This is a genomic window from Paenibacillus oryzisoli (assembly GCF_001653565.1).
GTDB classification, from domain to species: Bacteria; Bacillota; Bacilli; order Paenibacillales; family NBRC-103111; genus Paenibacillus_E; species Paenibacillus_E oryzisoli.
The window spans coordinates 1-55,113 of sequence record NZ_LYPB01000096.1; the positions used below are offsets into that span (position 1 = coordinate 1).

42 protein-coding genes and 1 riboswitch are annotated in these 55,113 nt (G+C 48.0%); of the genes, 8 read left to right on the top strand and 34 right to left on the bottom strand.

Features of this window, described 5'->3' with window-relative positions; translation table 11 throughout:
* Positions 1-270: 270 nt before the first annotated feature.
* From A8708_RS34280 to A8708_RS34340, 13 genes are all read right to left on the bottom strand, one after another.
* Complete coding sequence (locus A8708_RS34280) at positions 271-1,674, bottom strand: NCS2 family permease (protein WP_068671605.1); 1,404 nt, start codon at positions 1,672-1,674, stop codon at positions 271-273.
* A gap of 141 nt (positions 1,675-1,815) precedes the next feature.
* Positions 1,816-1,916, bottom strand: a riboswitch (purine riboswitch).
* A 130-nt stretch (positions 1,917-2,046) separates the two neighbouring features.
* The gene (locus tag A8708_RS34285) at positions 2,047-2,409 is read right to left on the bottom strand and encodes a DUF1304 domain-containing protein (protein WP_068671525.1); all 363 of its coding nucleotides are present in this window, start codon (positions 2,407-2,409) and stop codon (positions 2,047-2,049) included.
* 157 nt (positions 2,410-2,566) lie between these two features.
* Positions 2,567-4,105, bottom strand: a complete 1,539-nt coding sequence (gene guaA / locus A8708_RS34290; RefSeq protein ID WP_068671528.1) for a glutamine-hydrolyzing GMP synthase — start codon at positions 4,103-4,105, stop codon at positions 2,567-2,569.
* Between the two features lie 493 nt (positions 4,106-4,598).
* Complete coding sequence (locus A8708_RS34295; protein ID WP_068671530.1) at positions 4,599-7,112, bottom strand: transglutaminase TgpA family protein; 2,514 nt, start codon at positions 7,110-7,112, stop codon at positions 4,599-4,601.
* Positions 7,099-8,310: a DUF58 domain-containing protein gene (locus tag A8708_RS34300; protein WP_068671532.1), complete on the bottom strand. Its 1,212-nt coding sequence runs from the start codon at positions 8,308-8,310 to the stop codon at positions 7,099-7,101. Before A8708_RS34300 ends, A8708_RS34295 begins: the two co-directional genes overlap by 14 nt.
* Before the next feature lie 11 nt (positions 8,311-8,321).
* Complete coding sequence (locus A8708_RS34305) at positions 8,322-9,299, bottom strand: AAA family ATPase (protein WP_068671534.1); 978 nt, start codon at positions 9,297-9,299, stop codon at positions 8,322-8,324.
* 64 nt (positions 9,300-9,363) lie between these two features.
* Entirely contained in the window at positions 9,364-10,827 is a 1,464-nt protein-coding gene (locus A8708_RS34310) for a polysaccharide deacetylase family protein (protein ID WP_068671536.1), read from the bottom strand.
* 136 nt (positions 10,828-10,963) lie between these two features.
* Positions 10,964-11,446 (bottom strand): thioredoxin-dependent thiol peroxidase, encoded by a 483-nt coding sequence (gene bcp, locus A8708_RS34315; RefSeq protein WP_204787701.1) that lies wholly within the window; start codon positions 11,444-11,446, stop codon positions 10,964-10,966.
* A gap of 146 nt (positions 11,447-11,592) precedes the next feature.
* A complete protein-coding gene (locus tag A8708_RS34320; protein ID WP_068671540.1) occupies positions 11,593-12,525 on the bottom strand; it encodes an RNA polymerase sigma-70 factor in 933 nt (310 codons plus the stop codon).
* A gap of 36 nt (positions 12,526-12,561) precedes the next feature.
* Positions 12,562-13,839 carry a phytoene desaturase family protein gene (locus tag A8708_RS34325; RefSeq protein ID WP_157265179.1) on the bottom strand — a complete coding sequence of 426 codons (1,278 nt, stop codon included), beginning with the start codon at positions 13,837-13,839 and terminating at the stop codon, positions 12,562-12,564.
* 1,149 nt (positions 13,840-14,988) lie between these two features.
* Positions 14,989-15,969: a 2,3-diaminopropionate biosynthesis protein SbnB gene (locus A8708_RS34330; RefSeq protein ID WP_068671544.1), complete on the bottom strand. Its 981-nt coding sequence runs from the start codon at positions 15,967-15,969 to the stop codon at positions 14,989-14,991.
* Positions 15,970-15,985: 16 nt separating this feature from the next.
* Positions 15,986-16,951, bottom strand: a complete 966-nt coding sequence (sbnA, locus tag A8708_RS34335; protein ID WP_068671546.1) for a 2,3-diaminopropionate biosynthesis protein SbnA — start codon at positions 16,949-16,951, stop codon at positions 15,986-15,988.
* Positions 16,952-16,966: 15 nt separating this feature from the next.
* Positions 16,967-18,157 carry an AMP-binding protein gene (locus A8708_RS34340; protein WP_068671548.1) on the bottom strand — a complete coding sequence of 397 codons (1,191 nt, stop codon included), beginning with the start codon at positions 18,155-18,157 and terminating at the stop codon, positions 16,967-16,969.
* 203 nt (positions 18,158-18,360) lie between these two features.
* Here A8708_RS34340 and A8708_RS34345 point away from each other — a divergent pair, with 203 nt between their 5' ends.
* Complete coding sequence (locus A8708_RS34345) at positions 18,361-19,251, top strand: YheC/YheD family protein (protein WP_068671550.1); 891 nt, start codon at positions 18,361-18,363, stop codon at positions 19,249-19,251.
* 182 nt (positions 19,252-19,433) lie between these two features.
* On the opposite strand, the gene A8708_RS34350 is transcribed toward A8708_RS34345, so the two are convergent.
* The 4 genes from A8708_RS34350 to A8708_RS34365 all read right to left on the bottom strand — a co-directional run bounded on the left by A8708_RS34350 (position 19,434) and on the right by A8708_RS34365 (position 22,854).
* Positions 19,434-19,739 (bottom strand): hypothetical protein, encoded by a 306-nt coding sequence (locus A8708_RS34350; RefSeq protein WP_068671553.1) that lies wholly within the window; start codon positions 19,737-19,739, stop codon positions 19,434-19,436.
* Positions 19,740-20,225: 486 nt separating this feature from the next.
* A complete protein-coding gene (locus A8708_RS34355) occupies positions 20,226-21,011 on the bottom strand; it encodes an ABC transporter permease (protein WP_068671555.1) in 786 nt (261 codons plus the stop codon).
* A 3-nt stretch (positions 21,012-21,014) separates the two neighbouring features.
* Complete coding sequence (locus tag A8708_RS34360; RefSeq protein ID WP_068671557.1) at positions 21,015-21,809, bottom strand: ABC transporter permease; 795 nt, start codon at positions 21,807-21,809, stop codon at positions 21,015-21,017.
* A complete protein-coding gene (locus A8708_RS34365; protein ID WP_068671559.1) occupies positions 21,802-22,854 on the bottom strand; it encodes an ABC transporter ATP-binding protein in 1,053 nt (350 codons plus the stop codon). The genes A8708_RS34360 and A8708_RS34365 overlap by 8 nt, the downstream gene beginning before the upstream one ends.
* Before the next feature lie 230 nt (positions 22,855-23,084).
* On the opposite strand from A8708_RS34365, the gene A8708_RS34370 reads away from it, so the two are divergent.
* The 4 genes from A8708_RS34370 (at position 23,085) to A8708_RS36710 (ending at position 31,314) form a co-directional block, all read left to right on the top strand.
* Positions 23,085-24,128 (top strand): LCP family protein, encoded by a 1,044-nt coding sequence (locus tag A8708_RS34370; protein WP_068671561.1) that lies wholly within the window; start codon positions 23,085-23,087, stop codon positions 24,126-24,128.
* A 414-nt stretch (positions 24,129-24,542) separates the two neighbouring features.
* Positions 24,543-25,889 (top strand): glutamate-1-semialdehyde 2,1-aminomutase, encoded by a 1,347-nt coding sequence (locus tag A8708_RS34375; RefSeq protein ID WP_068671563.1) that lies wholly within the window; start codon positions 24,543-24,545, stop codon positions 25,887-25,889.
* 531 nt (positions 25,890-26,420) lie between these two features.
* Positions 26,421-30,950 carry a glutamate synthase-related protein gene (locus A8708_RS34380; RefSeq protein WP_082928003.1) on the top strand — a complete coding sequence of 1,510 codons (4,530 nt, stop codon included), beginning with the start codon at positions 26,421-26,423 and terminating at the stop codon, positions 30,948-30,950.
* A 238-nt stretch (positions 30,951-31,188) separates the two neighbouring features.
* Positions 31,189-31,314 (top strand): DUF6254 family protein, encoded by a 126-nt coding sequence (locus A8708_RS36710; RefSeq protein WP_239696934.1) that lies wholly within the window; start codon positions 31,189-31,191, stop codon positions 31,312-31,314.
* Between the two features lie 770 nt (positions 31,315-32,084).
* On the opposite strand, the gene A8708_RS34385 is transcribed toward A8708_RS36710, so the two are convergent.
* The 11 genes from A8708_RS34385 to A8708_RS34440 form a co-directional block, all read right to left on the bottom strand.
* Positions 32,085-33,563, bottom strand: coding sequence for an amidase family protein (locus A8708_RS34385; RefSeq protein WP_068671566.1), 1,479 nt, complete (start codon positions 33,561-33,563; stop codon positions 32,085-32,087).
* Between the two features lie 128 nt (positions 33,564-33,691).
* Positions 33,692-34,564, bottom strand: a complete 873-nt coding sequence (locus A8708_RS34390) for a DinB family protein (RefSeq protein ID WP_068671567.1) — start codon at positions 34,562-34,564, stop codon at positions 33,692-33,694.
* A 67-nt stretch (positions 34,565-34,631) separates the two neighbouring features.
* Complete coding sequence (locus A8708_RS34395; protein ID WP_068671569.1) at positions 34,632-35,294, bottom strand: bifunctional 2-keto-4-hydroxyglutarate aldolase/2-keto-3-deoxy-6-phosphogluconate aldolase; 663 nt, start codon at positions 35,292-35,294, stop codon at positions 34,632-34,634.
* A gap of 64 nt (positions 35,295-35,358) precedes the next feature.
* On the bottom strand, positions 35,359-36,324 hold the full coding sequence (locus A8708_RS34400; protein WP_068671571.1) for a sugar kinase: 966 nt from the start codon (positions 36,322-36,324) through the stop codon (positions 35,359-35,361).
* Between the two features lie 200 nt (positions 36,325-36,524).
* On the bottom strand, positions 36,525-37,385 hold the full coding sequence (locus A8708_RS34405) for an inositol monophosphatase family protein (protein ID WP_068671573.1): 861 nt from the start codon (positions 37,383-37,385) through the stop codon (positions 36,525-36,527).
* A gap of 194 nt (positions 37,386-37,579) precedes the next feature.
* Complete coding sequence (gene fabI, locus A8708_RS34410) at positions 37,580-38,350, bottom strand: enoyl-ACP reductase FabI (RefSeq protein ID WP_028555353.1); 771 nt, start codon at positions 38,348-38,350, stop codon at positions 37,580-37,582.
* Between the two features lie 96 nt (positions 38,351-38,446).
* The gene (uvsE, locus tag A8708_RS34415) at positions 38,447-39,436 is read right to left on the bottom strand and encodes a UV DNA damage repair endonuclease UvsE (protein ID WP_068671575.1); all 990 of its coding nucleotides are present in this window, start codon (positions 39,434-39,436) and stop codon (positions 38,447-38,449) included.
* Positions 39,437-39,569: 133 nt separating this feature from the next.
* Positions 39,570-40,013 carry a hypothetical protein gene (locus tag A8708_RS34420; protein WP_068671577.1) on the bottom strand — a complete coding sequence of 148 codons (444 nt, stop codon included), beginning with the start codon at positions 40,011-40,013 and terminating at the stop codon, positions 39,570-39,572.
* 1,216 nt (positions 40,014-41,229) lie between these two features.
* On the bottom strand, positions 41,230-41,547 hold the full coding sequence (locus tag A8708_RS34430) for a hypothetical protein (protein WP_068671581.1): 318 nt from the start codon (positions 41,545-41,547) through the stop codon (positions 41,230-41,232).
* 7 nt (positions 41,548-41,554) lie between these two features.
* A complete protein-coding gene (locus A8708_RS34435; protein ID WP_068671583.1) occupies positions 41,555-42,697 on the bottom strand; it encodes a D-alanine--D-alanine ligase in 1,143 nt (380 codons plus the stop codon).
* Positions 42,698-42,736: 39 nt separating this feature from the next.
* Entirely contained in the window at positions 42,737-43,759 is a 1,023-nt protein-coding gene (locus tag A8708_RS34440; protein WP_068671585.1) for an amidase domain-containing protein, read from the bottom strand.
* A gap of 232 nt (positions 43,760-43,991) precedes the next feature.
* On the opposite strand from A8708_RS34440, the gene acnA reads away from it, so the two are divergent.
* Together acnA and sleB are read left to right on the top strand one after the other, a co-directional pair.
* A complete protein-coding gene (gene acnA / locus A8708_RS34445) occupies positions 43,992-46,706 on the top strand; it encodes an aconitate hydratase AcnA (protein WP_068671587.1) in 2,715 nt (904 codons plus the stop codon).
* A 257-nt stretch (positions 46,707-46,963) separates the two neighbouring features.
* Positions 46,964-47,632 carry a spore cortex-lytic enzyme gene (gene sleB, locus A8708_RS34450; RefSeq protein WP_068671607.1) on the top strand — a complete coding sequence of 223 codons (669 nt, stop codon included), beginning with the start codon at positions 46,964-46,966 and terminating at the stop codon, positions 47,630-47,632.
* 81 nt (positions 47,633-47,713) lie between these two features.
* Here the strand turns inward: sleB and A8708_RS34455 are convergent, their stop codons facing one another.
* The 3 genes from A8708_RS34455 to A8708_RS34465 all read right to left on the bottom strand — a co-directional run bounded on the left by A8708_RS34455 (position 47,714) and on the right by A8708_RS34465 (position 50,723).
* Positions 47,714-48,631, bottom strand: coding sequence for an SRPBCC family protein (locus tag A8708_RS34455; RefSeq protein WP_068671589.1), 918 nt, complete (start codon positions 48,629-48,631; stop codon positions 47,714-47,716).
* An 84-nt stretch (positions 48,632-48,715) separates the two neighbouring features.
* Positions 48,716-49,612: a cation diffusion facilitator family transporter gene (locus A8708_RS34460; protein ID WP_068671591.1), complete on the bottom strand. Its 897-nt coding sequence runs from the start codon at positions 49,610-49,612 to the stop codon at positions 48,716-48,718.
* A gap of 367 nt (positions 49,613-49,979) precedes the next feature.
* A complete protein-coding gene (locus A8708_RS34465) occupies positions 49,980-50,723 on the bottom strand; it encodes an IclR family transcriptional regulator (RefSeq protein WP_068671593.1) in 744 nt (247 codons plus the stop codon).
* Positions 50,724-51,334: 611 nt separating this feature from the next.
* Here A8708_RS34465 and A8708_RS37160 point away from each other — a divergent pair.
* Positions 51,335-51,565, top strand: a complete 231-nt coding sequence (locus A8708_RS37160) for a helix-turn-helix transcriptional regulator (RefSeq protein ID WP_068671597.1) — start codon at positions 51,335-51,337, stop codon at positions 51,563-51,565.
* A gap of 309 nt (positions 51,566-51,874) precedes the next feature.
* Here A8708_RS37160 and A8708_RS34480 read toward each other — a convergent pair whose 3' ends face one another.
* From A8708_RS34480 to A8708_RS34490, 3 genes are all read right to left on the bottom strand, one after another.
* Complete coding sequence (locus tag A8708_RS34480; protein WP_068671599.1) at positions 51,875-52,234, bottom strand: hypothetical protein; 360 nt, start codon at positions 52,232-52,234, stop codon at positions 51,875-51,877.
* 38 nt (positions 52,235-52,272) lie between these two features.
* Positions 52,273-53,247 (bottom strand): tyrosine-type recombinase/integrase, encoded by a 975-nt coding sequence (locus A8708_RS34485; protein WP_068671601.1) that lies wholly within the window; start codon positions 53,245-53,247, stop codon positions 52,273-52,275.
* A gap of 1,274 nt (positions 53,248-54,521) precedes the next feature.
* Positions 54,522-55,046: a hypothetical protein gene (locus A8708_RS34490; RefSeq protein ID WP_068671603.1), complete on the bottom strand. Its 525-nt coding sequence runs from the start codon at positions 55,044-55,046 to the stop codon at positions 54,522-54,524.
* Positions 55,047-55,113: the final 67 nt, after the last annotated feature.

Here is a 55,113-nt window from a genome sequence, read left to right on the forward strand (position 1 = left end):
CACTCGTTGTTCAGTTTTCAAAGATCAATTTCTTTCGTCCGCTACCGTGTTACCGAAGCAGCGAGAAGTAATATACCATATGAACTTGTCCGAATGCAAGAACTTTTTTTGAAAAATTTCTTTCATTCATTCATTCATTCATTCTTCTGTTCGACCGCCGAAGCGACAAGGAGTAATATAACAAATCCGCCAAAGGATTGCAAGTTTTTTAAACCTGGTAAAAAACGGAATAAAAAAGGCTCTGGCACAAACGCACCAGAGCCTCCCTATTTAACCTTGGCTTCCAATAAAGATGTACCGTGCAATGATTAGAATCGCTAGAACCCACATTAACCAGTGAATGCTGTATTTCTTCTCACTTTTGCCACTGAGATTAGCTGCTGCAGCAAGAACGACATAAGTAACGATACCGAAGGAAATCCCGTTCGCAATGTTGTATGTGAAAGGCATCATTACGATTGTAAGGAATGCTGGAATCGCGATAACGAAGTCTTGGAAGTCAATCTCTTTGATAGATTGAACCATAAGAACACCAACCACGATTAAGGCAGCTGCTGTTGCTGAACCAGGAATTAACATAACAATTGGCGCTAAGAACAGGGCAAGCAAGAAACATAAACCTGTAGTTACTGCCGTTAAACCTGTACGTCCACCCTCAGCGACACCTGCTGAGCTCTCAACAAATGCGGTTACTGTGCTCGTTCCTACTAGTGCTCCGCCGCTAACGCCAATCGCATCTACGAACATCGCTTTACCAACGCGCTTCGTGCCCTCTTCTTTGTTCTTCATAATACCAGCACGAGTCGCTGTCCCTACCATCGTACCAAATGTATCGAATAACTCAACGAACGTAAAAGTAACGATAACAGAAACGATTCCTGTTGTCATAACTCCCGCGAAATCAAAATCACCAAAACGAAGTTTAGACATATCTGGTACCCACGTTGTTTGGTCGCTAGTTAATGTGGCTAAATCAACCATACCCATGAAATAACCAACGACTGTTGTTCCTAGAATTCCGAACAGGATCGCGCCACGCACACGCATAACCAGCAATATCGAAATCAACAAAATGCCAACGAGTGTTAAAATAACACCTTTATTTTCTAATGACCCCATGTGAAAAATAGTTTCAAAAGAAAGAACATCCGTAAACTGATGGGCTTTAATATCATTTCCTGATTCAACGGCTACCGTAAGAATACCGCTGTTTTTAAAACCGATCATGGCGATAAACAAGCCAATTCCCACAGTGATCGCATGCTTCAAGCTGTCCGGGATAGCGACGAGAAGCATTTGACGCATTTTGGTAATCGTAAGGATGATAAAAATAATCCCCGAAATAAACACGGCTGTGAGTGCCATCGAAAACGTAAATTTACCTTGTGAGGTCAAAATAATCGTCGCGAAGTACGCATTCAAGCCCATGCCCGGTGCTAACGCTACAGGAAAATTAACAAAAAGCCCCATAGCAATCGTCATCACACCTGCTGCAATCGCTGTAGCCAAGAAAATGGATGTCCAGTCTCCGCCAGTTGCTCCTGTTTTAAAAGCACTCAGGATATCTGGATTTACCGCAAGGATGTAAGCCATCGTCATGAACGTCGTAATTCCTGCCATGATTTCTGTTCTTACCGTGGTGCCATTTTGTTTCAACTTAAAAAAACGATCCAAATTCATTCTACTACTCCTCCTAAAACGAATGGTGGACAGCAAAAAACCCGGAATCGTGGTATCTGATTCCGGGTACGAAAAAGGAGCCTACCATATGAGGGCTGCCTTCAAAAATGTGAAGTCAAAGTACAAACTCATACGGATATCGTTCCTTTTTTTCGTAGCCAGATCATTTGCGGTGATCTCGTAGAAACTCTCAGGCCAATTCCCGAGATTATACGAAAAACTGTTATCCAATTTCATATTCTAGTGAAGAATTGAGCAAGTGTCAATAAAAAAGACGAACAATACAAGGGTAATGTTTCCCATATCGTTCGTCTTTTTCTAGTTACCATTCATATTCCCATTCAATGGCAATCATCGCTCACATTACTAGCTTAGAAGGACAAAAACGAGCGCCGCTAGAGCAGGCAATCCCTGAACGAGCAGAATGGATTTCTTGGCAGTAAAGCCTCCGAATACAGCCGCTACTAGCACGCACACGAGAAAAAAAATCTCGATGGAGCGCCCGATCGATGCATCCGGATGAACAAGCCCCCATACAAGACCTGCTGCCAGAAAACCATTGTATAACCCTTGATTGGCTGCCAACCCCTTCGTTATCTGGGCATTCTCCTTGGTCATACCGAACGACTTCATTGCCCGCGGTGTTGTCCATAGGAACATTTCCAACACAAGGATATACAAATGCTCAAACGCAACAAGCCCGACCAAAACCAATGCAATCACTGCCATAACAATTCCTCCATAGTACTCCAGATTATTAGTGTTCCTATAAATGTAACATATTTATCCATTCTTATCGTTCACAAATAAAAGACTCTCCTCCAGCTAATATACTGCTCGAAGAGAGTCTTGCTTTCACACTATTCGTGTTGATTAAACTACCAGCCTATTCCCACTCAATCGTAGCAGGCGGTTTGGACGTAATGTCGTAGACAATACGGTTAACATTCTCCACTTCGTTCACGATACGAACGGAAATCTTCTCAAGCACGTCCCAAGGGATACGAGCCCAGTCAGCTGTCATGCCGTCGATGGACGTAACTGCACGGATACCTACGGTGTAGGAATACGTTCTAGCATCGCCCATAACGCCCACGCTCTTCATGCCAGGAAGCGCCGTGAAGTACTGCCAGATCTCGCGATCCAGGCCAGCTTTGGCGATTTCGTCGCGCAGGATGGCGTCGGATTCACGAACGATTTTCAGCTTATCTTCGGTAACTTCACCTAGAACACGGATGGCTAGACCCGGACCTGGGAATGGCTGTCTCCATACGATTGCTGAAGGAAGACCACACTCTTCGCCGACTTTACGAACTTCGTCTTTGAATAGTGTTTTCAATGGTTCGATGAGCTTGAACTTCATATCTTTCGGCAGGCCGCCAACGTTATGGTGGGATTTGATCGTTTGCGCGGTAGCTGTACCACTCTCAACGATATCCGTGTACAACGTACCTTGCGCCAAGAAAGTAAAGTCATCGAATTTACTTGATTCTTCTTCAAACACGCGAATGAATTCGGTGCCGATGATTTTACGTTTTTGCTCCGGATCCGCTACGCCAGCTAATTTGCCAAGGAAGCGGTCCTTCGCATCGATTTTGACAACTTTCATATCAAACTTGCCGACAAATGTCTCCATAACGCTTTCGCCTTCGCCTTGGCGAAGCAAACCATGGTCAATGAACATACATGTCAATTGCGCACCGATAGCTTTGTGAAGCAAGATCGCAACAACAGAGGAATCTACGCCGCCGCTTAGTGCGCAAAGCACTTTTTTGTCGCCAACTTCTGCACGAAGCTCTTTAACCATATCTTCCACGAAGGATGACATCGTCCAATCACCGACACAACCACACACTTCATAGATGAAGTTGTGAATCATTTCGTTTCCTTGAACTGAATGACGAACCTCAGGGTGGAACTGGACTGCATGGATTTTGCGGTCACGGTTGCTCATTGCAGCAATTGGAAGTGATTCCGTGCTTGCTTCAACCACAAAGCCGTCTGGTAGGACGGAAACATGGTCACCATGACTCATCCATACCGTTTGTTTGGCTTCTAGGCCTTTGACTAGCGGGCTTTGATTCGAGAACTCTAGATCTGCTTTGCCGTATTCACGCGTATGTGCGCGTTCAACTTTTCCGTTCAATTGGTGGGCAATCAACTGCATCCCATAGCAAATACCTAAGATTGGAATACCCAAATCGAAAATGCCAGCGTCAACCGAAGGAGCTCCTTCGCCATAAACACTTGCAGGTCCGCCGGAGAATACGATCCCCTTCGGGTTAATCTCACGAATTTTATCAACCGTTGTATTGTGCGGCAGCAATTCGCTGTACACGCCTAAATCACGGATTCGTCTTGCAATCAGTTGGTTATATTGGCCTCCAAAATCTAAAACGACGATCAATTCACTTGGTTTACTCATATCCGACCTCCTAGGTTCATAGCGATTGAAGATTGGGCAGAACCCTTGTCTACTTACCGCTATTTCTAGGTACTAATTTTAAACATTAGGCACCTAGGATGTAAAGGGGTTTAATGTGTCTTTTGGATGGCTTTCCTAATCGCTGTAATTTCCCGCTTCGGATAGAGCAGCATTTGCGGCATTAGAACGACAGCACTCCTAAGACTTAGATTAAGTTTTTGCAAAGTAAGCCAGTTTATTCTTTAGGAAACAAATAAATGGACACAAGCATATAAAAACATCAATTAAGCATTGGCAGCGGTGATTTAGTGATATGAAAACAGCTTTAGCAGGGATGCTTTCACCAATAACAACTAGGAAATAATCTTCAAACAGCAAAATAACCCTTTCTAGTTCGCACCAGATAAGGGTTATTGGCATAGGCACCGAATCGAACATCGAAAGAATCAAGAGCATCGGCATCGTGCTGACCTGCCTAAGGTGTATAGAGAGGTTAATGTGCCTTTTGAATCGCTTGCCAAATCGCTGCTATTTCCTGCTTCGAATAGGTCAAAGCACGCGCTGGATCGTAGCGGACACTTTCATAGATGTGAGCGAACGTCATCAATGCCTGTTGTTGCCCTTGATGGGTCACCTGAAGATTCATGACATATTCGCGAACCGTTTGATTGGCAGGTTTAGCACCGTATTTGCGGAAAAGCTGTCTCCACAAACGATCCATATACGGCGTCAAAGGATGGTGCTGATTGGCAGGTCCATTATCGTAACTGGGGAACGCCACTCCTCTATGCAACAAGTAACCTTGCCGTCTTAGTACGATATATAGACCAACAAGTAGAGCGATACAGCAGATAAGAATGAAAATAACACGCTTATAAGCCGTTACGAATTGGATAAGATTGTTCTTCCCTGTATGCAACCATTCACCAGATTGGGCGATGACGGATCGCGTCACTGGCGTATTCGTAAGGGAAGCTGTCATTCCTAACTGTTCCATGGTTGCTGTCGTCAGCCTATCTCTTGATTGGTCCGCGGATATCCCGGAGAAACCTGGAGTCGGCTCGAATGGCACCCAACCCATCGACGGGAAGTACACCTCTACCCATGAATGGGCATCTTGATTGCGAACGACAACTTCATGCAGCCCATTATCATCCGTGGCGCCTACAGTTCCTTGCGCAAATCCCTTCACCCACCGAGCGGGTACCCCGACAGAACGAAGCATAACGACCATCGCCGTGGAAAAATGATCACAATACCCTGTTCGATCCACGAACAGGAAATGACTGACGAAATCTTCGCTGCGGCTGGGATTGGTAGGTTTTTCGAGACTATAGGGAAAGGTTTGGCTCAAATATTGCTCGATCGCTACGGCCTTGGCATAAGGCGTCAACCGATTCTCTGTGACTTGTTCGGCCGTGCTCCGTACTGTCCGCGGCAGCGTTGCGGGTAATTGCAAATATTCGTTCGTAATCTCTTCGGGATAATCCCCGATGTCTGTGTTCAACAGCTCCGGATTTTCCTTAACGGGTTGAACGGTGATTTTGTAATACGACAGCGGTTCAGCGATTTCCGGCAAGGTTGTTAAGCCACTCGCTTCGGAAGTCCGAAGACTCCCCGACGACAGCAGCTTCCCTTTCTCACTCAAAAGCATGTCTACACTGCGCAGCCCACCACCAACGAATAATTGTTTATTCGCAGACTTCCCATTTAGTAAAACCTCTTGCTGCACAACAGGAGAAGTTAACGATGGCGCAGAGGCTATAAAAGGCTCTAGCTTTTGAGTTGGCTGGCTCCAGCCTTTGCCATCGTAGAAGCTTTTGGATTCGCCGCGCCAGTAAGTTAATTCGGAGGTTTTGGCCGTAAACACGGGTGACGTGTCCACCTGGAGTGGACCGCCTAAGGAGGTATCGTTCTGACCGTAACCCGAAGTCGCTACAGCGGGGCTTACTCCTGTTTCCTCCTCATAGAGCTCAAACAAACGATCATACCAATGCGCCCAGCTCACTGGTTTCATTAAAGGCTCGGCATTCGTTTGTTTCGCCGATAACCAGCCAACGCCCGACAACATGCCGACAACGATCACACTGATGATCAGCCATTGCAAATAATTACGTGAACGTACGGCCGTTACACGATAGGTCTGTTCGATTCTTGAAAGATTGAGAATGGCCAGCAGAAGCAACCCATAACCTAATGTGCGGATAATTCCTTGCACGGTATCTGCCCCTAATACAAGCTGAATCCCAACGAGATAGATCAAGGTAGCCATCACAAACCAAAGACTATGCTGTCTTTGGAGCATTAGTGCTTGAACAACCGAGAGGAGCAAAGCCCAACCCATTAGAAATAGGAGTGTACGCATTTCGCCGCTGATCATGTCAAAATGAGCCTGTACGATATAGAGAATATCTTGCACGAGCGTTCTCGCGAGCGAGAGAATCCATCCTCCTGCAAGCACGGTATCTCGGTTAAACATATAACCTATAAAAACCAGAATTATGCTGGACTTCGCTAACCAACCCCATCCATACGGGACGCGGAAACAATCCAGTGCAAGACACAGAGCAAACACGACAAGAATCGGTCCAATTTGGATCACCTCATCGCCCATCCAGGCCAAAGGTCGCAGCCACTCCGAGAGAAGAAGGAACAGCAACAATGTGATGAGACCATCTCGGAAGAGATTAATGTGCGCCTGCGGCTGGTTGTCTGCGCGGAAGATGAGCTGTGATGGGATCCGAGAAGACGTGTCTAGGTGGGAGGGATTCACTTGCATATTGCTAGTGTGCGGATTGTCTAAGTTCGCGTTACCTGACTGGGAAGATCTTAAGTCCGATGTGTCCGAACGGGAAGATCCTAACTTCGAAGTGCGAGAGCGCGAGGTTCCTAAGTCCGAAGTGCCCAAAAGGGAAGATCCTAAATCCGAAGTGCCCGAACGTAAAAATCCTAAGTGCGATTTACGAGAGCGCGCATGCCCCCCGCGGCGTGGTTCAAGCGGTTGCATCCTGAGCACCCCCTTGCCTTGGCCACTGGCTCTGCGGATGCGGCACTTCCGTGAAGCTGCAGCCTACGGCCTGCAGCTGCGAAGCCCCCTCTCGCTCTGCGACCGAGAGGGAAGGCCTTGCGTGCACGTAGATCACGTGCACGGCCCTGCGCCTGGTGCGCGCGTCAGCCACCGCGCGCACCAGCGCCATATCCAGCGTCGATGTGATGCACAGCATCGACGCATGGGGCGGCAAGTCCCCCGCCTCTTTCCTGACGAGGTCAGGAAAGGGCATGGTGGGCTTGCCGCCAACGCTCGCGAGTACTTCGTACGCGAGCGTTAGATCGGGGCGAATCGTCGGTGCGATTCGCCTTGCACTTGCGGAGCTGCAGGCGAAGCCGCAGCTCTCTCGCCCGCCCGCTGCGGCTTCGAAGAAGCCGGCCGCCAGGGCGACGCCCTTCTCAAGCAGCGGCTGAGCCGCCTCTGCTTGGCCCGCCGCAGGCGCCACATCGAGCAGCAGCATCCACTTCGTGGAGGCGGCCTGCTCGGGGTCTTTGGTCATCAGACGGCTCAGGCGAGCCGTCGATTTCCAGTGGATGCGGTGATACGGATCACCGCTGGCGTAATCGCGAACGGAGGAGATGAGCGACGTTTCGCCCTTTGAACTAAGCGTTGTAGAACCTTCATCGGATTGAAACGTCATCCCGCTCCGCCCCAAAGCATCCGGTCGTGGATACACAACATAACGCTGTAAATCTTCTCTCTGTACTTTGCGCAATGCGAAGCCAAAGAGATCTCCCGCAGCAGCTTCAAGATGAGCAAAGCGATAGCTTCCTCGCATGAGGTGTGTGATTCGGTAGGGCAGGATAATTGACTTCTGGAACCAAGGGAGGAGCAGCTTGCTGTACGTCAGCTTTCTCCCACTTCCTTCATGAATCCACGTTTCTTTCAAGAGCAGCCACGGCAATGGAACCCATGAACGATGCTGGAGCTCCAGCACAATCGTCACATCTTCACCCGCGAGGAACACATCACCTGATAGACGCCGATTCACATTCAACCCATTCAGCGCAAATACATAAAACAATCCTGCCTGTACCCAGATCAAAGATAAACAGATACCGAGATACCACGCAGCGAATCCGCCTTGGCGATATGCCAAATAGATCACCAATACACAACTGACGAGCAATATCGTCGTCTTCCCCCAGCTTCTCATGTGATGGCCCCCTACTTCGCTGTAACGTAACGAAGAACTGGTGTTTGCATGCCATCTAGCAGGCTTTGAAGAATCAGATCGGCCGAGCGCCCCATCATGCGGGCATCTGAAGTCAGAATAAGACGGTGCGTCCAAACAGGCAAAACCAAGTCTTTAATATCATCCGGGACAACGAAGCTTCTCCCTTTCACATAAGCCGAGGTTTGTGCCCCACGCATCAACGCATAGGACGCACGCGGACTTGCACCTACGTAAAAATCAGCATGATCTCGCGTTGCTAAAGCTAACCGAACGATGAAATCTTTCAACGTGTTATCCACATGAACCATGGCCGCTTCTTTCTGCAATTGCACAAACTCATCCTGCACAATAACAGGTTTCAAGCTTTCCAATGGGTGACGATCCTGTAGTCGATCCAACATCAGGATCTCCTGATCATGCGAGGGGTAACCAAGTGAAAGCTTCATCATAAAACGGTCCATCTGCGCTTCAGGCAGCGCGTACGTGCCTTCATAATCCATCGGATTCTGTGTAGCAATGACAACGAAAGGTTTGGGCAGCTCATAACTTGTGCCGTCAATCGTCACTCGCTTCTCTTCCATCGCTTCCAAGAAAGCAGACTGCGTCTTCGGAGACGTCCGATTGCATTCATCTGCAAGTACGACAGAAGTCATTAAAGGGCCTGGCCGGAACTCAAACTCATTGCTTTTGACATTCCAAACCGAAACACCGGTCACATCCGAAGGAAGCAAATCTGGCGTACATTGAATTCTCTTAAACTCGCAACCGATCGTTTTGGCTAACGCGCGTGCTAGCATGGTTTTGCCAACACCTGGAACGTCTTCTAGCAGCAGATGCCCGCCGCTCAACATCGCAATAAAAGCTTTCTCTATCGTTTCTCTTTTGCCTACGATTACTTTCTCTACATTCATGATCATCCGTTCCACGAGAGGCTGCGGTTGATCGAATATTCGGGTTTTCGATGCCATAGTCAAGAAGCCTCCTTTATAAGGGTATGCTTCTAGTTTTTCCATCTCTCTACTCTTTTAGACATTAGCTTCCCATTGCAAATAGAGAGTTTGTGAGAATCGTATTATTTTCTTTGAAAAAGTGAAGGGGACGCAGCGCCATCGAAACCTCACGGTAGTCAGGATCGATTACCGCATTCGTAATCCGGCCGCCGAGTGATACAATCGTTTTGCGCAAAGGTACAATTATTTGATTGTCCTGCATGTTCATATCTGCTAGCGAATATGAGGCGGTCTGCTTGCCTAAAGTAAATAAATTAATACTTCTATTCACGAGATCGTAGTCCATATCATAAATGCCGTAATGGGCACTGGCTGTCATCGTATCCGCTTGCCACGCCACTTTCCCACCCATCTTCTCGATCAGATAGCGCAGAGGCAACTCGATTTGATTCGCATGTAGTTTATAAATGGAAGGTTCTATCGCAAACGTGTTACCCCCGAGTACATGAACCTGCAAAGGTAGAGCAGCTTGCTTCGCTAACATACGGGCAGCCTCAGCTTCTTCTTCCTTCTTCGCTTTAGCCTTTTCCTCTGCTTCAGCCCCCAACTGCTGAGCCAGCCGTTTTTCCTCTTTCGTGGCAAGCTCTGTTGGACTAGGGTGTGCCGCCGCATACTGCTGTGTCTGGTCTACTAGCGCTTGAAATTGCTTCAAGCTCATGTTCCGCGACCATTTCGGTTTCGTGATTGCGAATTGCTTCGGTTTCACTTGTTCCGTTAACGTAGCGAACGTATATCCTAGCTTTTTGTAATAGCTGATGACTTGAGGTAACACTTGCACGGAAGATTCATGACCCGTTCCATCGTGAAATAAAATATTAATCTCGTGATCGAGAGGCGATGCCTTCACTGTCTGCCAAATTTCATTCACAGGTACATTAGCTCTCTTGGAGTCTCCACTATCGACATTCCAGTCATGTATGATATAACCGGCTTGTTCCATCAGGTAATAGTAGTTCGCATCGAAATTCGTTGCTGTCCCGCCAGGCGCGCGCACGAGTTGGGGACGTATCCCCACAATATTAGAAATAACCTCTTCACTTCGCTGGACTTGATTCCAGAAGGTTTGAAAATCACTATAAAGCTCTTTATACACATGATTATAGGTATGATTGCCAATGGCATGACCGTCGTTTACGATTCTCTTAAGTTCATTCGGATGCGCTTTCGCTTGTTCACCTAGTACAAAGAACGTTGCTTTAACTTCTTCTCTATCTAAAATATCCAACACCTGATTCGTCAATTTGCTAGGACCATCATCAAACGTCAGATACACAGTAGGCTGCTCCGATGTTACGTAAGTCCGCTCACTCTTCAGTCGCTTCCCTGCTTGAAGTTGCTGGAATGCCTCTTGTACGGCTGGGTCTCCTTCATTGTCTGCGGCTTGGGCTGGCATCCTACCAACCAAGAGTGAAACTAGTAAAACAACAACCATCATGATTTGAAATCGTAGTCGTCCGTTGTTTGGAGCCTGTACCTGTGAGCGCATCCGATGATCCCTCCGCATGTTCTATCATTTTGACATCTGATAGATTATATGGGCGGAGGTGCGAGAGTATGACACGAAAAAAACGATCCCTCTCCACAAGGAGAAGCATCGCTTTGAGGTTGATCGTCTTCGCTCTCTACTTCATTTCCAACACAGCATCCAACACAGACTGCACGTGATTCTTGATCTTCACTTTGCTCCATTCTTTCACAATGTATCCTTTTTCATTGATAAGGAACGTCGATCGAATGATGCCCATGTACTCGCGGCCATACAACTTTTTCAACGCCCATACCCCATACTTCTCTGCTATTTTATGATTGGTGTCCGAGAGCAGGAGAAAGGGAAGCTCATATTTCGCAATAAACTTATCATGCGATTTCAACTCATCTGGGCTAATGCCAATCACTTCCACACCTAATTCAGCAAACTTGCCGTTATAATCTCGAAAGTCGCAGGATTGCTGTGTGCAGGTTGGTGTATTATCTTGTGGGTAAAAATAAATAACGACTTTACGCCCTTTATAATCGGCTAAAGAAACTTTCTCTCCGTTCGACGCAGGCAGCGTGAAAGCTGGCGCCTTGCGCTTGGTTACTGCCGGTTCATTGACTTTTTTCAATATGACTCTCTCCTCTTTCTTGTCTTGCTAGGTAACGCCTGACTTCATCCCATTATGCGACATTCACCGAACGACATCAAACGAAAAAAACTGCCTCGAATCGCAATGACTCTGAGCAGCTTTTCTTATACTAAGTGATTAAGACATCAAGCTTCTGTTTGCCCGATTTCCAAATGCTTCAGTTTATCCGGATTCACCACGAGATAGAATGACTTGATCTGACCATCCTCTAGTTGAAACGTCATCACGTTATGAGGTTGGTTGTTCACATAGGCAACAAGACCTGTTTGTTCATTCACTGTCATTAAGTTAGCGTGATACCCTTCCGGTAATTTGGCCAAAATCCCCGACAAGAACATAGCAATTCGCTCCGCCCCTAGAATAGGGTTAGTCGCCGCTTTCACCTTGCCTCCGCCATCGGAGTACAGAATCGCATCGGATTTCACGATCGTTAACAATTGCGCAATATTCCCCGACACTAGTGCCTGGACGAATTGTTCCACGACTGCTGTCATTTGTTTTACATCCTGTGATTTGAGCGGTAACTTCGTTTCACTCGCGCGCTCCTCTTGCGGAAGACTAATCGCATTCTTGGCACGGCGAAAAATTTGGCGGCAATTCGCACTGCTCTTGCCCACAATATCGGCAATTTCATCATATTCGTATTGCAGCACCTCGCGAAGCAGGAAGACTGCCCGCTCTACCCAAGACAACTGCTGCAAGAGCAAGAGATACGCGGTGGATAGCGATTCTTTGTGTGAATATGCCAGATCAGGTGCGATCTGATGATCCGTACTTAGTGTTACGAGTGGCTCTGGCAACCAAGGCCCGATGTAGACCTCTCGGTTTTTGCTGGCGGATCGCAGGTTGTCGATACAGCGGTTGGTCACGATTTTGCATAGATACGCCTTGGGATTGTGAACATGGTCCAGATTGGTCTCATTGGCATACAGAAACGCCTCCTGCACAACATCTTCCGCATCCATCACACTGCCTAACATGCGATACGCTAGTGAAAACATTAACGGTCTATAGCTCAGATAGATCTGCTCGGAAGCTTCTGCTCCTGTAATCTCCATCTGCGACACCTCCCGATCTACTGTTATAGGACAATTCTAAGCGAACTGGGGTGTTTTTAAAATAGCTTGAGCCGCGCGCCTAGCACTTGCCGCTGAGGCATCCGCGAGCATTTCGCCATGACTTGCCCAGTCACCGGCTACGTAGAGTCCTCGAATGCTTTCAACAGCTGGACCTGTAAAAGGATCGCTTTTCCCCCTATGGAGAGTGTCGTGAGCCACGGTTATGTTAGGCAGGTACTGCCTCGCTACCACATCTTGTTCCCAGCCTGGATGCAGGGTATTCATGGTGGCTATTAGCATTTCCTCATCTGCTTTCGGGTTGTTGTCACCAGGACCGTTATATTTCATCAAATGAACAACGAGGCTGCCATCCTCGCTTAACTTCGCATTCACTGTGTGATGGGAGAAGTAAATCGGTTGATCCAGTGCGATTGCAAAATCCCGACCACGAACGGAAAGCTTCTTTAAGCCAAGGTCAAGACACGCTGCTTTGGAGGGGCGCGCCTCCTCTTTCCACTGCTTCAAGATGGTATGCTCTGCGCCAGGCACCAACTTATATGTTTCCGAAGGAGATGCTGTGCTAATGACATGCGCTACCTCGAGCGTTTGATCGTTCGACAGTTTAAGGCCTTGAATTCGGCCATTCGCATGAACGATTTCTTTCACGTCAGCACCGCTGACGATGTGAACTCCCGCTGACACCGCTTGCTCCTGTAGCTGATCAATGATCGTTTGCCAGCCTCCGTGGAGGTAGAGCACGCCCTTCAGCGCTCGTTGTACCTGTGCAAGCACAGGCGCGGCAAGCTGATGATCTGTATCGTGTGCATAAGTAGCTGTTCGGCACAATGAGTAAAAGATATGCCGAACCATCGGGTCGGTGATTTCTTGTTCCGCCCACTCTCTCAGTGAAGCGTCGCCTACTTTGCTTGCATCCATTTTGGTTAACCGTATGACGAGTCGTAACAGTCCAAACTTCCCGGACCAGGTAAGCAGTTTCGACGTGAGCATACTAAGCGCTGTTGCCGGCATAGGTGCAAGTTCATTGTGCCACATCACGTTAGTGTTAGATGGAGGTGCGCCACCTTCAATGCGAATACCAAGCTCCTTCAGGATGCTATAAGCAGCCCCTGCTTGATATAACGCATGGCCCCCAAGGTTAAAAAGCACACCATTCTTTTTATTCGTCATCGCTCTGCCGCCCATTCGTCCCGAACGTTCCAGCAGAACAACGCTTCTGCCCCCTTTCGCTATTTCAAGTGCAGCAATGAATCCAGCTAAGCCCCCGCCAATAACTGCTGTATCGTATTTGGTCATGTTCATCTTCCTCCAGTTTCGCTTTATATCTCTTAAGGCGAAATAGGAGTGCGTTTTGTGACAAAAGCAGAATGAATTATTTCTGCGGGCTGCTTATGTGAAGTGTCGAGGGGAAAATTTGTTTTGGGGCAAGGGGGATTGGAGGGAGATGAGGTTGGTGGATGGATGAGGTAGCGTGATGTGGAATAGTTGCATGAGGGAGTTGAACTGGTGGATGAGATGAGGAGGCGCGATAAGGTAGAAAAAGTAGATGAGGTAGTAAGATGGATGAAGGAGATATGGTAGATAAGGTAGATATGGTAGATATGGTAGATAAGGTAGATTAGGTAGATTAGATAGATGAGATAATTGAGATAATTGAGGCAAGCTAAAGTGAATGAGGGGAAGTGGAATTAGCGAGCCACTTTCAGACATGCATTGAGGTGAGTGAGGCGGTAAGCGAGTGTATAGCTGTATAACCTACAGTTAATTCTAGCAGATTAGAAGCTTTTTCTAGAATAGCTGTAAAAACAACAGTTAAAATATCAAATAATAGAAGAAACGGGATAATCGTAGAAAAATAGATGTAGGAAATCCAGTTAAACGTTCAGAAACGCGAAATTCGGTTCGAATAGCTGTAGAAAATCCCGTTAATTTGACCGCCGACAACTAAAACCGTGCGCGTGTGGTTGATGGTATGGGTTACAACACTAACTCCAGCGAAAATAATCCACAGGCACGTTTCTGTGGATATCTTGGCGTGTGGATATGTTGATACCCACGAAAAAAGTTATGCACATTAGGAACTTAGGGTCCTGTGGACTTGTGGACAACTTTGTGGATAACTGTGCATAACAATACAAAGTAGCATTTCCTATTGCAGAACTATCGTCTGAGACGTCCCTGTTTACTTTTGTAATCACGCTTTCTAAGGTTGCCGTTACACTCCCACTCGCCCAACGTAACGGAACGACATTCCTCTATTCGCGTATTTATTCGCAAATCTCAATACGTACGGAACGAGGGTCCGCTATTTCATCGAATTACGTTCACAAGCATCACTTCCAGCGAAATAGCGCCCTCACGTTCCTTTACGTCTTAGTAATGGCTGTTCTAGGCGAAATAACGGAACCTCATTCCGCATCTCCAAGAAAGCAATCTCGCCTGCGGCTACTTATACTTACTGCCCTCAAGCGTAACTCCCTTATTCAGCCGCAAGGCTTCACGCCAATAGTAGCCTGCAATGGCAATATCGAAGATACCTAAGCCCATCGGGTTAAAAAATATAGGTTCCTGCGCTCCCACACTAGCCAGCTCGTCGCGAAGCACGACATCAGCTAAGGTGCGCACGTCCGATTCCCGTAAGTTGTAACGCAGGTGCAGTTGCTCGATGTCCGTCCCCTCACGGCATACCTCGCGCCAATCATCCACAATGATCGCTTTCACGTCGGCGACGCTTTGCGGTTTATAGTCTCGGAGAGAGACATGGAGCAGAAGCGCACCTTGAGGCGGTACTTCATCAATGTATCTCTCCGCCGACACTGTGCATGTCATAATGACATTAGCCTCGCGATAGCCAACGCGCCAATCATGAATGACCTGCGTCCTGCTCTGAACAGCTGCCGGAATCGTCCCCGGCTCGACACCATTCAGATCATAAATCCGCACCTCTTCAATCCATTCGCCGAATAAAGCGACACACATATCCAGATGCAGCCGCCCAATGGGTCCCCACCCAATTAAATGAATGCGCAATCGTTCGGGCTTCCTCGTTTTCACAAATTGACTCAACATCACACCGCTCACCGCTGCGGTCCGCAGACCATTTAACAGTCCGCTGTGGATAAATGCCAGTGGCTCACCTGTCGAAGGCTTATTCAGAATCAGCGTATTATGAGCCCGGGGAAGTCCCATAAGGCGATTGTCCGGGAAACTCGCAATCCATTTAATCCCCGAAATATCGATGTTACCGCCTACATAGGCAGGCATCGCAATAATCCGGTTTTGGGGATCACGAAAACGTAAGTATGGCTTCAAGGGATGCGCACAATCCCCGCTATCTTGAATGGCAACGACATCTTGAATGATCTCGGTTAGTTTCTTCCAATCGATTCCGATCTCTCGGATATGGTCATCCTGTAAATACAACATTCGCTAGTCTCCCATGCTAGTTACTCGGTACATACCCTATTTCTCGCCCAACCCATTCATCGTTGTACACCGTATTCAAATACCGTTCACCACGGTCCGGCAAAATCGCCGCAACTACGGCTCCAGCAGGAATTATTCCACTCATTCGTTGTATCGCAGAAATAACGCCCCCAGAGGAAGCGCCTGCTAGAACGGCTTCTTCACGAACTAAGGCACGACAGCCATCCACACACTCCCTGTCGGATACGTAGATGACCTTGTCCGCAACATCCTGCCGATGCAAGCCCGGCGTGATACCTGCGCCTAGTCCAGGGAACTTCCTTGAACCTTTTTGCCCGCCAAAAATAACACTGCCTTCTGCATCTACCGCCACGATCTGTGTCGACCATCCGCGACTGCGGATGTACTCCATGCAGCCTCGTATCGTTCCACATGAGGAGACGCCGCAAAATAAATAATCAACCGCGCCTAACTGCTCGCCAATTTCCCGCATCGTTGTCTCGCTATGAGCCAGCGCATTGTCCGGGCTTCCATACTGGTTCGTCCAGTAGGCTTTCGGAATTTGACTTACCAGCTCTACTACCCGCCGGATGCGCGCTGGCAAAAACTCGCCCGTCGCCTCATCCGGTACGGAGACAAGGTCAATTTCCCCGTGGAAGCTGCGGATGATTTGCAAATGCTGCTGCGTCGTACGCGGATCGACAACACAGATGAACCGCAGCCCAAGATAACGACAGAGCTGAGCCAGACTGATCGCGAGATTACCCGAGCTAGACTCCACGATGACACTCTCGCTCGTCACATCGCCACGGCGGATTGCCTCCCGCAGCATGAACAGGGCTGGCCGATCCTTGGCGCTGCCGCCAGGGTTCATCCACTCCATTTTGCCATAAACATCAAAGGATTGATCTTTAAACAAACGCGACAACCGAATCAAGGGCGTATGCCCGATCGCACGGACAATTCCACCTTCAAGTTCCATTCCCATCACCCTCCTTTACGTGTAAAAAATCTTTTTATTCTTCACGGAGGTGCGGTTCTGTGAATCCTCAAAGGTGCCCCCGATAACTTGGATACCATCCAAAAGTTTCGCCTTAATCATCATGCCGATCGCTGGAATGTGGTTCTCGACATCCTCACGAATGCTGTTCAGAACCGCTGGCGTCGCCAGCGCACTGTAGACATGCACAGTTAATGCATTGCCACTCACCTGAACACGAACACTTGCTTCACGCAGATGACGATACACGACATCCTCGATGTCATAGATACTGATTTTCTCCCCATGCTTCAGGTCGGGTCCTACGCGCTTGACGATACTCTTAAAGCTCTGCGTGGGAACGCCATCCACATCAATAACTTTCAAATCGCGCACAACGTCATACGTCACATACCGCAGTGCCGGAAACGATTCCCTCACTGTCGAAGTAAGCACCAATACTTGCTCTAACACATCCGGCAACGGCTCCAAGTCCGCATCCAGCAACTCAGGCTGAATCCCCTCAGCGAGAATGCCCTCCGCAAATAAATACCTACCATGGTCGTGGGAAAAGTAGGCAATGGTTCCTATCTCGATAGATCCATACGTATCGGTGACCTGCGTCTCCGCTATCCCCAATCTTTCGGCCGTCCGCTGTCTCCATCCAGGAGAAGCAATTTCCCCAACTAGAATGACATGCTGGATGCCATACGTTCCAGGATGCTCTGACGCTTGCATAATCCGGTCCAAAATGGACGGCATCGTGTACAGCACTTCGGGTCTAAAGCTTTGAAGCCGTTCAATATGTTCCTCGATCGGAAGCCGAAAGGATACGGATTCTACCTCCATACCGAGCTCGCGAAAAACCTCGACAGCGGTTGCCTCCGCGTGCCCTGTCCCCATGTCTGCCATCGCAGTCCGATAACTAGCGCCTGCCAGAATCGTGCGGAACACATCCCGTTTAATTCTCAGATAATCCTCTTCGTCGGATTCGGAATAAAAGATGGTCTTACGCCGTTTCGAACTCGTACCCGACGTTAGATACCGATTCATTGGCTCATGTAGCAATGGATTGGTATCCGTATAGTAGTGCGATTCCAACTTTCCAGCTGTCACTAGCGGTAGTGCAGCTAGTTCTTCCCGTTCATGTCCTGGCAGCAACCAGGGAAATTGCTCTTTCATTTTCTGAATAAATCCTTCTATGCGCATAGACGTGCGGCTCCTCCTCTCAGCTCTAGTAACTGAACCTGAACACTAACTCCACACCTGACTACATATTCTATGCGCCCTTCGCGCCTATCGTTCTTTTTTCCTAATTGCCCTACTCATTTCCCCGTTCACCCGTCTCCAGTATCGTTCATATCATAGTGAAACAACGTAACGCCGAACTCCGTAGAGAGAGGATCATTTCCATGACAAGTTCACTGAAAGCCGTTTCAAGCAAATGGATAAAAACACGCATCATCCAGCGGAATGTGAAATTAAGTAGATATGTACCTACGACACATCCTTTTGATCGAAATCGACTATCTTCCATGCTGACCCAGCACGGTATGCTCTACGTTAAACCCGACATCGGTTCCCTCGGAATAGGTGTTATGCGCGTTGAGAAACGAAATGGAACTTACCGCTATCAAAGCGGCATACACATCTATCGATTTCCGACATTCGATAAGCTGTACCAATCCCTGAGGCACCGCTGCGGCACCAAACGTTATCTCATTCAAAAAGGTATTCACGTGCTAACGCATGAAGGCAATCCCTATGACTTTCGTGTCATGATTCAGCGAAACCCTTCAGGCAGATGGGAATGCACGGGTACAGCAGCACGGGTCGCTCACCCTCAGAAGGCTGTCACCAATGGCAGTCAAGGCGGCACCATCTACAGCCCTTATGATCTCCTGTCCCCCCGAATCGGCGTCCAAGCAACGACTCTTCTCCTGCTTGAAATGGAAAAGATATCCCGCCTTACCGCGGGTCAACTAAGCCGTTCCTACCCAGGCATGAATGAGCTCGGTATCGATATCGCCGTCGATCAACGTCTGAAACCATGGATCCTCGAGGTCAATACACGACCTGATCCCTGTCCCTTCACCAAGCTGGCGGATCAAACCATCATCCGCAAAATCGTCCGCTTCGGCAGAGCCAATGGCCGGAAGTATGATTTGACGTGCTCGAAGGCGAAGAAGGCGCCTAAGCCTAGGCTTCGCTTTTCGACCGCTTCTCTGGAGCAGGAGCAGCCGCTTCCGAGTGTAGAACCTTCTGCTCAACCTTTTTCAGAGCCGTTTCCTGAGAAAGAATGATTTTATCGAGGTTACAGCTCACTATCCGACGGATTCCTCGGCAGCTTCACGCTGTAAGCGTGTTTTTCACCGTTACAGCAGTTAAAGGCGGGATTCCATACAATCGAGTAGGCCCATGCGCAATTGCATGGGCCTCTCACAGATCCGAACATGCGGGTCATCGCATCCGGCTCCTCTAGTATTTATCCCCGCTGGGGATGAAGTTCTTTGTAAATAACAAGCAAACTACTTAGACCAATTTCTTCAAACCATGTATTTGGCATCGCATACTGAGCGTAGGTTGAGTGGGAACTTCTCCATGCTGTCATTCGGAGACCGGGTAATTCGTTGTTTTCCCATCCTCGTTTTCGCATTTCACGGTGAAGTTCTCTCACCTTCTTTACCAACCTTTGAACATCTTCTTTTCGGCACATGGCTTCCCTCACTAACTCATCTTCTCTGGTTTCGGGCTTCACACAAGTCTCCGCCTTTTGAGTCAAAGCTTGCATCGACGATCTTTTTTTCTTTTTTTTCTACGCCGATTCACTTGTCTTTGCGGCCTTTTTGACAAGCTTTTTCACTACTATCCCTACGTCTGACTTCTCACCATCCGTACCTCTTTACTTAGCCATCACGGTTTTGAAAAGAGATTACCACCTAAGTGGAAAAGGTGAGACCTCCTTGGGTCACATCATCGTACTTTCACTCGAATCCAGTCCTCATAACCTTCAACGCTATGGATGGTATTGGACTTCCCTTCCTTTGGCAAGGTCATCCTGCGTTGCGGGCCAGCTTGGTTTAACCGCCTGTTCCGAGATTTGTCTCCCCATCCTCCGCACCCTTCCTCACGGACAGAGCACTATGGGTTAACTATGTACTTCCGCCATCTCACGGTGTACTCGGGACTTTCACCTGTTAGCACGATGCGCTGCCAAGCGCACCAACAGGCCGTCCCACAAGGTTAATTACCTTGTAGGACGGCCTGTTGATTTGAGCTATGAACCTGCGCCGCGATAACGTTTCACGCCAAAATTCCAAATCGTGATACCAATGACACTGAACACGACCCCCACCACCGGGGTAAGCAAAGCAAACCATTTCCAGTTCTCTGGATCAATGAAATACGCGGCGGGATAGAAACCCACGAATGCAAAAGGCAGTATCCACGTCAGAATACTCCGCAGCAATTTATTATATATCGTTGCCGGATAACGCCCGTAGTTCTGAATATTCCAGATCAACGGCAGGATGCCTGTTGGCGCATCAGAGAAGAAGGCCAATGCGGTCAGAGAAATGTATACACCTGCATAAATGAGGATTGAGCCGACCACCATGACGATGAAAATCAGCGGATCATGCCAGTGGAACGGCAGGTCCAACTGCACCCAGGAGTAGATCATGACGACCAATCCTCCCAATGCACTGAACATCGAAGCAGGATCGAGATTCTCCATCATCAGCTGCCACAGATTATACGCTGGCCGCGTTAGGATACGATCCATTTCCCCTTTTACAATATAGCGCTCGCTAAAGCCCCACAAATTAAAAAAGGAAATAAATATGCCATAGGGGATCATAAAATAACCGTAGATGAACAAAATTTGTTCTTGATTCCAGCCGCCCATCGATTGCGTTTGCATAAAAACGACGAGAATGAAGAATAGATTCAGTCCATTGAATAACAGATCGGACAGCACTTCTATCCAAAAATCGGATCGGTAGGTGAGCCGCGTTTTCATGTAGTTTTTGAAATAGTCGAAAACGAGGGTGATATAGAACATGCGTTACCCTCCCTGTACGAATAAACGTGTTTTGGATTTTACCCACAGTACATAGATCGGAATAATAAGGAGCAGGAACCAGAGTACTTGTACGCCAAAGTTTTGGAGTATAGCGTTGCCCGTTATTTTGCCGGTAAACACGGCGCTGGGTAAATATGTGATCGCCTGAAAGGGCAGCCATTCAAGAATCGACTTGGACCATCCTGGGAAAAATGAGATCGGGATAATAAGTCCTGAAAACAGGTCCACCGCTACGCGCTTCATGCGCATAAGGCCTTCATTATTTTCGAGGAAAAAGGCAAATAAACCCGTAATAATATTCAACTGCGTATTAATTAGAAAGCTGAAGAACAGCATCACTAAGTAGATGACCCACAAGCTCGGATCCGTTGGGAACTGAATCGGCAGCAGCAACCAGATCAGAATCATGCCTGGAGTAGTGAAGAGCAATAGCCGGAAAACCCCTTCGCCTAACCCTTGCATCATTTTCACAAAAATATAGTTGTAAGGCCGGATGAATTGAATCGCGACACTTCCATCACGAATCTCGTTTGCAATCTCGCGATCTAGGTTATTAAAATAGAAAGCGCGTCCCATCCAGGATATCGCCACATAGGTTGTCATTTGCCCTAGGGTAAGACCACCAATGACAGCTTGATCGCCGTAAATCGCTTTGTAGACGAAATAGTAAGAACCAATATTCAGGGCATAAATCAGGATCCCGCTGTAATAATTCACCCGATAAGCGAGCATCATGAGAAACCGCATGCGTATAACTTCTATATAAGCTTTATGCATGGGTCGTAACTCCCTCTGGCTGATCGATCTCCAAACGTTTCGCTTCGGCCGAGCCTGATTTATAAATTTCACGCACGATATCGTCGGTATTCGTTTCATTGATTTTGATATCTTGGATTTGCAGCACGCCCACAACGCGACTTAACACATCCGAGATATTCGCTCTTTCGTAAGGGATGAACACTTTGGCGGATAGCTCATTCTCCAGCTGCCAAGCTACATCCAAGCCCTGCGTCAGCTCTTGAAGTCGCGCTAATGTCGTTGGTTGCTCGAACTGTAGGACAACTTCTTTTCCTTTGCCCCATCTGGCTTTCAGCTCTTCCAGACCGCCATCATAAATAATTCGGCCGTCATCTAGCATAATAACACGGGAGCATAGTGCTTCGATGTCCTGCAAATCATGCGTTGTCAGCAGAATCGTCGTCTCATATCGCTGATTAAGCGACTTCAGAAATTCGCGAATCTCTGTTTTGACAACAATATCGAGGCCGATGGTCGGCTCATCCAGAAACAGAATTTCAGGATTATGCAGCAGCGAAGCCGCTAATTCACAACGCATCCGCTGACCTAAGCTGAGTTTACGGACAGGTCGTGACAGAAGATCGGATAGCTGCAAACGGTCAACGAGTTCGTCGAGACGTTTTTTGTAATCGGCTTCGGAGACCCGATATACCTTTTTCAACAGCTGGAAAGACTCTACAACACCGATGTCCCACCAGAGCTGACTGCGCTGACCGAACACGACACCGATCCCAGCGACGAATTTCTCACGCTCTTTGAACGGCACATAGCCATTCACTTTGATGTGTCCCGATGTCGGGACGAGAATACCGGTCAACATCTTGATTGTTGTCGATTTCCCGGCTCCATTTTCACCGATATATCCACAAATCTCGCCCTTCGGAATCTGAAAGCTTATATCTTTCACGGCTGTAATTTGCTTGTACTCACGTTTGAATAAATCTTGCATGGCCCCCTTGAGGCCACCGCGGCTTTGCTGAACTTGAAATTCTTTGCGCAGCATTTGAACATCTATGGCTAACATGTGTCTTCCCCCTGACTTCGTCGCCCATGGTTACAGATTACGGCAACATTCGTCATAACTTGCTATCGAAGTTTCGTAGCATCTATAATATGGATCATAATGACGTTTCATACAACCGTACAACAAGCTCATGATACCCCAATTCTGTAAGAAAAAAAAGTACAGATTAATAGACATCGTATTTTACCTTAAATCAACGCTAAATTTACCTGGAGAGGAGCTTACATAGTATGAAAATCTTCAAACGGACCATGCTCCTGATCGTCATGCTTCTTCTTGTGGTCGCCGGCTATTATTCTTACGCCTTCTATAGTTTCGCTAACAATATCTCTCATAACTCAGACACGAAGGATGGGAAAGGCAGTGGAACCATATCCTCGCTTCCAAACAACGTGAAGGATGCTGATAAATACATACCACCGAAATGGGAGAGCAAGCAGCGAGTGAATATTCTGCTATTAGGCGGCGATTCTCGCGGCATGGTGAAGAATGAATTACCTAGATCAGACAGTATTATGCTAGCCTCTATCGATCCGGTCACCAAGAAGGCCCACCTGTTCTCGATTCTGCGAGACACTTACGTGAAAATCCCTGGTGAAGGCGAGGATCGGATTAATACCGCGATTACGTCAGGCGGACCTAATTTGGCCATGAAAACCGTTAGCGACCTGCTTGGCATTCCCGTTCAATATTATGTGTATACAGATTTCAAGGGCTTCATCGCGCTTATTGACGCGGTCGGCGGCATCGACATTGATGTGGAAAAGGATATGAAATATTCCGATTCCGAAGATGACCATGTGTACGACATTAATTTGAAAAAAGGGCATCAGCATCTTGATGGCAAAACAGCCTTGCAATATGTACGTTTCCGCCATGACGCGCTGTCTGACTTCACACGAACCGAAAGACAACGAAAATTCCTGACGGCTGTTGCAGCTAAAATGCAATCCACATCATCGCTAATCAAGTTGCCGCGTATTCTGAATGCGATCGATCCTTACATCGATACGAATCTAACCGTAACAGACATGCTTAAGCTCGGAAGTCTCGGCTATGAAGCCAAAGCTGACGGTATTGTCACGTCACAGCTTCCGCCTTCAGATCTGCTCGTGGAGAAATCGATCCGCGGCGCTTCCGTGATCACTGCGGATAAAGTGAAGCTTCAAAAGTATTTGAAAGACCTTTTTGCGGGTACGGCTGAAGCGGATTCAGGGCCAAGCAAGCCATCGCCTTCGCCAACACCGAAGGTTGCTACGAAAGCCGTGAAGTAGGACGCATGCTTGAAAAACAGATAATAAGAGTGGGCATCCACTCTTATTTTTTGTATGAGAATGTATGGGCATAGGCGGGCATTGCGATTAGATGCGTTACGCCACATTTGCTATCCGCGTTTCCTAACGGAACGTCAGGGCGCTATTTCTCTGAAATCCGCTCAAATTACTGAGAAACGGAACGTCAGGACGCTAATCTGCCTTTTTTCGCGTAATTTGGTTGGTTTGCAGTACAATAGAGGAACGACGTTCCGCAACTTCTCTAAATAGCTTAATATAGCGTAAATAGCGTACTATCGTTCCGTTCCGCTGCGTTTCATTGACGGATTAGGAAACAGTTTAAGAACAAACCTAATAAAAGATTCAAAAATGCTATTAGTAATCACCACTACATATATAAAGGAATGATATCGCATGGAACGCAAGCAATCCGAACTCCTCTATCAAGAAGCACTGCAACACATCGTCGGCGGGGTCAACTCCCCTTCCCGCTCATTCAAAGCCGTTGGCGGCGGCGCCCCCATCTTCATGAAGCGTGCGCAAGGCGCACACTTCTGGGACGTTGACGGGAATCGCTTCATTGATTACCTCGCCGCCTATGGCCCGATAATTACCGGTCACGCGCATCCGCACGTGACCGAAGCGATCATTCGCGCCGCACAGAACGGCACGCTGTACGGCACCCCGACCGAACTCGAGATCGAGTTCGCTAAGATGCTGAAGTCGGCGATTCCCTCGCTCGACAAAGTGCGCTTCGTCAACTCCGGCACCGAGGCCGTGATGACGACGATTCGCGTGGCGCGCGCGTATACGAAGCGCACCAAGATCATTAAGTTCGCCGGGTGCTACCACGGCCACTCGGATCTCGTGCTGGTGGCGGCCGGCTCCGGGCCGTCCACACTAGGCACGCCGGACAGCGCAGGCGTGCCGGCGAGTATCGCGCAAGAGGTCATCACCGTGCCGTTCAACGACATTCCTCTACTTTCGGCCGCGCTTGCACGCTGGGGTGAAGACATTGCCGCGGTGATGGTCGAGCCCATCGTCGGCAACTTCGGCATGGTCATGCCCCATGCCGGCTACCTCGAGCAGCTCTGCGCAGCAGCTCGCCAACATGGCGCCCTCGTCATCTACGACGAGGTGATCACGGCGTTCCGATTCCATTACGGAACGGCACAGACCTATGACGGCCTCCCGATTCTTGCGGGAGGCCCCACAGAGGCGGCGACGCGCTTCGCCGCCGTAGAGCCGGACCTCACGGCCCTAGGCAAGGTGATCGGCGGCGGGCTGCCGATCGGGGCCTACGGGGGCCGCAAGGAAGTGATGGAGCAGGTCGCGCCGCTCGGACCTGCTTATCAAGCCGGCACGATGGCGGGGAACCCCGCCTCCATCTCGGCCGGCATCGCCTGCTTGGAGGTGCTTCAGCAGCCAGGTGTTTACACCAAGCTTGAGCAGCTTGGCTCAGCACTTGCAGGTGGCATCGCCGAATCCGCCGCCCGCCATGGTATCGCCTTGACGCTGAACCGAATCGGCGGCGCGTTCTCTACACATTTTTGTGATCATCCCATCACCAATTATGAAGAAGCGCAAGATACCGATGGCGAGAAATTTGCCGATTTCTTCCGACTTATGCTGGAGCAAGGCATTAATCTTGCCCCTTCCAAATACGAAGCTTGGTTCATGACCATCGCCCACACAGAGGAAGATATTGCCCAAACGCTAGAGGCGGCAGACCGCGCCTTCAAAGTCATGAAAAACCGATGATTGTCCCAAAAACGAACTATGACCCTTATCGGTTTATAGTTCGTTCGTCTTTCTACCCTTACATGGGGTGTTAGCAATTTTGGTTTTATTCACCAATATACAAAAAAGGTAACGCTTACATTTTTGATTTACGTCTGCAAGTATTGTCGGATGAACTTTTTCATGCTATTCTAAGATTACTTTTACCCTTTTAGCGAAACGGCTTGAATACACAGTATTTTCCTAGAAAGTTAGGGCATGATTTACAAATACTGCACGAATTTTTGTGTGTGGTGCCTTACTTTACTACGAGTCGATTTATGCCGCATTTCGAGAGACTAATCTCCTGTAATTTGGCATGATATTCAGTTATATTGCATTTTTATACACGATCATGCATATTTCGGATTTAAGCGAATTGTAGCTTTTCTCCCAAACCAGAGCTGAGGGGCTCGATTATCTGTGCCAGAATGCAAGAAGCGTAAGCAAGAGGAGTTTAATTATGTATGGGGGGTGACGGTCAGGCGACTGACCAGAGCAATGAATGAAATTATGCGTAATGAAGGCCGTTTTCAAGATCTACTAGGAACCGAACACGACAGCTGCGGTATTATTTGTATTATTGAGAAGAATGGTCATCCTTCCCGTGATAACATCCAAAAGACGATTGATGCCCTTGTTAAAATGGAACATCGTTCAGGATTTATCAATGGTGAGGGCGATGGTTGCGGTATTCTAACAGATATTCCACGTGCTCTTTGGGAAAAGAAGCTAACAGATGCGGGTCTGGACAGCAAACTTGCTTATGACAATCGTTTTTCTGTTGGACATATCTTCGTTCCACGCAAGTTGGATTTGACTGTTACTGAGATTCAAAACGGCATTCGTGAGCTATTTGCCTCCCATGATGTATCCATTATCCTAGAGCAAGAAAACCTAGTTGATAGCGGCTCATTAGGCGCTAATGGTTTGCTCGATGAGCCTACGTTCTGGCAAATTGCAGCCATCAGCAATAAGACCGAAGGTCAAGTTGCCGATCACCTTTATGAACTGCATATTGCGATTGAAGATCGTTACGACGTACATGTTGCGACACTTAGCAATGTGACATCTGCCTACAAAGTACTAGGTGCAGCAAGCATCCTACCTAAATATTTTAATGACTTGCGTGATCCTTTGTTCGCTTCCCAAGTAACAATCGGTCATAACCGATATTCCACTAACACATTGTCCAGCTTCTTCCGTGTTCAACCGTTCTCCCTTCTTGGACATAACGGTGAAATCAACACGGTGAAGAAACTTCGTCTTGAAGCTGACATGGTTGGCGTTCCACTGGTTAGCGGCGGGTCTGACTCCCAAGACATGAACAGAACGATCGAAACGTTCATTCACCGTTTTGGCTTGTCCCTGTTCGAAGCCATGGAAATGGTATTCCCTCCTATTATTAATGAAATGAAACAGTTCCGTCCGGAACTTCAAGATCTTTACGTGTACTACCGTCAAGTTTGGGGCCACTTTGCACAAGGTCCAGCGGGGATCGTTTCCCGTTACGGTAATGAGTGTATTTTCAGCGTAGATGCATTAGGTCTTCGTCCTGTATGGATGGTTGAAAGTGACACGTCCCTGTACTTCTCATCTGAGCAAGGTGTTATTACGGTTGGCGAAATGGTTGCTGATCCGAAGCCGATTGCTCCAGGTGAAAAAGTCGGTGTTGTTCTAACACCAGGCGAACACATTCAAGTTATTCCATATCACGAAGTTCAATCCTTGGTCTACGATCGTGTAAGCAAGCGTGTAAATCTGGGCGGTCTTCGCTCCTATTTGAACCCTGCCCAAACGAATACAGAAGCTGATCTTAATGAGAATATTGTTACTACGGATCAAGTGTACAGTGCATTTGGTTGGGATCGTGACGGTATTTCACACATTGAATCCATGTCCGAGACAGGCGCTGAGCCTATTCGTTCCTTGGGTCATGATTCACCGCATGCGGCTCTTGCATGGGAACGCACCAACGTGCCTGACTTCATTAAAGAAAGTGTTGCTGTTGTAACGAATCCGGCGATTGACCGTGACCGTGAAATGGAGCATTTCTCTACACGCGTTATTGCTGGTGCACGTCTTCCCGTATTCGCACAGGTGGATAACAACCTTCGCCTTGAGCTTCTGACTCCTCTTGTTCTTGAAGGAACGAACGGTGTCGGCAGTGAAGAGAACTTATCCCAGCCTTCTTTAGAGCAATTGCTTGCACAATTCCGTGCACAAGGTGACAACAAAGTAGCTGTACTCTCCACAACTTTCGCTAGAGGAACTTCTCTGAAAGATGGTTTGAATGCACTTGCTGCTGATGCCATCTCAGCTGTTCGTAATGGCGCTGTGCTTCTCGTCTTGGACGATTCCGCAGCTCACCAGAACGACCGTTTGTGGCTAGATCCGCATCTGGCTGTTTCCAAAATCGATATCGCACTTCGTGCAGAGAAACTCGGTTTCGGCGACAACCTGCGCCGTCAAGTAACATTGATTCTTCGTTCAGCTGCTATTCGCAGTCTACATGATATCGCGGTAGCTTGTGGTCTTGGTGCAGATGTGATCTCACCTTACTTGCTGTTCTCCACAGCTTCTGACAAAGAAGGCCAAGCAGCAGCAGCACGTAAAGTATACGCGGCTCTTACAAAAGGACTTGAAAAAGTCATCTCGACAATCGGTACGCATGAGCTTCGCGGATACACACGTTTCTTCTCCTCCATTGGCTTCCACCCGGAAGTTTCCGAGGTGCTGGATATCGTGAACTACCTGGGAAGTGAAAAAGCAGGAACAGGCTTTGCACAGCTTGAAGCTGAAGCTGAAGCACGTTATGCAGATTATACGAACCCGAAAGCGAAAGCGGCGAAAAACTTCCGTTTCTTCCAACGCATGTGGAAAGCGCTAGGCGATGCTGCATCAGGTGCTGCTCCTTACACCGACTACCGCGACAAGCTGCGTGAAGAAGAGAAGAAGAACCCGATTTCCATTCGTCACATTGCGGGTTTCAAAGCAATCAGCGATGGCCGTCAACCACTGGATCCGTCGCAAGTTGATATTTCCATTGGCGGTCATTCCTTGCCGATGTTGATCTCTTCCATGTCCTTCGGTTCACAAAATGAAACAGCTTTCCGTGCCTACGCTGAAGCAGGCGAACGTCTGAACATGGTTACCATGAACGGTGAGGGCGGAGAGATTAAAGATATGCTTGGCCGTTACAAAAAAACGCGCGGAGCGCAAGTTGCTTCCGGACGTTTCGGTGTTAACATTGAGCTTGCTAACGCGGTAGCTTTCCTTGAGATCAAGATTGGTCAAGGGGCAAAGCCAGGTGAAGGCGGTCACTTACCAGGTTCCAAAGTTACAGCGAAAATCGCAGAAGCACGTAACGCTACCATTGGTTCAGACTTGATCTCGCCATCCAATAACCACGATATCTACTCCATCGAGGATTTGGCGCAAATCATTTCCGAGCTTAAAGAAGGTAGCGGTCGTAAAGCTAAAATCATCGTAAAAATCCCAGTTGTTCCTGGTATCGGTACAATTGCAGTTGGTGTAGCGAAAGCTGGCGCTGACGTGATTACCCTTTCCGGTTTTGACGGTGGTACAGGTGCGGCTCGTATTCACTCCTTGACGCACGTTGGTCTTCCTACGGAGATTGGTACGAAGCTTGCTCACGTTGCTTTGATTGAAGCTGGTCTTCGTCATCGCGTTGAGCTGTGGTCCGATGGCGGTCTGAAATCAGGCGCTGACGTTGTTAAAATGGTTATGCTCGGTGCAAACCGTGCAGGTTTCGGTAGTATCGCCATGCAATCCATCGGTTGTACAACATGTCGTGGTTGTCACCTAGACACTTGTCACGTTGGTATCGCAACTCAAATCGATTCCATGGAAGAAGCTGAAGAAAAAGGTCTTCGCCGTTTCGTACCTCGTGTCTTTGACACGGCTGTAGACAGCCTGGTTCGCTTGTTCGGCGGTATCGGCGAAGAAGTACGTGAAGTTGTGGCTTCCCTTGGTTTCTCAAGCTTGCAAGAGTTGGTTGGCCGTTCCGACCTACTGGAGCAAATTTCGCACAACGATCGTATCGACTTGTCCGACATTCTACGTTTAGTTCCAATGCACCAAATATCCGATGCAGAAAGAGCGCTTGAAGAAGCAGCCGTTTCTTCCGATATCCGTATCGCGGCAGGTGCTGAAGGTTTGGAATTCTTCCCAGATTCCGTATCGTTCGATGGTCCTGTTGTTCGCAATTGGTCCAAAGTGGACGCCGAGTCTCGTATCCTAGGTACTCGTTATTCCAGTCATCGTGTAAGAGACCGTTTCAACGGCAGCTACGATGAGCTACCAACTGTTGCGCTAAATCTTATCGATGGATCCGTTCCCGGTAACGGCCTGGCTGCATTCAACGCACGTGGCGTAGACATTACGGTACACGGTGGTGCTGAAGACGGTCTTGGTAAAATGGCGTTCGGCGGTAAAGTAGCCATCGTGAAGTCACTTGGCCACAACAACACTTTCATCAACGGTAGCGTTGGTAAATCATTCGGTTACGGTGCTCAAAAAGGGTTGTTCTTGATTCAAGGCAGTGCAGATACTCGTGCATGTATCCGTTTCTCGGGTGCTGACGTTGTCTTCGGCGGCGAAATCACGACGCCTTTGCAAGATGAGCTTGGCGGTCTAGCTGCTCGTGCGAACCTCAAAGGCTTCGCGTTCGAGTACATGACGAACGGCCGTGCTGTTGTTATGGGCGATCCAGGTCCATGGATCTGTGCAGGTATGACAGGTGGGGTTATCTACCAACGTCTAGTGCCAGAAATGGGTCTTGATCAAGCAGCGATCGAGCGTCGTATTGCCAAAGGTGCAAAAGTTAAACTTGAGCCTATCGGCCTTCAAAGCAAAAAAGATCTTACTGAATTGCTAACAGCTTACCACGCTGAGCTTGCGAACTCCGGTCAATCCGAAGCCGCAGCGAAAATCGAAGGTTTGCTAAGCAATCTAGAAGCTAACTTCATCCGGATCTCCCCGGTCAACATGCAAGCTGACCAATCCGTTGCGACAGAATAAAAGTAAATATGCCCAAGATAAGGTGATAGCATCATCTTATCTTGGGCTTTTTCTTATTTGTAGTGGAAATAAGGTGATGTAATAACGTTACAATGTTGAATTACGTAGAAAACTTCTACTTTGGAGCTTATAGCGTTATTCCATAACGTTATTTATAGGCGGCCGCTGCATAAAAAACTCGCTTGTTTCACATTTTATTAGTGCAACACCATCCGCATACCACAGGAGGTTTTCAGCGATGAGCCACTCGAAGCGCCGCCAAGAAGCTGCATGGAAGGGTCGTAAACAAGCGGGGCATCCACCACATGGTAAGGTGACAGCACTGGCCGAATTCGCCAGGGAGTATGACGCGGAAAACAAGTAATACGGATCCCCCTCTCCTCCCACACGTTAGAGGGACCAACACAAAGAGCCCGTTCGACCTATTTCTATGGAAATAGGGTTTTCGGGTTCTTTGTGCTGGGTACATGTGAGGGAGGCAACAGTGCTGTAAGTCGATTAATTCGACTTACAGCGGGCGGCTGCAGCTTTCACGGTGCTCTAAGTCGATTAATTCGACTTACAGCGGACGGCTGCAGCTTTCACAGTGCTCTAAGTCGATAAATTCGACTTACAGCGGATGGCAGCGGCTTTCACGGTGCTCTAAGTCGATTAATTCGACTTACAGATGACGGCAGCGGCTTTCACGGTGCTCTAAGTCGATTAATTCGACTTACAGCGGATGGCAGCAGCTTTCACGGTGCTCTAAGTCGATTAATTCGACTTACAGATGACGGCGGCGGCTTTCACGGTGCTCTAAGTCGATTAATTCGACTTACAGATGACGGCAGCGGCTTTCACGGTGCTCTAAGTCGATTAATTCGACTTACAGCGGATGGCAGCAGCTTTCACGGTGCTCTAAGTCGATTAATTCGACTTACAGATGACGGCGGCGGCTTTCACGGTGCTCTAAGTCGATTAATTCGACTTACAGATGACGGCAGCGGCTTTCACGGTGCTCTAAGTCGATTAATTCGACTTACAGATGACGGCAGCAGCTTTCACGGTGCTGTAAGTCGATTAATTCGACTTACAGATGACGGCAGCAGCTTTCACGGTGCTCTAAGTCGATTAATTCGGCTTACTGCCCTACACCTACTTCTCCAAATCCGGTGGAAACCGGTGATGGGTAGCTTGCTCGAAGCCGTAGGCGATTTGGATCAGAGTAGGCTCACTGAAGGCTCTGCCCGAAAAAACGACACCAAATGGCCCCTTGGTCGAGTCCCCGTCGGCATCGATAACGCCGTGTGTGGAATACCCGGCCGGAACGGAAATCAGCGGATAACCCAAACGCGCTGCGATATACAGGCCATCCACATCGCCTGGAAGCAAGAGCGCATCCAAGTTGTCTTTGTCCAGTGCATAGTCAATTCCTTGTTGAAGAGGCAGCTCCCTGTAGGCTTGTATTTTCTGGAGATAGGACTCCTCCGTCAAGGTCGTTTCTTGGGAACGGATGAGGGTGTCCTGCCCGAATTGCAAAGCCGTCTCCGCATGGTTGCCATGATAAGCAATCAGCTCTTCCAAAGAATGCACGGGTACGTTTTCAGCTAGCCGCGCTAGATATGCATTAATGCCTTTTTTGAATTCATAGGTAATGGCATCATTGTTCCAGTTTTGCTGCTCCACATGTAAGCTAACCCGATCTACAATCGTAGCGCCTTCCTTCGTCAAGGTTGCAATAGCAGCCTCCATAATGGCAAGTCTTTCTGCGTCCAAATGTTGATAGTAATGCCGCGGAATCCCGATCCTGGCTTGACGCAAGAAACTCGTATCCAAGAACGATGTGTAATCTTGCAAGACAACGTCGCTACTCGATAACGTAGCCGGATCCTCGCTGTCTATCCCTGTTAATGCCCCTAACAAAATAGCAGCATCCCTAACTGTCCTAGCTATCGGACCAGGTGTATCCTGCGAGCTCGATATCGGGATAATACCAGCGCGGCTCACTACACCAACCGTAGGCTTGATCCCTACTACACCATGCTGAGTTGCCGGCCCAACGATAGAACCTGCAGTCTCTGTTCCAATTGAAGCAGCGCTCAGATTAGCAGCCACTGCTGCTGCCGAGCCGGAGCTAGAACCGCTAACGAACATTTCACCAGGGCCATACGGGTTAAGCACTTGCCCGCCCCGTGAACTATATCCCGCTGGCATGGAGCTGGACATGAAATTCGACCATTCGGACATATTCGTTTTCCCAAGTAAAACGGCACCCGCGGCTCGCAGTTTTGCCGCTACGAATGCATCCTTTGCCGCATACGAATCCGCAAGTGCAATTGAGCCAGCGCTCGTATGCATGTTATCCCCTGTATCGATATTATCTTTGAGAAGAATCGGTATCCCATGCAATTTCCCTCGGCTCCCTGATTCTTTGCGTTCTTTATCTAGGCTCTTTGCGATTTGAATCGCGTCGGGATTACGTTCTAATACGGCATTAATTATCGAATCATATTTATCAATGCGCGCTAGATATACCCGAACAAGCTCCTCTGAGGTTACTGAGCCCCTCTCCATGGCTGCCTGCATACTTTCTATATCCGCTTCTATGATCCAATTCACCACTCTATCCTTCATCACTTGATCGACTCCCTACTACCTACTTAGGTAACTTGCCCAATCCAACTTACCACAAGCTGGAATTTGCCACATATAGAAAAATTAACTATAGCCAAATTAGGCGGCGTACCCCGTTCATGTATGCCCTACTTGCAAAGCCCATGCAACTCACGAATACGGCCAACGGCACGCAAATGATGCTTGGCATGTCCAGCCATCATGTTCAGCAATTGTGCTACGGTTTCTTCCCGATTCGTTGTCCGTATCGTCCGGTCTAACGCATCTGGAAGATGCTTGCACAATCCGATAATATGCCGCCTTGTCGCTCCAAATAGCTCTACTTCGCTAGCGATTGGCCGCTCTTCATACAGGAGTCCGCGATGCCAATCATCAGGTTGGAATGAATTACCCGTATACATACGCCCTGATTCTGCGAGTGCGAATTTCACTTTGTGCAAGGTGATTAGCTCCAAATCGATCAGATGCTGCACATGCTCGCGGATCGACCACTTGTCCTCTGCTTCACGTAAGTTAAGCTGTACTTCAGATAAGCCGTCAATGGCTTGATGCAATTCTTCGACACCCACTTCATACATCTTCATAATTTCATCATGGGAGGGGAAAAGTTCTTCCCAGTACACCAGTGTATGACCGTCAATGGTCGGAACATGGCGTTCACGAATGTGTTCTGCTTCCTGGCTCCCTATGGCCTGCCGGAAGCCTCTAGCGAGCAAGTTCGACTCCACGTCTGCGACCGAAGTTACACCGATGTAAACAAGGCCTCCAGCTTGTACAGCGCTGTAATTCGGTCTTAACCAACGGTTCAGGGCCTCATTCGCCTCATAACCCTCCACGACCAGAACAGCCTCATCGGCCCTATCCCCGATGTGCAGCAATGCCGCACAGCCCCCCTCATCCTGCTCAAGCAACTCCCAACCTAGCTGGTGCCTATAAAAAGCTATCGACTTCTCCAAACTGCTCACGCTGAGCAATAATCTAGCCCGACCTTGCTGCTCCATCTATCCTGCCTCCATTTCCGCACAAAAAAACGCTCCGTCCTAATTTCGACGGAGCGCATGCCAATGCCTACTTCTTGGCCGCTTGGTAGGCCTCGATATATTGTGCAGCCTTCTTGGCAACTAGGCTGTAGTTTCCTGTTTTGACAGCTTCGCTGGTCAAATCGGAGCCAATGCCGACGGCAACTGCGCCGGCCTGGATCCACTCGCCGAGGTTGCTCAGCGAAACCCCGCCTGTCGGCATAATGTTCGCCTGTGGCAGCGGACCTTTAATGGCCTTAATCATCGCCGGGGAATAGAGATTGCCCGGGAACAGCTTTACAATGTCCACGCCAAGCTCTAGCGCGGCTTGAATATCCGCTATGGTCATGCAGCCCGGCATGATCGGCACACGATATCGGTTACACAGGGTAACCGTACTGGGGTTCAAAGACGGGCCGACAACGAACTCGGCCCCACTAAGGATCGCGGCACGCGCCGTTTCGGGGTCAAGAGCTGTGCCCACCCCGATAATCGCGTACTTGGACGCGTCCTTCGCTGTGCTCGAGTAGCGCTTCGCTAGCTCCTCAATCGCGCGCAGCGCGAAAGGCACGGTCATCGTGACTTCGATGACCTTGATCCCGCCGGCGATCGCTTGATCCGCCATTTCGACGACTTCTTCTGGTGTTTCACCGCGTAGAACGGCAACGACACCCTCATTAGTAATTTGCTGAAGTAATTGAAGTTTTTTCACTGGTATCTTCCCTTCTATGTGTAAGCATGCCTGATTTTAGGTGCCGTATCTTCTTCCAAGACAATTAACGTTCAATATGTTTAATGTTGTTAAGTACTGCTTCCACTTGCTCCCACGTCGGAGCGCCTTCCCAATCGCCTTCCGCCTGCACTATCATGGAGCCTACCAAATTCCCAATGCGAACAGCCTCAGGGTACTCGTACGATTTCAGCACGCCAACCAAAAAGCCCGCACAAAACCCATCGCCCGCACCCACGGTATCAACGACTTGCTCAGCTTTGAAGTAAGGCACGGTCGTAATCGTATCCGCTGTCACGACATACGTCACATCTTCGCCACCTTTGACAATGGAAACCGCCGACAACTCGCGTAGCTTGCTAACGATGACATCCCAATCTTCGGTTTGATACAGCAGCTTCAGCTCGTCCAAGCCTGGCAAGAAAATATCCGACAGCTTCGCTAGCTCCAGCAGCACTGGGCGCGCTTCTTCGATGCTCCACAGCTTCAAACGCAGGTTCGGATCAAAGCTCACCTTCACGCCATGCTTACGTGCTAAGCGAACAGCCTCAAAAGCTGCCTCTTTGCACGATTCACTTAAAGCCGGTGTGATACCGGTAATATGCAATATTTTAGCCCCAGCAATGTACGCTTCATCCAAATGTTTCGGGCTCATCTGACTTGCCGCCGAGTTCTTGCGATAGTAATAAACGGACGTTTTGCCCATTAGCACTTCACGCATCATAAGTCCTGTAGGCGCATCAGCCGTCAATTCCGCACGGGAAACATCGACACCTTCACCACGGATACTTTTGAAAATCATACGACCTAACGGGTCCTTACCTAATCTACCGAACCAACCAACACTGCCGCCAAGACGTGAAATACCGATCGATACATTGCTCTCAGCACCGCCAAACAAGCTATGCAGCTCCGAAGAGTACTCCAATCCCTTGCCACCTGAAGGCATGAGCAGTGCCATTGTTTCTCCAAACGTAATAATATCTGGTCCAGATCCTGTATTTACCGACATAGAAGCACTCCATCCATTCCGATCACGACTCGCGTGTCCCGTTAATTGAAACGTTTAAATAACTGAGATATCTCATATTATAGTAGATTTGAACGGATTTCACCAGACCTTTACGTGAGAGTGCTCCAGCTCCAAATAGAGGAAAAAACCTCTTGCCGGGTCATTCCTCATGGAACGACCTTGCAAGAGGTTGTTATAATTTATATTTTTGTCGCCTCTGCTAAGGCTAGCTCGTTCTGAAACTCTTCGTGAATGCGTCCATTAGATGCCATCACGTTACGAACGCCCAAGTGATAAGGGTTACCTTCCGTATCTGTCACACGGCCGCCTGACTCTGTAATGAGCAAGGCACCCGCTGCAATGTCCCAGGCATTGAGACCGATTTCCCAAAAGCCGCTGAGACGCCCAGCAGCCACATAGGCCAAATGCAGTGCTGCAGAGCCTGCCACTCGGATGTTACGAACTTTCGGCGAAAGCGCCTGAACGCCTTTCAAATTAATCGGCAGCGCCCCATCACGATCAGCTGGGAAGCCTGTGGCGATTAAGCTGGTGAGCAGCGTTTCGTCTGCTGAAACTTCTGTCTTCTTCCCGTGCATGTAAGCGCCTTTCCCCTTCTCAGCAACGAATAATTCATCGCGTGATGGGTCGTATACAACACCTACGATAACTTCACCTTTGTGCGCCAGTGCGATCGATACGGAGAAGAAAGGAAAACCATGCACGAAGTTCGTTGTACCATCAATCGGATCCACGATCCAGAGGTACTCTTCGTCACTCATCTCTTGCAGGGCTTTGGCCGACGCCTCCGGACCCGGTTCTACGCCTTCCTCGCCTAGGATGGAATGGTTCGGAAAATGCGTCATAATTAGATTACGAATCAGCTTCTCCGTTCCTTTATCTACCTCGGTCACAAGGTCTTGAGCAGAATATTTCGTCCCTATATGATTAATATCTCCAAGCTTGGTTTTGATCCACTGACCTGCCTTAGCTGCCGTATTAATGGCTACTGCTGTAAAACTCTTGCTACCTACTACGAAAGTCTCCGTCCCACCTTGTACCATATATATCAACTCTTTCTTTTCATTAATTTAGATATTACGTTAAGTATAGTAAATTATACGTTTCTAATACTAGTGCGTTTCATCCTAAATTATTCGTACATATTCACATTTGGTGCGGAATTTCCACGAAAAAAAAACCGTAGCGGCCCAAGACCGTACGGTTATCCTTCTTATATCTATGAAAATACAACCTGCTATATACCAACGATATGGTAACCGCCGTCTACATAAATAACTTCCCCAGTGATACCACGGGACAAGTTGCTCATAAGGAACATCGCCGTGTCGCCAACTTCAGCTGTATCCGTCGTTTTGCGAAGTGGAGCCTTCTCTTCGACTTGACGCAGGATAGAGTTGAAATCCTTGATGCCTTTGGCAGCCAACGTACGGATCGGACCTGCTGAGATACCGTTTACGCGGATACCAAATTGGCCAAGATCTGCCGCGAGGTAACGAACGCTAGCTTCCAGCGCAGCTTTGGCAACGCCCATGACGTTGTAATTCTTCATAGCGCGCTCTGCGCCAAGGTATGTCATCGTCATGATGCTTCCGCCTTCTGTCATGAGCGGATAAATGCGTTTGGATACGGCAACGAGGGAGTACGCGCTGATGTCATGTGCGAGTGCGAAACCATCGCGTGATGTGTCAACGAACAGCCCGTCCAGTTCTTCTGTTTTAGCAAAAGCAATACTATGTACAAGACCGTGTACGACACCGAACTTCTCTTTGAGCGCAGAAGCCAACGTATCGATCTCTGCATCTACAGTTACGTTACAAGGCATCAAAGTGGAGCCAGGAATCGTATCAGCCAGCTTGCGTACGCGTTCCTCCACGCGCTCATTTTCGAACGTGAACACCAGATTAGCGCCTTGCGCAGCTAAGGATTGTGCAATGGCCCAAGCGATACTGCGGTCATTAGCAACACCCATTACAAGTATATTTTTCCCATTTAATAATTGACTCATGGTTCGTAGAAGCCCCTCTCACAATGGCATGGTTAATCGTTAGATCTACCTTCCAAAGTACCCCATTTCCTCCAACAATTCAAGAAAAATATGGGATTAGAGCGTAAGCGACGCTTCATCGAGCGCTGTGACACCTTCTTGTCCCTTGAGGTCCTCCATAAGCTTGAAAAGAGCGCTATCTTTCATCTTCGCTTCGATCATAATATCCAGCTTGGGCGTGATGGGGGCGATGGATTTCAGGAACGTGTATACAGGCCCTACCTCCACGTAATCGGCGTGGCTTCTTGGTTCTGTTTCGCCTTTGGGGCTGGATACGTGAATTTTGGGAGGGAGTGCGGCTGACGCTTCATCCAGATGTAAGCGCGCCCGTGCCAGCCATGTTTCTTGAATACGCGGCCACAGCTCGACGACATCTTCCCCGTTGTTGTTGACCGCATGATGATGTACATCCAGCACCATGGGAGCACCAACTTGCTCGGCAATCTCTAGTGTTTCTAGAGCATTGAAAGTTTTGTCGTCATTCTCGAGTGTAATTCGTTGTTGAATCGGCATACGCATAGCGGTGAAGTTCTGGACAAATCGCTTGGCTGATTTTATTTTATCCCCATAAGAACCACCAACGTGAATGTTGCACATCGCTTCCATCCCAAGCCCCATCGCGTTCAGCATGGCGGAGTGGCGCTCCAAGTCTTCGACCGATTTCTGGAGCACATCCTTCCTCGGCGTGCTGAGTACGGTGAAATGGTCGGGATGGAAGCTAACGCGCATGTTATTCTGCTTGGCGTAGCCCCCTAGTTCCTCGAATTCTGCCGATAAGGCAGGGATCGGATCCCAATCGCCTAGCATCTCATGACCAAGCAGCGGGATGAACCGCGAGGAAAATCGGAACACCATGATGTCATGAGCCCGATTATGTCTAAGCAAGCGCAGCGTATTATGTAAATTCTCAGCCCCGATGCGCTGCAACTTGCGAATGGCTGCCTCGCGATCGAGCAGCTTGCTGAAGTTTGTTGCCGTCATCGTCTTGGACGGGGAAGCATTCTTTACCACGGTGGACATGGCTACGTATCCTAGGCGAATAAGCATGTTCGTTTAACCTCCAGGTTTTTCTCAGAGTTAGATTACCCTGGCAAACAGAGGCACATACAGTCTCTATAGACAAAAGACCCTTCGACGCTTCAAGAACGTCGCAAGGGTCTTTCGGATGGATTGCACAACATTAATGATGATGGTGTTTGTAGTCAATTTCGATACGCGCAAGAATGCCGGCTGGATTGCCTACGCTTCTGTTTGCATTGGATGGCGAGTTGAATCCAGCGATCACAATGTTATTTTCACCTCTTTGAAGAAAAGGCTCAATATGGAATGTGCGTCCTGGATTGTAGAATGCTAAGGTGTCTTGCGGCGGGTCAATAACTACCGGCACGCCATTAATGAGCACGATCGCATAGTTATCAACGGCTAAGAATAACGTAGCTTTCTCGATATGCTTCGAGTGAACTGTGAATGTTTTAGCGACTACCGCTGCTGGCCCAAGGGGATCACTCGCCCCCCAAACATAAGCTTCCCCTTCTTTCGGTTGCGCCCATGCCGGAATTGGCTCATTCTCAAGTGCGTTCACCCAACTACCGTCTGTACTAATGATTTGTGTGTTTTTTTTCATGTATAATCACTTCCTTTCTAGTAGGATAAGCTATTATATGAAGCTAGCATTCCGTTTGAAAGGGACAAAAGAAACCGTATAAACATACTATTTTATATAAAAAGAAAGATTATTGCGGAACGTTGCTCCGCGGCGCGGGCCAAATGCCTGCGTGCAGAGCTGTAAGGCCCTTATCGGGCCTTATCTGGCGCTCCACCGCTCGCGACACTGCCATAGCGCCCTTTTTGGACGCTATTTCCGGTTTTGCCCCTCCGCTGCTCGGACGGGCAATGCTGTAAGGCCCATTTCAGGCCTTATTTGGCGGCTCGACCGCTCGCGACACTGCCATAGCGCCCTTTTCGGGCGCTATTTCCGGTTTGGCCCCTCCGCTGCGCGGACGGGCAATGCTGTAAGGCCCATTTCAGGCCTTATTTGGCGGCTCGACCGCTCGCGACACTGCCATAGCGCCCTTTTCGGGCGCTATTTCCGGTTTGGCCCCTCCGCTGCGCGGACGGGCAATGCTGTAAGGCCCATTTCAGGCCTTATTTGGCGGCTCGACCGCTCGCGACACTGCCATAGCGCCCTTTTCGGGCGCTATTTCCGGTTTGGCCCCTCCGCTGCGCGGACGGGCAATGCTGTAAGGCCCATTTCAGGCCTTATTTGGCGGCTCGACCGCTCGCGACACTGCCATAGCGCCCTTTTCGGGCGCTATTTCCGGTTTGGCCCCTCCGCTGCGCGGACGGGCAATGCTGTAAGGCCCATTTCAGGCCTTATTTGGCGGCTCGACCGCTCGCGACACTGCCATAGCGCCCTTTTCGGGCGCTATTTCCGGTTTGGCCCCTCCGCTGCGCGGACGGGCAATGCTGTAAGGCCCATTTCAGGCCTTATTTGGCGGCTCGACCGCTCGCGACACTGCCATAGCGCCCTTTTCGGGCGCTATTTCCGGTTTGGCCCCTCCGCTGCGCGGACGGGCAATGCTGTAAGGCCCATTTCAGGCCTTATTTGGCGGCTCGACCGCTCGCGACACTGCCATAGCGCCCTTTTCGGGCGCTATTTCCGGTTTGGCCCCTCCGCTGCGCGGACGGGCAGTGCTGTAAGGCCCATTTCGGGCCTTATCTGGCGGCTCCACCGCTCGCGGCACTACCATAGCGCCCTTTTCGGGCGCTATTTCCGGTTTGGCCCCTCCGCGGCAAGCCGGGCACAAAAAAACACCGACCTCCAAAAGGTCGGTGTTTCTCTACGCTTGCTCCCCGAAGAACATCTCGAACGCAAGCGAGGTCTGTATGCGAGCTTCTTCCTCGCTTAACCGCCGGATGAGCTCCATTTCCACTTGTGTGACCTCTTCGCCTTGGAAATTAATTTCCGCGATGGAGGCCACGATGCGTACGATCGCAATCGCTTGATTATCTGGCGTGTACGCAATGACCTTCTGGCCTGTTGGGAAAACGCGGAAACCGCTTTTCACCATTTTGCCGCGGCCGTACTCTAGCAGCTCATAAAGCTCTTGCTCGGACTTAAACTTGCAAACTGAATTAAATTCCGTTTGAAATCCCATGGCTCATCTACTCCGTATCGAAAGAATATTGGATATTTTGTTTAGCTGCGTGGCGCTCCAGCGCCAAACGAATGAGATCATCGAGCAGTTCTTTATAAGGTTTACCTGTCTCTTGCCATAGCAATGGGTACATGCTGAATGGCGTAAAGCCAGGCATCGTATTAATTTCATTGATGTAGATTTTCTGATCGATTTTGCCTAGGAAGAAGTCTACGCGGGACAACCCGCTGCCATCGACCGCCAAGAACGCACGAAGCGCCAATGCTCTAACCTCATCCGAAACTTCTTGCGGGATCTCTGCCGGGATAATCATCGCTGATTTGCCGTCGAGATACTTGGCTTTGTAATCGTAGAATTCGTTAGAAGACACGATCTCACCCACAACAGAGGCGATAGGCTCATCATTCCCTAGAACAGCTACTTCGATTTCGCGAGCATCGATATTTTCTTCAATAATCACTTTGCGATCGTATTGGAAAGCAAAAGCAACCGCCGCGATCAACTCTTCCTGATTCCTCGCTTTGGAAATCCCAACGCTTGACCCTAGGTTAGCCGGCTTCACGAAACAAGGATAACCAATGGCTGTCTCCAGCTCCATAAGGTGATAGGCACGGTTCTTTTCCCACTCGGTACGGGTAAAATGACGGAAAATACACTGCGGAAGTCCTTCTTGAGCGAATACCTTTTTCATCATGACTTTATCCATGCCAACAGCAGATGCCAGTACACCAGCACCTACATAGGGGATGTTCGCCATTTCCAAAAGTCCTTGAATCGTTCCATCTTCCCCGAACGTGCCATGTAAAAGTGGGAATACGACATCTAAGCCGAGATCCTCAGCTCCAGCGGATGTAATAGAAGAAACAGCTACGTCACCCTTCGTTTGAATACCGCCAAAGATCGGTGCCAGCGCGTTGGAAGCAGGTGCGCTAGCATCGTCCGTACTGAAGGTCAACGCTTCCTTCGATTGAGCAGGACCTAGAAGTGGCGTTCCACTTCTCCACTCGCCTTTTTTGGATATATAAAACGGTGTAATCTCATATTTCGTGAAATCTACAGCTTTCATAACTGCCAATGCAGTTTGCAAAGACACGTCATGCTCGCCGGATTTCCCTCCATAAATTAAACCAATTCGTATTTTGCGGCTCATTACGTACCTCCGTCTAATATTTACAATTTCTATGCCATCTTACATTTCATCAGCAACATGAATAAACATGTATTTCGTCCGTTCCGACCAAGCAGGTGAATCCTTGTATGCCCAGTACCGATTGCGGCTATTAAAGGTATGCGCATTGACCAGCGGCATCCCATTGGCATCTTTAGCAATAACGAATGTGTTGTGCTGGAAACGACCGTCGCCATCCCAGTCATAGCTGATCGTGTCTCCTGGCTCTAGCTCCCAAGCGTTCTTGACGACAGTACCTGTCAAACCATGCACATGAGGACGTTCTAGGTAATGATGCAAACTATTGGCAACAGCCCAACTATAGCTCCAAAGCTCTTGATGGCCTTTTTTGCCTCCATACCACCAGCCCGATTCCCTTTTCCCAGTATAGTCCATTGGAGCCCCACCTGCAAAGAGGCATTGCGAGACATAATTCGTGCAATCCACTTCAAAATACTCATAACTCGGATTCGGTGTTTGCCACCACTTTTCCGCATATTGGACGGCTTTGGGACGGTTATAAATGATTTTGCGATGAGCGAATTCGAGACCACTCGTATTGCGTATACTAGGGTTGATATAAGGAAGAGATGGTGAACTGCTCTGCGTATCTAGGAACGTTTGATTTTCTGACAAATGGAAACTGTGGCCGCGACTGGGCTGTGACTTCTCACTTTGTATAAGCTCTGCGCTTTGAACTTTCCAGCCTAAAGCATGGTGCTCGATGATCACTCGTTCAGATTCGATACGCTCCTCCTGATGTTCTATTAAACCAATTTGGTAGGTCAAAAACCGATGCAACTGGATATCCGCAATAATACCATATGGCAATTCTTTAACACCTAGCAGACGGAGCTTTGTTTCTCCGCGCAGCAGCTTAGCGTCACGTTCTCGGTAACTGTTCAGGAGCCTTCGCACCTTGACATCCTGTTTCCGTACATAAGCGCTGTCCGAGACGAATGCTTCCAAGGGTGCGGATGAGCCCTCAAGCTCAGCCTCATTTTTCGCATGAACATAATTGTAGAGCGCCGTTTTCCAGGACATCTTGGTATCCCTCCTTAGCTTTGATGAAAGTTTAAATGCGTTTGGTTAGGACAAGCCCGAATTGCTTTGAATTGATTCAATATATGACATTAGGACGGTAAAAATGATTGAAATTAATCTTTACTCCCACGTGGCGAAGCGCTATACTTGAGGTAGAGGGAATTATGAAATCGAGTTTCACTAGATGAAATCCGATGGATGATTGATATTATTATTTGAGGAGGAACTACCTATGTCCAATAAGGACTCTTTTTCTGTGCGCAAGCAGTTAACTGTCGGCACGAAATCGTTCCAGTATTACAGCCTTCCTGACTTTGAAAGCCAAGGTCACGGCACAATTAGCAATCTGCCAGTTTCGATCCGCGTATTGCTTGAAGCTGCTGTCCGTCAATTCGACGGCCGCGCTATTACAAGTGAGCATGTGAAACAAATCGCTGGCTGGGCTGAAGGCCGCGATGAGAACAAAGAAATTCCTTTCATCCCTGCTCGTATCGTTCTTCAGGATTTCACAGGTGTTCCAGTCGTCGTTGACCTTGCGGCAATGCGTGCGACTATGGCTCGTGAAGGTGGAGATCCTAAACGTATCAACCCACTTGTTCCTGTTGACCTTGTAATTGACCACTCTGTCATGGTTGATGCTTTCGGTTCCCCGGATGCACTCGAAATGAACATTGACTTAGAGTTCGAAAGAAACGAAGAGCGTTACCGTTTCTTGCGTTGGGCACAAACGGCATTCGATAACTTCCGTGCAGTGCCACCTTCAACAGGTATCGTTCACCAAGTTAACTTGGAGTACCTAGCATCTGTTGCAGCAACTAAAACAATCGATGGCGAAACTGTCGTGTATCCGGATTCTCTCGTAGGTACAGACTCTCATACAACAATGATCAACGGTCTTGGTGTTGTAGGTTGGGGCGTTGGCGGTATTGAAGCGGAAGCTGGTATGCTTGGTCAACCTCTATACTTCGTAGCTCCAGACGTAGTTGGTTTCAAATTGACTGGTCAATTGGCAGAAGGCGCTACAGCGACTGACTTGGCATTGACAGTTACTCAAATACTGCGTAAAAAAGGCGTTGTTGGTAAATTCGTTGAGTACTTCGGTCCTGGTCTCAGCAACATTTCCTTGGCTGACCGTGCAACAGTAGCGAACATGGCTCCTGAGTATGGCGCAACAATCGGTTTCTTCCCTGTTGATAACGAAACATTGAACTACTTGCGTGCTACTGGCCGTGACGAAGAGCAAATTGCTCTTGTTGAAGCTTACTACAAAGCTCAAGGCATGTTCCGCACAGACAGCACACCAGATCCAGTGTTTACAGAAGTTCTTGAGCTTGATCTTAGCACGGTCGTTCCAAGCTTAGCTGGTCCTAAACGTCCGCAAGATCGCGTCGAACTTACGAACATGAAAGAATCTTTCAACGCTATCATCCGTACACCGATTGACAAAGGCGGATACGGCTTGACAGAAGAGAAAGTGGCTGAAGTTGTTGATGTTGTGTATCCGAACGAAACCATTAAAATGGGTACTGGCGCAGTCGTCATCGCGGCGATTACTTCCTGTACGAACACTTCCAACCCAAGCGTTATGATCGGTGCTGGTCTGGTAGCGAAAAAAGCGGTAGCTCTTGGTTTGAAAAAACCAGCTTACGTGAAAAGCTCCTTGACGCCAGGTTCCCTAGTCGTTACAGATTACTTGGTTAAAGCAGGCCTTCTTGAGTCCCTAGAAGCTCTTGGCTTCCACGTTGCTGGTTACGGCTGTGCAACTTGTATCGGTAACTCCGGTCCGCTTCCAGACGAAGTGAGCAAAGCGATTATCGACAACGATATGACAGTTGCTGCTGTGATCTCTGGTAACCGTAACTTCGAAGGCCGCGTACACGCACAAGTAAAAGCGAACTACCTTGGATCACCTCCACTCGTTGTCGCTTATGCTCTTGCAGGTACGGTGAACATCAATCTTGCGACAGATCCAATCGGTTACGACCACACGAACAAACCTGTCTACTTGAAAGACATCTGGCCTACAAACCAAGAAATTCAAGATGCGCTTAAAGTTGCAATGAGCCCTGACATGTTCCGTGACAAATACAGCAACGTCTTCCGTGCGAATGAGCGTTTCAACGCTATTCAAATTCCTGAGGGCGATCTGTATGAGTTCGATACCAACTCCACATACATTCAAGAGCCTCCGTTCTTCACAGACCTTGGCACAGTTCTTGATGATATCGCAGATATTCGCAGCGCCAAAATACTAGCACTTATGGGCGATTCCGTAACAACGGATCACATCTCCCCTGCTGGTAACATCAAAGTAGACAGCCCTGGAGGCCAATACTTGATCAACCATGGTGTAAAAAGAGAAGACTTCAACTCCTACGGTTCCCGTCGTGGTAACCACGAAGTGATGATGCGCGGTACGTTCGCGAACATTCGTATTCGTAACCAAGTGGCTCCAGGAACAGAAGGCGGCGTAACAACTTACTTGCCAACTGGCGAAGTGGAATCCATCTACGATGCTTCCATGAAGTATCAAGCTGCTGGCCAAAACCTTGTCGTTATCGCTGGTAAAGAGTACGGAACTGGATCTTCCCGTGACTGGGCAGCTAAAGGTACTTTCTTGCTAGGCGTTAAAGCCGTTATCGCGGAAAGCTTCGAGCGTATTCACCGTAGTAACCTTGTTGGAATGGGTGTTCTTCCACTTCAATTCGTTAACGGCGAAAGCTGGAAAACGCTAGGTATTACAGGTCGCGAGACATTCGACATCACAGGCCTTAGCAATGACGTTCAACCAGGTTCCACGGTGAAAGTTACTGCAACTCGTGAAGATGGCACTAGCTTCGAATTCACAGCTCTTGTGCGTTTGGATAGCTTAGTCGATGTAGACTACTACCGTAACGGTGGTATCCTGCAAACCGTTCTTCGTTCGATTCTTGCAGAGAAGAACTAACAAATACGTTACAGCAAACACACACACAACCAGATAAAAGTCCGGGATCGCCTTATGGCGGTCTCGGGCTTTTTGTTATGGGTAATGATGTTATATATTTCCAGATACTCACCCATAATTCCGACTAAATCACTTATTTTAGATAAAAATTCACCCTGCTTAACCCTTAGAGCCCCAAGGGATTGACTTACATTTCCAAAAACTGCGGGTTGAGACCGCGTATAATGGTGCCTATACTGAGGAAAGCGAAAGGGGAGATGAAGATGATGTTGATTAAAAAACTAGTCGTAGTCGCACTCGTAGCTTCCTTTGGTTTAGGGATGAATCCAGGAACGTGGAGCCCGAAGGCATCCGCAGCAGAAGCTACGAATTTAAAGCAAGGCACACAGAATGGTGATGTATGGGACGCACAATTCCGACTAAAAACCTTAGGCATTTATGAGCCTTCTATAGATGGAAAATATGGTCCAATCACAGCCGCGGCCGTTCGTAATTTCCAAACGAATTATGGACTAAGTGTGGATGGGATTGTGGGTGCGAAAACGTGGGAGTATTTGCGTAAATTCACGGTGAATCAAGCTGAGCTGGATATGCTGGCTAAAGTCATTTATAGTGAGGCACGTGGTGAATCCTATGAGGGTCAAGTCGCTGTTGGAGCGGTGGTTATGAACCGGTTAAAATCCAGTCAGTTCGAGAATACCATTCAAGGCATCGTGTTCGAGGTTGGAGCTTTCACAGCTGTCAGTGATGGCCAATATAATTTAACGCCAGATAGCCAAGCCTATAAAGCTGCATTAGAGGCCGTGCGCGGCTGGGACCCAACGGGTGGCGCACTGTATTATTTCAATCCCAAAACAGCGACAAGCCACTGGATCTGGACACGTCAACAGACGGTGCAGATTGGCAATCACATTTTTGCGAAGTAACTAAGGAAAACACCTCTAACCGAAGCCGCTGATGGAGCGAGCTCGTGCAGAGGTGTTTTTGTATTCTAGAGAGGCTGCCGCTTACGCTTGTTCCGCTAACTCCTTCATGTGCTCCATAACTTCGAGATGCACATTGCGAATAATGCTTTGGGTCCATATATCAAAATAGAGCGATGGTTTCACTTTCAGATCATACCAGCTCGTACCGATAAGCGTTGTCGTTCCATCACCATTATCTTCTAGGATGAATTGACCTTTGGACAAACTCAGGTGCCCAAGTATTTCGGGGTCATCCGGTAGTTTTGTAATGGCAAAGGTGAGTTTCCGGTTTTCCTCATATTCTACGATTTCCTCATCAAAAACGATTCCATTGCTGAAAATACACTTACGTTCTGCACCTACATAACGGCCTTCTGCCGTGGATTGAACGGGGCTAGGTAATCCAATTTTAAATAACCAATAGTCAGGTTCTGACGTTATGGGTGAAAATGCCGTGACATTTTGCCATACGACTTCTGGCTTTGCATGAATTAAGATTCGGTCTGTAACCTGACTTTCACCTGGTTGAGCAGTCAAGATATTAGTTAGAATGAGAACAGCCATTGCCGCAAGAATACTGACGTTTAATGTGGATTGGTTCCATTTGAACATAAGTTTGCCCGCTAGAACACCTAATAAAATAAAGAGATAAATTAGTGGAGCCACGATGATTAGGCAGATATACCCCTCGCCCATCATGAAATAACTATAAATTAAACCTACAATAAGATTGAGAAAAGCATATCCAAAAGATGGGCCCACCGTTACACGGTGGTTTCGCCAGAAATAAGCGTTAATCATCCCCATGATAAATGGGAGCAGGACGAAATCGGATAAGATCAGTATCCCTCCCACACCTGTTGCTACCCTGACGATATAGGCTGTGACAAGCATAAAGATGATTCCACATCCATTGGCTACAGCAATTCCTAACCAGATATCTTTGGTTCTCCGACTCATTGTTATCACTCCTTTTAGACTGTCACATAGACGTTGTCGATACGATACTATGACTAATCTAACAAAAAAAGCCAACGCATATACTCAGGCGTCAGCTTGTTCTTCATACCAAGGATTTAAATGGACTAGCACTTCATCCACATCACCATGTGCCTCTTTAATTCTCCGTTTAATATTACGAATGATATCATGACCTTCTTGAATCGTCAGCTGGCCTGGAACGCCAAGTCTCGCATCAACTAATATGTAATGGCCATGCTCCCTCGCACGCAGTCGATCGATTCTCTTAACCTCGGGTACACCTCTGATTAAAGATGCATACTGCTCAATGTAAGTGGGACTGACACTTCGCTCCATCAATATATCGAAGGATTCTCTTCCCATTTCGTAGGCTAATTTTAATACAAGGAACGATACGATAATCCCTGCTACCGGATCTCCGTACGCCAAGTAACTAATATTGTAGTGATCCCCGATCAATGCGAGTCCGATCCCCACTGAAGCCGCTATAGATGCATACACGTCCGCTAAATGGTCGTAGGCTGTCGCTATCAACCCTTTACTGTTCAGCTGCTTTCCTATGCGCATCGTATAGACATACAGGATTTGTTTCCACACGAGGGAAATGACAGCTGCACAAAAAGCAATGATATGCGCCTCGCCCGCCGATTCAAACAGCGCATGTATCGAGTGATATCCCATATAAATAGCGGCTCCGCCTAATATAATGGCTACAATAAAGGCCCCTAGCACCTCCGCTTTCCCATGCCCGTAGGGATGCTCCACGTCCGCTGGTTTGGAGGATACGCGCATGGAGCTGTATGCCGTTGCTGTTGCAATAACATCCCCAGCGTTATGGATACCATCCGCAATAAGTACTTGGCTATTGAACAGAAGGCCGACAATGATTTTGATAGCGGTCAGCACGATGTTACTAGCCAGACTTATCCAGATCGCCAGCATCGAGGCTGTCTTCTTCATGATGTACCCACTCCCTTTCCCACCTATAGTATGGCTTATCGGCGGCAAAGCATCCGTCCGAGTTGCACCCCTATATACTTGTAACTCGAGCGAACCGTGTGCTTAGCAACTCTTATAAATAGTCCAACTTTGCCCAACTAAATCCGAAGACTCCTCTGTAGAATAGACAAATAGTCCGATTCTGCCGCAGACAGAAGGATTAGTTCGGTAATTTCGGACTACTCGGGGAAGTGGGGCAAACAAAAGGAGCTATGCTAATGAGGTATGATATGAGCAGGGAAATATGCAAATAAATACCTGCAGTTGTGCAGGTACTTATTTGCAATTTATTTCCTACTCAAGTCTGCACGTTATCAGGCTTGAGCGCTTAGCGCAGCATCGTGCCCATCCGGCGCGCCGCCTCCATAATCGTCGGCGCCTGCTCTTGCATCAGCTCCAGCGTAAGTCTGTTCGCTGGACCCGAGACCGCGAGGGCGGCCACTAGACGGCCGCCGCGGTCAAGAATCGGCGCGGACACAGCCGCCGCGCCAGGCTCTCGCTCTTCGACGCTCGTGGCGAAGCCCGCGCGCCTTGTGTCGCTGAGCTGCTGCAGGTACGCCTGCGTGCCTAACCCTGTCGGCCAGTCGGCCGAGGTTAGCAGCTGATCCAGCAGCCCTGGCTCAGCGAAGGCGACGAGCACCTTGCTCGAGGCGCCGACGTAAAGCGGCATTCGCGCCCCGACAGGGGCGACTCGGCGAATGGCATGGTTGCTCTGCACGGCTTGGATGCGCACGCGCACCAGGCCGTCCTGCACGTACAACGAGATCGTCTCCCCGAGGAGATCGCGGAGCCGTTCCATCTCCGGCAGCAGAATGATGCCGGGGTCTCCCTCTTTGGACAAGTTAGCCGAGAGCTCCCAGAGCCGGTAACCCAGTCTGAACTTATCCGTCGCTTCATCACGCATGATGAAGCCCTTGCCTTCAAGCGATGCTAGAAGGCGATGTACCGTGCTTTTGTGAAGGTGCACACGTGTAGCAATTTCGGTTAACGTCAACTCAGACGCCCCCGTGAAACAAAGCATAATATCTAAAGCGCGCTCAACAGCACGCACGGTCAGCTTGCCATCTTCCATAGAAGAGTCACCACCTTCATAAGCCAAACTGTTTCACTATATGAAACCTTGTAATGTCCAGTATATCAATATCCGTTGCACATCCGCAACCATTCATAACAAACAAATCCAATCCCAGCAAGGTTTTTTTTATTATCCATGCACCAATGCCTAACCAATGATAACCAACGGAAAACAAGCTTTTTAAAGCCCCGATGTGGGCAGAATGTGGGCAATTGTGGTCACAAAAAATGAAGCCCCAGAGATATGTCCTGGGGCTTCATTTTTTACCGTTATGATGCTACCATGGTTGCCTTGTTGCCTATACTCAATGTAAGTTCTACCGCTTGTCTCGTTGATAAAATGAAAATATTTTCGAGATCAAAGACGACCGTTTGTGATATTTCTGGTATCGATTTAACAATATTCATAAATGTTTGATATGAGTCCTGAAGTTCATTTTCGAAAATTTGATCAAATACTACATTGCTTTGTTTTTCGGGATTTACGCATTCCATAGACATATTATCATCTACCTTTACTTTAAGTGACTTACTAATTACATCAAATGTGTTGTATACTTTCTTCGTAGTCCTTAACTACATTATTTCATTAGCTATGGGGAGTGAAATATGGCATTCCGGATCGGGGAGTGCCTACTGTTGACCCTACTCCATAATAGAAATATGAGCCAAGCCGAGTTCGCTCGAAAATTGGAGTGCTCACGCCAGTATGTACATGGCTTGATCAACGGAACCGAGACTATGAGTCTAGAATTCGCTCTAAACGCGGCGCATATTTTGGAATGTAGTGTTAATGATCTGTATCACCTCAAAGATGTCAGCAGTAGGCGGGAGGTTTGAATGCTCCCCCTCGATCTAATTGTAAGGTCATGGCTTTACAATTAGTTTCATTATAATCGTTATTAGACGCACATATTGTCATTTATTGTCGTGGAATGATTTTCCATGTCGAATTATTTGTTATTACCGACTCATCCACAAAATTACTATTAGAATTAATTTTACTATCTAGATTTAAGAAAACCATACCCAATACTGTAAATTAAACAAACTATTAGCTCCTACTGAGATTACTTTAATAATAAGTTAAATGTCATGTCGAAAACTTATCGATTTTTGTAAGTTTTCGACAATCACATCAAATTTACATTAATTTAATCCCACAATACTTGAATCCATGTCGATCGTTCTATCTTCCTTCACTAGCGTTACGACCCAGCCTCCATACCGTTTACTGGAATAACAGTTCCAATATTTGTACGGATAGAATCGAGGTAATACATTGTTGCGCATGAACACCTGTGCCTCGTGTAGCGGCGTGTCAGCAGGCAATCCTTCTATAGGAACTGATATATAGTGATTTCCCCTTTCATGCCTCTCTGAGGCATATACGAAGCGTGTAGCGCTTCCCTGTGCCTTTCTTCTCCATCGTCCAATACTTTCCTGTAAATTTCTGTTTTGCTGTTCTAGGTAGGCAATCCGTTCCTGTAGCTTGCTAGTATCATCCATATGAAGTCTCCCTTTAATCCAATCTGTGGGTATCTGAGTTAATCAGCCAAGTATATCCGTGTCACATCGTCCCGACTATGACCGATGAGCAATGCTACTTTCAGTCTTGCGGCAGCTGGCGAGAATCCAATATCAATGAATTCGTGATACCGCTCGTAGGCGTACAAATGTCTCAAACCGTGAAAAGTCATGTTCACCCCTAATGAACGCGCGGCAGAGTCAACAACGTTGTCACGATGGTTAATAATAAATGATTGTGCCGACTGAATGACTTGGTGTGCCTTCCTATCCTCTGGAACGAATAGCTTAGCCCCCTTAGGTACTGTCAGCATGATAGCCTGCAGTAATTGAAGAATGTCACCTCTTAGAGGAACGTCACGTTCGAGCCCACCCTTCCCCTTAATGGGCAACATCCCCGTTTTTATCCCTTTAGCAGCATCATCATAGGATAACCTGACTGTCTCATGAATGCGCAGCCCCATACCCGCCCCGAGTTGGATCATATGAGAGATCTCAAAACGTTTCTTCCGGATAGCCAGCTCCACCATCCTATCGATCTCCGGCCAAGTACAACGCCGATTTACGCCGCCAAACATTCGCGGCTCCAAAGATACGCCGTACTTATCCCGTAACATCATGTTATCGGGTAATCGATGCCTCGCCTCTGTACTCAGTTGATCGTGGTAGAAACGAATTGCGCATAAATCTCCGTCAACTGTAGAAGCGGAACTGCCTTCACTTTGCCTCTCTATGATGTAAGCAGCTAGGTGCTTTCCAGCGAAGTTAGCTATATTTTGAAGGTTGTACTCATCTGCACAGAAACGAAGCGCCATGTCCATCTTGTTGTAATAGAGCTTGTGCGTGTCAAAGCTCAAACCACCTCGCGTATGTTTGGCGAGCCTATTAAATTGCTGCATCAGATTGAAGTAAGCACCTATGTTACTGATATCCTCATTTGCCCGTGCGAACGCTAGAACTTTGTCGTCGTTTTTGATATATCCCTTCTTTGGCAAGTTAGAACCCCCCTCATTTTCTTTGTATGGACATACTTCACCCATTGGCATGCAGGACAGTTTTTACGCCACTAGGCGATTTTTCCCGATCCTATAAGCCATCCCTGCCACTGTCTATATAAGTGCGAAAGGATAGAAGTATGTAGTTGTAACGTTAAGCACGATGTACACACTCACGTTTTCGCGTGTAGCTCTACTAGAGCCAGTGCAGCGCCACCTATACTAGAAATTTCTAGTGATCGACTGGATTTTGACCAGGCAACGCAGGCCGAGGACGGCCATAAGTTTAAATTCAAACCACTATCTTCCATTGGCTTGAATCGGCGCAGTCCTTCTTCCATCGCTACACCTTCACATTGAGTTGCATTTCCTACCTAACCTCCCCTTTATGAATTAGCCGGGAGCAGCTGCCGCGCACAGAAAGTGCTTGATGTTGCTGTAGTGATCTGTGAAACTGTAGGCGGTCACCAAACCCCTAGACACTGACGCTTACGCATCTTATATGTTAACGCCTGTTTTACTCACATGTAGTAGCGGCGGATCTCACCACATGCATGACTCTTCCTTCTCGGATAACATTCTACGAAAAAGCAAAAAGACGACTCAAGGTTGTTAACCTGACTCGTCCATTAAACATCTTCATATGAAGTTGTCTGCTGGAGGGCATTTAAGACTCACTTATCTCACAGATCGAATACGCAAGCAGCTTTTCGCTGGTAACGTAAATCTGAACATGAATAAATGACTCTTCTCCATTGTGCACGCTAACCTATTCCACAAGTGGATTTAGTGACGTACACTCCTACAAATATTTATTTCCTTCCAAGGTAACAGAAAAGCCCTATCAGGGCACCTTTCTGGGCAAAAAAGGACATACTCCACCCAGTGTAATGTGCAACCCGATAGGGCGCTATGCTTGCGGTAAATGCTCATTTAAGAGCTGACTGGAAACCATTTATCACACCTCTAACGAGGGGATTACCATATTTATGTGGCAGTAAAACTGCCTACTCCCTCTCTGCTTGATTCAAACCAAATAGGATTGATCAGCAAAGAAAATTAGTCGCTTTCGCGAATTTGTAATTAGAATGGTTCTTTCGGCGCGTGCCCAGAACTTAGAAGAGGAAATTAAAGTGCATAGCACTATGATATATTTTCAGTATAGCAAACAGTACTATTATTTAACAAGTAATAATTTGTTAGACATTAGGTTAGTTTAACAATAAAATAAACCCCCAATTGGAGGTTTATTTTATCACTGAGGATTTCTTCCTTTAGGAAGCTTCTTCAATAAACTTTAATATTGCAAGGAATGATGCCGAAGTCCTTATTGCCCCTGGGAACCATCCAATAATTTTCTTTGCTCTCTCCCACGCACCTGATTTAACAGACTCTTCTAATTTGGCTGTATGGTCAATAGCGTCCTGTTTATCGTCACTATCAGGCCATGTTTTTATTTCTTCGAGCAATGCTGCAAAATTCTTTTCTATATCACTTGGAAGGTTTTGAGTTTGATTAACGTCTCTAGCTTGAAAGCTAGTTTGTCCAGAAAAACTCGCTCCGGAAAAATTATTTCCCGACATATTATTGTTTGTCGACATATCTAGACCACCATTTCCATAGTTAATCTGCACCAAAATGCATCCAGGAGCTATAGCTTGTATTCTCTCTATTAAGTCAGGCATTTGCTGCTGTAGTTGCTTAAGTGAAACATCTTGCTGATCATTTATCCTTGAAGCAAAGGGAGCCTTAGTCTCAGAGGTACCGACATTACTTGTTTTTTTTCTACGACTGACCAATTAACGCACAATACCTATTTTCAGCCTCTTTAAGGTATTTTGTTGGATTTCTTCTGAAGCGACGACG

What these genes read in the sequence shown, in the direction of transcription:
- A8708_RS34375 (WP_068671563.1), top strand. Translation starts at nt 24,543, where the DNA reads ATGGAACGCAAGCAATCCGAACTCCTCTATCAAGAAGCACTGCAACAC.
- A8708_RS34340 (WP_068671548.1), bottom strand. Translation starts at nt 18,157, where the DNA reads ATGCGCATAGAAGGATTTATTCAGAAAATGAAAGAGCAATTTCCCTGG.
- A8708_RS34435 (WP_068671583.1), bottom strand. Translation starts at nt 42,697, where the DNA reads ATGAGCCGCAAAATACGAATTGGTTTAATTTATGGAGGGAAATCCGGC.
- A8708_RS34285 (WP_068671525.1), bottom strand. Translation starts at nt 2,409, where the DNA reads ATGGCAGTGATTGCATTGGTTTTGGTCGGGCTTGTTGCGTTTGAGCAT.
- A8708_RS34360 (WP_068671557.1), bottom strand. Translation starts at nt 21,809, where the DNA reads ATGCATAAAGCTTATATAGAAGTTATACGCATGCGGTTTCTCATGATG.
- sbnA (WP_068671546.1), bottom strand. Translation starts at nt 16,951, where the DNA reads ATGGAACTTGAAGGTGGAATTGTCCGTGCGATCGGGCATACGCCCTTG.
- A8708_RS34455 (WP_068671589.1), bottom strand. Translation starts at nt 48,631, where the DNA reads ATGAGTCGGAGAACCAAAGATATCTGGTTAGGAATTGCTGTAGCCAAT.
- A8708_RS37160 (WP_068671597.1), top strand. Translation starts at nt 51,335, where the DNA reads ATGGCATTCCGGATCGGGGAGTGCCTACTGTTGACCCTACTCCATAAT.
- A8708_RS34370 (WP_068671561.1), top strand. Translation starts at nt 23,085, where the DNA reads ATGAAAATCTTCAAACGGACCATGCTCCTGATCGTCATGCTTCTTCTT.
- A8708_RS34325 (WP_157265179.1), bottom strand. Translation starts at nt 13,839, where the DNA reads ATGACCAAATACGATACAGCAGTTATTGGCGGGGGCTTAGCTGGATTC.
- A8708_RS34380 (WP_082928003.1), top strand. Translation starts at nt 26,421, where the DNA reads ATGCGTAATGAAGGCCGTTTTCAAGATCTACTAGGAACCGAACACGAC.
- acnA (WP_068671587.1), top strand. Translation starts at nt 43,992, where the DNA reads ATGTCCAATAAGGACTCTTTTTCTGTGCGCAAGCAGTTAACTGTCGGC.
- A8708_RS34420 (WP_068671577.1), bottom strand. Translation starts at nt 40,013, where the DNA reads ATGAAAAAAAACACACAAATCATTAGTACAGACGGTAGTTGGGTGAAC.
- A8708_RS34295 (WP_068671530.1), bottom strand. Translation starts at nt 7,112, where the DNA reads ATGCAACCGCTTGAACCACGCCGCGGGGGGCATGCGCGCTCTCGTAAA.
- A8708_RS36710 (WP_239696934.1), top strand. Translation starts at nt 31,189, where the DNA reads ATGAGCCACTCGAAGCGCCGCCAAGAAGCTGCATGGAAGGGTCGTAAA.
- A8708_RS34310 (WP_068671536.1), bottom strand. Translation starts at nt 10,827, where the DNA reads ATGCGCTCACAGGTACAGGCTCCAAACAACGGACGACTACGATTTCAA.
- A8708_RS34465 (WP_068671593.1), bottom strand. Translation starts at nt 50,723, where the DNA reads ATGGAAGATGGCAAGCTGACCGTGCGTGCTGTTGAGCGCGCTTTAGAT.
- A8708_RS34405 (WP_068671573.1), bottom strand. Translation starts at nt 37,385, where the DNA reads ATGGTACAAGGTGGGACGGAGACTTTCGTAGTAGGTAGCAAGAGTTTT.
- guaA (WP_068671528.1), bottom strand. Translation starts at nt 4,105, where the DNA reads ATGAGTAAACCAAGTGAATTGATCGTCGTTTTAGATTTTGGAGGCCAA.
- A8708_RS34300 (WP_068671532.1), bottom strand. Translation starts at nt 8,310, where the DNA reads ATGAGAAGCTGGGGGAAGACGACGATATTGCTCGTCAGTTGTGTATTG.
- uvsE (WP_068671575.1), bottom strand. Translation starts at nt 39,436, where the DNA reads ATGCTTATTCGCCTAGGATACGTAGCCATGTCCACCGTGGTAAAGAAT.
- sleB (WP_068671607.1), top strand. Translation starts at nt 46,964, where the DNA reads ATGAAGATGATGTTGATTAAAAAACTAGTCGTAGTCGCACTCGTAGCT.
- A8708_RS34440 (WP_068671585.1), bottom strand. Translation starts at nt 43,759, where the DNA reads ATGTCCTGGAAAACGGCGCTCTACAATTATGTTCATGCGAAAAATGAG.
- A8708_RS34355 (WP_068671555.1), bottom strand. Translation starts at nt 21,011, where the DNA reads ATGTTCTATATCACCCTCGTTTTCGACTATTTCAAAAACTACATGAAA.
- A8708_RS34345 (WP_068671550.1), top strand. Translation starts at nt 18,361, where the DNA reads ATGACAAGTTCACTGAAAGCCGTTTCAAGCAAATGGATAAAAACACGC.
- A8708_RS34430 (WP_068671581.1), bottom strand. Translation starts at nt 41,547, where the DNA reads ATGGGATTTCAAACGGAATTTAATTCAGTTTGCAAGTTTAAGTCCGAG.
- A8708_RS34460 (WP_068671591.1), bottom strand. Translation starts at nt 49,612, where the DNA reads ATGAAGAAGACAGCCTCGATGCTGGCGATCTGGATAAGTCTGGCTAGT.
- A8708_RS34385 (WP_068671566.1), bottom strand. Translation starts at nt 33,563, where the DNA reads ATGAAGGATAGAGTGGTGAATTGGATCATAGAAGCGGATATAGAAAGT.
- A8708_RS34365 (WP_068671559.1), bottom strand. Translation starts at nt 22,854, where the DNA reads ATGTTAGCCATAGATGTTCAAATGCTGCGCAAAGAATTTCAAGTTCAG.
- A8708_RS34320 (WP_068671540.1), bottom strand. Translation starts at nt 12,525, where the DNA reads ATGGAGATTACAGGAGCAGAAGCTTCCGAGCAGATCTATCTGAGCTAT.
- A8708_RS34400 (WP_068671571.1), bottom strand. Translation starts at nt 36,324, where the DNA reads ATGTCGGTAAATACAGGATCTGGACCAGATATTATTACGTTTGGAGAA.
- A8708_RS34350 (WP_068671553.1), bottom strand. Translation starts at nt 19,739, where the DNA reads ATGCAAGCTTTGACTCAAAAGGCGGAGACTTGTGTGAAGCCCGAAACC.
- fabI (WP_028555353.1), bottom strand. Translation starts at nt 38,350, where the DNA reads ATGAGTCAATTATTAAATGGGAAAAATATACTTGTAATGGGTGTTGCT.
- A8708_RS34305 (WP_068671534.1), bottom strand. Translation starts at nt 9,299, where the DNA reads ATGGCATCGAAAACCCGAATATTCGATCAACCGCAGCCTCTCGTGGAA.
- A8708_RS34390 (WP_068671567.1), bottom strand. Translation starts at nt 34,564, where the DNA reads ATGGAGCAGCAAGGTCGGGCTAGATTATTGCTCAGCGTGAGCAGTTTG.
- A8708_RS34480 (WP_068671599.1), bottom strand. Translation starts at nt 52,234, where the DNA reads ATGGATGATACTAGCAAGCTACAGGAACGGATTGCCTACCTAGAACAG.
- A8708_RS34330 (WP_068671544.1), bottom strand. Translation starts at nt 15,969, where the DNA reads ATGTTGTATTTACAGGATGACCATATCCGAGAGATCGGAATCGATTGG.